Raw genomic sequence first — 42,359 nt, 5'->3', positions numbered from 1 at the left:
ACGCCAAGATTTCGGACGCCAAGATTTCGGACGCCAAGATTTCGGACGCCAAGATTTCGGACGTCATGAGTCCGGACCTGTCCCGCCTGTTCGCGGCCGCCCTGGCCGCGCAGGGGCGCGCCTACGCCCCCTACTCGCGCTTTCCCGTCGGGGCGGCGCTCCTCGACGAGTCGGGCGCCCTCCATGCCGGCTGCAACGTCGAGAACGCCGCCTATCCGGTGGGGACCTGCGCCGAGGCAGGGGCCATCGCCGCCATGGTGGCCGCGGGCGGCCGGCGCATCGCCGCCCTGCTGGTCCTCGGCCCGGGGCCCGGCCTCGTCACCCCCTGCGGCGCCTGCCGGCAGCGCATCCGCGAATTCGCCGGTCCCGCGGTCCGGGTCCACGTCGCCGACCCGGCGGGCCTGCGCGCCGCCTTCACCGTCGGGGCCCTGCTGCCCGACTCCTTCGGCCCGGACAACCTGGGCGCCGCCCCCGGGGGGACCCATGGGGGATGAATCCTTGCGTGAACCGGAGCCGGGGGTCCAGGCCGCCGCCGGCCTGCTGCGCGCGCAGGGGTTCGGCGGACCCTTCGCCTGCGCGATCGTCACCGGCACCGGACTCGGCGGAATCGTGCGTGACCTCGACACGACCCTCTCGGTATCCTACGGGCAGATTCCGGGGTTTCCGGCCCCGGGCGTGAGCGGCCATGGCGGCCGCCTCCATGCCGGGACCCTCGCCGGACGCCGGGTCCTCGTCTTCGAGGGCCGCGCCCACGCCTACGAGACCGGCGACGCCGCCGTGATGCGGGTGCCGCTCGGCGTCGCGCAAGTCCTCGGAGCACAAGCGCTTCTCCTCACCAATGCCGCCGGCTCCCTGCGGCCGGAGGTCGGCCCCGGCAGCCTCGTGGCGCTCACCGACCACCTCAACCTCTCGGGCCTCAACCCGCTGATCGGCGAGGCCAGCGACGCCCGCTTCGTGCCCCTGGTGGGCGCCTACGACGCCGCCCTGCGCGCCCATCTCCTTGATGCGGCACGAGAATCCGGCGTCGCCCTGCACCAGGGCGTCTATGCCTGGTTCGCGGGACCGAGCTTCGAGACCCCGGCGGAAGTCCGCATGGCCGGCCTCCTCGGCGCCGACCTCGTCGGCATGTCGACGGTGCCGGAGGTCATCCTCGCCCGTTTCTACGGCCTGCCCGTCGCCGCCCTGTCCGTCGTAACCAACCTCGGCGCCGGGATCGACGGCGGCGATCCTCACCACGCGGAGACCAAGGCCGTCGCCGCCCGGGCCGGCGACGCCCTCGCCCGCCTGGTCGCCGCCTTCGTCGCCCGCCTGCCCGCGAGTGCCCCCTGATGACCGACGACGCCTCCATCGCCCGGCGGGCCCTGCCCCTCCTCGACCTCACCGATCTGAGCGAATCCTGCTCGGAGACCGCCATCGACGCGCTCTGCCGCGACGCCCGGGCGAGCGCCGTCGCCGCCGTCTGCGTCTGGCCGCACTATGTGAGCCGCGCCGCCCGGCTGCTGGCCGGCACGCCGGTGCGCGTCGCCACCGTCATCAACTTTCCCGCTGGCGGCGACGACATCGAGCGGGCGGTGGAGGATACGACCGAAGCGCTGGCCGATGGCGCCCACGAGATCGATCTCGTCCTGCCCTATCGCAGCGTCCTCGCCGGCGAGACCGGCACGGCGCGCGCCATGCTCGCCGCGATCCGCGACGTCTGCGACGGCGCTCGTCTGCTGAAGGTCATCCTGGAGACCGGCGTCCTGGCGACCCCGGACGCCATCACGGCCGCGAGCCGCCTCGCCATCGAGGCCAGGGCGGATTTCCTCAAGACCTCCACGGGCAAGAGCGCGGTCTCGGCGACCCCGGAGGCCGCCGAGACCATGCTCCGCGCCATCCGGGACCACGCGGGGCGGCATCCCGTCGGTCTCAAGGTCTCGGGAGGCCTGAAAACCGTCGCGGATGCGGGCACTTACCTCGCCCTCGCCGATCGCGTCATGGGGCCGGCCTGGGTTTCTCCCCGCACATTTCGCCTCGGCGCCAGCAGCCTGCGCACGGCCTTGGTCGCGGCCTCCGCCGAGACCGGCCGGTGAGGCTGCCCCAGGAACTCATCCGCACCAAGCGGGACGGCGGCGCGATCCCGGCCAAGGACATCGCGGACTTCGTCGCGGGCCTGACGGACGGGCGGGTGACCGAGGGGCAGGCCGCTGCCTTCGCCATGGCGGTGTTTTTCCGCGGCCTGTCGCGGTCGGAGCGCGTGGCGCTGACCCGGGCGATGACCCAGTCCGGCACCGTCCTGCGGTGGGACCTACCTGGACCCGTCCTGGACAAGCATTCGTCCGGCGGAGTGGGGGACGCGGTCAGCCTCGCGCTCGCACCGATGGTCGCGGCCTGCGGCGGCTACGTCCCGATGATCTCGGGACGCGGCCTCGGGCATACCGGCGGCACCCTCGATAAACTCGCGAGCATCCCGGGCTACGACGCGATGCCGGGCCTCGACCGCTTCCGGAGTGTGACCGCCGACGTGGGCTGCGCCATCATCGGACAGACCGCAGACCTCGCGCCCGCGGATCGGCGCCTCTACGCGATTCGGGACGTGACGGGCACTGTCGAGTCCCTCGACCTGATCACCGCCTCCATCCTGTCCAAGAAACTCGCTGCCGGCCTCGACGGCCTGGTGATGGACGTCAAGGTGGGCTCGGGCGCCTTCATGGCCGAGCGCCCGGAAGCCGAGGGTCTTGCGCGGAGTATCGTCGATGTGGCGGGTGGTGCGGGCCTGCGTACGGTGGCGGTGATCACCGACATGGACTCGCCCCTCGCCTCGGCGGCCGGAAACGCCCTGGAGGTTGCCTATACCCTCGACTATCTCACCGGGCGCTGGTGCGAGCCGGCCTTCCACGCCGTGACGCTGGCGCTTGCCGCCGAGATGCTGGTGGTCGGCGGCCTCAGTTCTGACGTCGCGGACGCCTCTGCCCGCCTGGAGAACGCGAGAGCGTCAGGCCGCGCGCTCGAAGTCTTCGCCCGGATGGTCACTGCGCTCGGAGGGCCCGTCGACCTCGTCGAGCGGACCGGGCACTACCTGCCGGCGGCGCCGATCACGCGCGCGATCGCTGCGAAGACGGACGGCTACGTCGCCTCGATCGCGACGCGAGATCTGGGCATTGCGGTGATCGGTCTCGGTGGTGGTCGAACCCGCCCGCAGGACGACATCGATCCACGTGTCGGCTTCACCGGGCTGCCCCGTATCGGAGCTCGGATCGAGCAAGGCCAGCCGCTTGCGATGGTTCATGCAGCCGATGCAGCCTCCGCCGAGCGAGCCGAAGCCGCTTTGCTGGCGGCCTACCGCATCGACCCGACACCCGTGGAGCGAACGCCTGCGGTCCTGGAGCGGATCGCGGGATAGGCAGGCGCCGGCTCTTCGGTGAAGCACCGGAAGCCGGAGCGGTCAGTAGTCGTAACGTCCGCGACCGTGGTGATGGTGACGACGCCCTTCCCAACCGCGGTGGTGACCCCAGCCGTGATCGCGATGCCCCCAGCCAAAATGCCGGCGCTGGTGACCATAGCCGCGGTCCTCGTGATGGCGGCGATGATGGCCCCAATCACCATGCCCGCCCCAGTACTGCACCGGGGTGATTGCGGTTTGCGGATCCCCGTGGACCGGCGCCACGAGGGGCAAAGCCTGCGCATTCGTCGCGAGTGCGAGGCCGCCGGCGAAGCTCATCACGGCGAACAGAGTTCTCATTCCCCGCAAAGAAACTGCGCGCAAGGTGATCATCGTGAAGCTCCTGTCTCGATTGCCAAGGCGGGTCTCGCCCTCGGCATCCGGGATAGTGCTCTGCCACTGAACGCGAACTGAGACCGCTCTTCAGCCTGCGTTCGGAAATCCAACGATCGCCCTCAGGGTCGGCGATAGACCCAGACACGCGCCGGCGGAAGATTGAGCCAGACTCGGTTCGAACGACTGGCCGTGTAGGTGCCGGCATCGCACCGGGCCGGGATCGGCGGGACCACCGCGTACGTGAACTGCACGAACGGCGCACTCGGATGCATCATTTCGTGGGCGGCGTTCAAGAGATCGAGACGTTGCTCCAAGGGCTTCGTGAAGAGCGGAAGGCTTGAAACCATCGCCGCCGCCTTCTCCGCCAGCATCGTGCCGAATGTTTCGCGAATGTTGTAGGCGTCGCCGCGCAAGATCGTCGCGCGGGGAAAGCGCTTCTGCAGCAGCTTGCAGAAATCCGGATTATACTCGACCAGGATCAGGCGCTCCTGCTCGACGCCACGCCGGATCAAGGCCTCGGTGACGGGTCCCGTCCCAGGTCCGAGTTCAATTACAGGGCCGGTGATGCGCGGATCGACGTAGGAGGCCATCGTGCGGGCGAGCATCTTGCCCGACGGCGTCACAGCGCCAGTGACGAGGGGACGCTCGAACCAGGAACGCAGGAATCGCGCCTCGTCCTCCAGCGGATCCCGCCGTGTACGGTTGGCACCGGAAGCGAGGTCGGCTTTTGCGCTGGAGCGGCGTAGCGGCGGCAAGACCCTATGTCCTCAGATCACGGGTTGGGAGGGAAAGGCTAGACGACGAAGCTCTCCGGCAGTCAAGCTTGCAAACATCGAACCCGCCGGGGCGCACGCAAGGATCCTGCAGGCGGTGCTCGACCGCCACATGCGATAACCGTGGCCGAACGGTTTTGATCCGAAGGATATTGCAAGTCTATGTCCTGGCTACCCCACCGAGCCCGTCGAAGAAATCCTTGACCTTGGAGAAGAAGCCCGCGCTCTCCGGATGGTTCTCGTCGGAGGCCGACTGATCGAACTCTTGGAGCAATTCGCGCTGGCGCTTCGAGAGGTTCTGCGGCGTCTCGACGAAAACCTGGATGTAGAGGTCGCCGACGTCGCGCGATCGCAGCACCGGCATGCCCTTGCCCTTGATACGGAATTGCTTCGCCGTCTGGGTGCCGGCTGGGATACGGACCTGGGTTTGCGAGCCATCGATAACCGGCACGGTGATTTCGCCCGAGAGCGCCGCGGTCACCATGGAGATCGGCACGCGGCAGAACAGGTCGGCGCCGTCACGTTGGAAGAACTCGTGCGGCTTGATCGAGAGGAAGACGTAGAGGTCACCCGCCGGTCCGCCGCGCAGGCCCGTCTCGCCTTCGCCGGCCAAACGGATCCGCAGGCCGTCGTCAACGCCGGCCGGTACGTTGATGGCGAGGGTCCGTTCGCGCGTCACGCGGCCTGCACCGCTGCAGGCGCTACAGGGATCGTCGATCACCTCGCCGCGGCCGTGGCAGTTCGGGCAGGTGCGCTCGATGGCGAAGAAGCCCTGCGCCGCACGCACGCGGCCATAGCCACCGCAGGTCTGACAGGGACGCGGCTTCGAACCGGCCTTGGCACCGGAGCCGGAGCAGACCTCGCAGGTGACCGAGGTCGCCATTTTGATGGTCTCGGCCTTTCCGCTGAACGCCTCTTCGAGGGAGATCTCGAGATTGTAGCGGAGATCGGCGCCGCGTTCGCGTGCCGGGCCGCCGCGCGCGCCGCCACGCCCGCCGCCAGCGCCGGCCCGGCCATCACCGAAGAAGTTGTCGAAGATATCCGACATGAAGTCGCCGAACTCGTTCCCGAATCCGGGACCGCCTTGCTGGAATGCCGCGTGGCCGAAGCGGTCGTACGCGGCACGCTTTTGACCGTCAGACAGGCACTGATAAGCCTCGTTGATTTCCTTGAACTTGAGCTCGGCCTCTGCATTTCCCGGATTGCGATCCGGGTGATAGCTCATGGCGAGCTTACGGAAGGCGACCTTCATCTCGCCGTCAGTCGCGGTCTTGGAGACGCCCAGAATCTCGTAATAGTCCCGCTTCGACATTCCCGTCCTCAAAGTCCCCGGCGCTTCGATCCGACTGGACCGCACCGTCCCCATTAAACGCCGGTGCGCCTGAAACGCGGCTGGTTCCGCTCATCGGGACAAGCCGAACATGGCTCGGGGCCGGATCGCTCCGGCCCCGTCTTCAGATGTAGGCGTTATGCCCGCTTCTTCTGGTCCTTGTCATCGACTTCCTGGAAGTCGGCGTCGATGACGTCGTCCTTCTTCGCCTCACCGGTGCCGGCTTCGGCCCCCGCCTCACCGGCTTGGTTGGCGGCGTACATCGCCTCGCCGAGCTTCATCGAAGCCTGCATCACGTCGGTGGTGCGGGCCTTGATGACCTCCACATCGTCCCCCTCGAGGGCGGTGCGGAGCGCGGTGATGGCCGTCTCGATGGCGCCCTTGTCGTCCGTAGTGACCTTGTCGCCGTACTCCTTCACCGACTTCTCGGTGGCATGGATCAGACTCTCGCCCTGGTTCTTCACCTCGACGAGTTCGCGGCGCTTCTTGTCCGCCTCGGCATTCGCCTCGGCGTCCTTGACCATCCGCTCGATATCGGCGTCCGACAGGCCACCCGACGCCTGGATGCGGATCTGGTGTTCCTTGTTCGTCGCCTTGTCCTTGGCCGTGACGTTCACGATGCCATTCGCGTCGATGTCGAAGGTCACCTCGATCTGCGGCATGCCGCGCGGGGCCGGAGGAATGCCCATCAGATCGAACTGGCCGAGCAGCTTGTTGTCGGCCGCCATCTCGCGCTCGCCCTGGAAGACCCGGATGGTCACCGCGTTCTGGTTGTCCTCGGCCGTCGAGAAGGTCTGGGACTTCTTCGTCGGGATCGTGGTGTTGCGGTCGATCAGGCGAGTGAACACGCCGCCCAGGGTCTCGATGCCCAGCGACAGCGGGGTCACGTCGAGGAGCAGCACGTCCTTGACGTCGCCTTGGAGCACACCGGCCTGAACCGCCGCGCCGATGGCCACGACTTCATCCGGGTTGACGCCCTTGTGGGGCTCCTTGCCGAAGAAGGACTTCACGACTTCCTGGATCTTCGGCATGCGGATCATGCCGCCGACCAGCACCACCTCGTCGATTTCGGAGGCCGAAACACCGGCATCCTTGAGCGCCTTGCGGCAGGGTTCGATGGTGCGCTGGACGAGATCGTCCACGAGGGATTCGAATTTCGCTCGGCTGAGCTTGAGCGCGAGGTGCTTTGGACCCGTAGCATCGGCCGTGATGTAGGGCAGGTTGATCTCGGTCTGTGTCGCTGACGACAGCTCGATCTTGGCCTTCTCAGCGGCTTCCTTCAGGCGCTGGAGGGCGAGCTTGTCCTTCGTGAGGTCGATGCCCTGCTCGCGCTTGAACTCGCTCGTCAGATACTCGACCACACGGTTGTCGAAGTCCTCGCCACCCAGGAAGGTGTCGCCGTTGGTGGACTTCACCTCGAATACGCCATCACCAATCTCAAGGATCGACACGTCGAAGGTACCACCGCCGAGGTCGTAAACTGCGATGGTGCCGGCCTTCTTCTTGTCGAGGCCGTAGGCGAGGGCCGCCGCGGTCGGCTCGTTGATGATTCGCAAGACCTCGAGACCGGCGATCTTGCCAGCATCCTTGGTGGCCTGACGCTGGGCATCGTTGAAGTAGGCGGGTACCGTGATGACGGCCTGCGTCACCGGTTGACCGAGATGCGCCTCGGCCGTCTCCTTCATCTTCTGCAGGGTGAATGCGGAAATCTGCGAGGGCGAGTACTTCTTGCCGTCCGCCTCGACCCAGGCATCGCCATTGTCGCCGCGAACGATCTTGTAGGGGACAAGGCCCTTGTCCTTCTGCGTCATCGGATCGTCGTAGGTCCGACCCACGAGACGCTTGATGGCGAAGAAGGTGCGCTCTGGGTTCGTGACCGCCTGACGCTTGGCGGGCTGGCCCACGAGCCGCTCGCCCTCGTCGGTGAATGCGACGATCGACGGCGTGGTGCGCGCACCTTCCGAATTCTCGACGACCTTGGGTTGCGTGCCTTCCATGACGGCCACGCAGGAATTCGTGGTGCCGAGATCGATACCGATTACCTTACCCATGGTGGGATCCCTCTGTTGTCGTTTGGTCAAGCAGACCGCCGAGCCCCGAAGCAGCTCGGCCCATGGCTTTGCAAAACTGACTGTGTGAGAACGGGCTTGGACACCGGTTCGCGCCCCGGAACGGTGCAGAGCCGGGTCTTAATCCCGCGTCTCGGCCGATATAAGAAGGGTGTCGCGAGGCCGCAAGGCAGAGCCCGGCGAGGAGGTGCATCCGATTGCGCGGAACCGCGTTACCCCCTTCACCGACTTGAAATACCGACAGCTTCACGAACCGCCAGCCGCGGTCTTCGCAACGACGGCGCCAGCGCGGTCCCCGATGTCTCGTCGGCAAGGAGCGGCATCGCTGCTGTGGCAAGAAAATCGTTGCATGGTAAGTGGGGCTTGAACGTGCTTGCCTGCGCATCACGCCGTTTCCACGGATATAGGCCTGAAAGTTTCGATGCGTCTGACCCGCGTGCTTCTTCTTCTCCCGGTGCTGGCATCGGTTCCTCACCCGGCCTGTGCGCAGTCGTTCTTCGAGGAGTTGTTCGGGATTGGGCGGGCGGCCAAGCCGCCAGTACCTCCACGGGGGGTGCCCTCGGCTCCGCAGGCTCCGATGCCGGGTGCCCCCGGCGAGGGAATTCCGCCATCCGCCACCGAGGCGCCGAAGGCGCCCCCGGTTCCCCGTCAGCCCATCGTCCTGAAAGCGCCCTCCGAGGACAACTTGATGGGCCAGGAGTTGATGCTGAACGGGCTCACGGGCAGCCTGAAGCTGGAACGGGCCGGAGCGGGCACCACGGCCCGCATCGTCCTGCCGGGCAATAAGATTTCGCAGCCGGTCGAAGCCTGCAAGGTGCCGTTGAACGGGGGGGCGCCGTTGGCGGTCTCGTCGGAGGGCCGCCCGGAAGGCGTCGGCCGCTTCGAGGTCACCGGCGGCGAGTGTCCCCTTCGGTTCGATGTCCTCGATGGCGCCATCCTGGTGCAATCGATGTCCGGTCCTGTCTGCACCTTCGCAGCGGCCGATTGCGCCACGACCCCAACGGGTCTGTGGGGACCGGCTGCCGCGACGCTCGTTGCACGAGCGAGCGAGTTCGAGGCAGCACGCGGCGGTGCCGACCGGGCCGTGCGTGAGAATTACAAGCTGATCAGCCAGCGCTTGCGCGGCCCCGAGCTTCGCCCCGTGGTCACCGAACAGGCGGCCTTCTCATCGGATCGTGAGCAGATGTGCCGAACCTATGCTCGCGAAGGGGCGCATGGCTTCTGCAACCTGCGTTTCACCGAAGCGCGGGCCTTGGCACTCGCTACCCGCCTCGGGGTCAACACCAACACCGCGTCACCAAGCGCCTCGGTATCCCCGCCACGCCCGCGCCGCAAGCCGCCGGTGGAGGGCATGAATCCGGATACGGGTGGCGCTCCGTTCGCCGATCAGTAGCGCGAAGCCTCAGCTATGGCCGGCGCTCACCGACAGCATCGCGAGATCGATGCCGTTGTTGCGCAACGTGCGCTCGTACTTGGCTTCGAGAGCCGTGTGGAAGATCATGTCTGGGTCGGCCGGGCAGACCAGCCAGCCATTGGCCAGGATCTCGTTCTCGAGTTGTCCCGCCTGCCATCCCGCATAGCCAAGGGCCAAGACGGCACTGGCCGGACCGTCTCCGGCCACGATCGCCCGTAGGATGTCCACTGTCGCCGTGAGGCAGATTCCATCATCGATGATCAGCGTGGACTGATCGATATGGAAATCGTCAGTGTGGAGAACGAAGCCACGCTTGGCATCGACCGGGCCGCCCATCAGCACGGGCATGTGCCCGACGCGCTCGCGGAGCCGGATCGCATCGGTCTCGCTCGCGATATCGAGCTGGATCAGCAGATCGGGCATACTGAGGTCAGTGACGGCCTTGTTGAGAATGATCCCCATGGCTCCGTCCGCCGAATGGGCGCAGAGATAAATGACCGACCGGGCGAAGCGTGAATCCGTCAGACCCGGCATGGCGACGAGAAACTGACCATCAAGATAGGCGGGATCGCCCGTGCGGGCCTGTGAACGCTGCATTGGCGCATGCTACGCGGGCAGGCGCCTTTGTCCAGGGCACGGCACGTTCCGCCGATGGATATCCGCCACATCGGCGGCAGTGGAAACTCGACAGGCTAACCCCTGCAAGCTAGACGATTTTTCACGGGCGGGCCCAGTGTGTCGACCGGGTACGACGCTGCGACAGTGATCAGGGATCCGAAGGTTCGGATGCCCCAGCGATCTTCAGGAGACGACGGATGACCATTCAGGTTGGCGACCACCTCCCCCAGGTCACGTTCCGCGTGAGTGGGGCGGACGGCCCGGAAGCCAAGACCACCGACGACCTCTTCAAGGGCCGCCGCGTTGTCCTCGTCGGGGTCCCCGGTGCCTTCACGCCGAGCTGTCACCGCAACCACCTGCCCGGCTTCGTGGAGAAGCAGGCCGAGATCAAGGCTCGGGGCATCGACACCATCGCGATCACCTCGGTCAACGACGTGTTCGTGCTCGATGCCTGGCAGAAGGCGAGTGGGGCCGAGGGCCTCGAGTTTCTCGCTGACGGCAATGCCGAGTTCGCGAAGGCGATGGGGCTCGATATGGACGGTGCCGGGTTCGGCCTCGGTACCCGTTCGAAGCGCTACGCCATGCTCGTCGAGGACGGTGTCGTACGTGTTCTCAACGTCGAGGACTCCCCGGCCAAGACCGAGTTGTCGGGTGCCGAGGCTCTTCTCAAAGTGATCTGACCCATGCGCCGGCGGATGCCATGGATCCGCCGGCAAGATGAGACGTCCGGGGAGGCCCTTAGGCTGACGGTCCCGGGCCGGCCCAACCGTAATCCCGCGCATCCGTCGCAGTGCGATGGAAGGTCAGCCGGAGGTCGTATTCCAGGGGATCCTTCGGCTGGACCAGAGCGCCGGTCGGCACATTGAGCCAGTCGACGAGTCGGGTCAGCATGAAGCGTAGGGCCGCGCCCCGGCACAGGATCGGCAAGGCCGTGACCTCGGCCGAAACCAAGGGGCGCACCGCCTCGTAGCCCGCGATCAGAGCCGCGCCCATGTCGCGGTGGAAGCTGCCGTCCGCCTCGAAGCACCAGGCGTTGAGGCAGATGGCCAGATCGTAAGCGAAGGCGTCGGTACAGGCGAAATAAAAGTCGATCAGCCCCGATAGTTCATCGCCGATGAAGAACACGTTGTCGGTGAAGAGGTCGGCGTGGATCACGCCGGACGGAAGACCCAAGGGCCACGACGCCTGGAGCACGGCGAGGTCGCCGAGAACCCGTTCGGTCAGGCCGTGTGAAACGGTGTCCGCTTGAGGCTCCGAAAGACGGAAGAGCGGTTCCCATGCATCGACCGAGAGATTGTTGACGCGCCGCATCCCGAAATCGGCACCTGCCGCGTGCAACCCGGCGAGCGCCCGACCGAGGGCATGGCAGTGATCGACGCCGGGACGCTTCACCGAGACACCGTCGAGGAAGGTCACGATCACTGCGGGTCGGCCGCAGAGCTCACCCAGTGCAACTCCGGTGCGATCGCGGATCGGCTGTGGGCACGCGAGGCCGCGAGCGGCGAGGTGCTCCATCAGGTTGAGGAAGAACGGCAGGTCGTCCGCTCGGACGCGCTTCTCGTAGAGAGTCAGGATGAACGAGCCGCCAGTGGTGTGGAGATAGAAATTCGTATTCTCCACGCCCTCGGCGATGCCCTTGTAGGAAAGCAGCGTACCGATGTCGTAGGCCGCGAGAAAGGCGGTAAGCGCCGCGTCGGAGACCTCAGTGTAGACTGCCACGGCACGTTCGCTTGATAATTTCGGGGACGAAATGGACAGGGGCGCCGAACGGCGCCCCTGCTGAAGCTAGGTCTATCAGGAGCGCTGTCTGCCTATTCGGCAGCTTCGCTGCGCAGTTCGCGCGGCAACGGGAAGGACATGTCCTCGACCACCGTTGAAACCGTATCCACCGTCACAGTGTAGCGCGCTGCGAAGGCGTCGATGATCTCCTCCACCAGCACCTCCGGTGCCGAGGCACCAGCTGTGAGTCCGAGCTTGCGGATGCCCTCAAAGGCCGGCCAATCGATTTCCTCGGCCCGCAGCACCAAGCGGGTGATCGGGCAGCCGACGCGTTCGGCGACCTCGCGCAGGCGCTGCGAGTTCGAAGAGTTTGAGGAACCGACCACGATGACCGCATCGACGAGCGGCGCTACCTGCTTCACCGCCTCCTGGCGGTTGGTGGTGGCGTAGCAGATATCGTCCTTGTGCGGGCCGGTGATCGTCGGAAACTTCTTCTTCAGCGCCTCGACGATGTGGTGCGTGTCGTCCACCGACAGGGTCGTCTGCGTCACCCAAGCGAGGTTATCGCGGTTTTCCGGCTCCAGGGCGGCGATCTGATCGAGGTCCTCAACCAGCGTGATCGAGCCTTTCGGCAACTGCCCCATGGTGCCGACCACCTCAGGGTGACCGGAATGGCCGACGAGTAGCACGTGGCGGCCGCGCTTGTGGTGAATCTCCGCCTCGCGATGGACCTTGGTTACCAGCGGGCAAGTGGCATCGATGGTAGTGAGGCCGCGGGAATCAGCGTTGTGTGGCACCGTCTTGGCGACGCCGTGAGCCGAGAAGATTACCGGAGCAGAGCCGTCGGGAACCTCGTCGAGCTCGCGGACGAACACCGCGCCCTTCCGCTTCAGGCTCTCGACCACGTACTTGTTGTGGACGATTTCATGACGGACGTAGACCGGAGGTCCGTAGATGGCGAGTGCCCGTTCCACCACGTCGATCGCCCGCACAACACCGGCGCAGAAACCGCGCGGCGCACAGAGCAGGATCTCCAGAGGTGGCTTGCCCGTGTCACCGGAGGCGGAGGAGGTCGTCAGATTCGCGTCGCTCATGATAGCCGGGATGTGGCGAGGCGGGGACGCCCCTGTCAACCTGTCATAACGGAAAACTCCCCTGCGGGCACCTCCGGTCCGGCGAAAGCGGGTACGCGTGGCGCACAGGACCCGGAAAAAATTTTCCGCCAGCCTTCCGTCAACCCACCGGCTCGGATCGCGCCGCCACGCACTCGTTCAGGGCGGCCTCGAGCATGGGGATCAGACGTGGGTCGGTGCACTGGGCGACGTTGAAGCGCAGGAAACTGTTGCCGAGCGACGAGGGGCTGAAGGCGCCTCCCGGTGCGAGCACGAGTCCGCGTGCCAGGGCACGCCGGGCAACGTCTGCCGAATCGATTCCGTCCGGCAGACGCATCCACAGAAAGAACCCCCCGGACGGCTCCAGCCACGCCGTCAGTCCGCATCCTTCGAGGCGCCGAAGAGCTGGCGCCATCGCCCGTCCCAATTTCTCGCGGACCTCGGCGAGGTGCCGGCGGTACGTGCCGTCCGTCAGGAGCGCGTGCATCAGGCTCGCCGACAGGTGGCTGTTCCCCAGACTCATGGCCAGCTTGAGGTCGATCAGAGGCTCCACCCAGTCCTCGCGCAGCGCGATGAAACCGCAACGGATGGCAGCCGACAGCGTTTTCGAGAAGCTGCCGATCTGAATGACGCGCTCCAACCCGTCGAAACCGGCGAGGCGTGGAGACGGCTTTCCCTCGAAATCCCCGAAGATATCATCCTCAATGATGAGCGTATCGTGCGCCTCGGCGAGCTTCAGGATGCGATGGGTGATGGCTGGCGCCAGGGTGGAGCCGGTCGGGTTCTGAAGCGCAGAATTGATGACGTAGAAGCGCGGCCGATGCTCGGCGAGGTGCGCGGCGAGGGCAGCGAGATCAGGACCGCTCGGGGTCATCGAAACGCCGACGACCCGGGCACGCTGCGCCCGCAGGAGGCCGTGATAATTGAAGTAGCAAGGATCGTCGACCAGCACGGTATCGCCGGGTTCGAGCAGGAATCGGCAGAGCAGGTCGAGAGCCTGCGTCGCCGAGTCGACCAGCACCACCTGATCGGCGCCGGCCTCGACCCCCTTCTCCGCCAGCCGCCGGGCGATCTGGGCGCGTAAGGGTGGAAAGCCGAGGGGCTGATCGTGTGAGACCAGGTTGGTTGCTGGACCGCGTGCGAGCTGACGAAGGCCGCGCCGAATCGCCTCATCGGGCATCCAGGACGACGGCAGCCAGCCGGAGCCCGGCATCACGAGGTCCGGGCCGGCCTGCATGGATTGCCGGGTGATCCAGAGTGGATCCACGGCTCGGTCGAGCTGCAGTCCCACCGCCTTGAGGCAGAGCGGGCGGGTCTTGCCCGCCACGTAGAACCCCGAACCGCGCCGCGCCACGATCGCGCCCTCGGCCCCGAGCCGGTCGTAGGCCTCGACGACAGTGGACTTCGAGACTCCCATGGCTTCAGCGAAGGCGCGGACCGAGGGGAGGCGTGCGCCGGGCATGAGCTGGCGGCTGTCGATCCGATCCGTGATCGCCCCCGCCACCGTCTCGACCAAAGAGCGCTTCGACGAGGGGAACGTCTTCATCTGTCCTGATCCTTGTCCCGGACAATTCATCCCAACCGTACTGGACTGTCCCTGTCGTGCCCATCCTCTTCCACGCAGAGTCGCGGCATCGCCACGCGCTTCGAACAAAGGACGCGCATCATGGACGGCTTCCGTACGACCATCGCTGGGCCTGTCACCGCTGGTAGGACCCGGACCGTCATGGCGGTGGCTACGGCGCGGTTGGGCGCCATATTCGCCGCTGCGGCTTCCGGAATTTCCCGCTCTGCGATCAATCGGCGGGTCGTCCGACAGCTATCGGTGATGTCGGATCGCGAACTCCGGGACATCGGGCTCAGCCGCCAGGACGTACTGGATTCCGAGATCCTGCCGCTTGAAGGCGATGCGTCGTGTTTCCTGATCGGCCGCCGAAACGAGCGCCGGGCGGGCCGGCGCGTTCCGCGCGGACAATGGCCGCCGCGATGCGACTGACGCCGGATCCAGGAAGGTGCCGATTCGCACTGTGGGAGACCCTTCGGGTTGTTTGCGGGGAGCTTCCTCCTTCCCCTAACGTGACGGCTGGGCTCCCGCTGGTTAAGACGGACCCGCCTGGCACGCTTGGATCGTTCCGAGCGGGGTCGGCCATCGCCGTCTTGGATTCGCATCCAACCTCGGATTTTCATGGCAAGCGCCACGACCCACGTCAGCTTCCTGCCTCCCGTGCTGACGTTCCTGTCGGCGGCGGTGATCGGCGTGCCGATCTTCCGCCTCATCGGTCAGAGCGCCGTGCTCGGCTACCTCGTCGCCGGTGTGGTCATCGGGCCCTTCGGTTTCTCGCTGATCGCGGAGCCCGAGACGGCGGCGAGCGTCGCCGAACTCGGCGTTGTGCTGCTGCTCTTCATCGTCGGGCTCGAACTCCAGATCTCGCGACTCGTCTCGATGCGACGGGACATCTTCGGCCTCGGCACTGCCCAGCTCGTCGTCTGCTCGGCAGCTCTGGCAGGCGTCGGAATCCTGATGGGGGCCAAGCCCTCGGCGAGCCTCGTGATCGGCATCGCGCTCGCCCTCTCGGCCACAGCCGTCGCGCTCCAATTGCTGGAAGAGCGCGGCGATATGGGGACGCCCTATGGCGGGCGGGCCTTCGCGGTGCTGCTGTTTCAGGACATCTCCGTGGTCGCGATCCTGGCGCTGATGCCGCTGGTCGCCTCATCCGGCACGGGCGGCGGCGATGGATGGCTCCTTTCAGCCCTGCAATCCACCGGTACGGTGGGCGCGGCGATCCTTGCCGTGGTGTTGGTCGGGCGCTACGGCCTCAATCCGTTCTTCGGCCTCTTGGCGGCCAGTGGCGCCCGCGAGGTCATGACGGCCGCGGCCCTTCTCGTGGTGCTCGGCACCGCAATGCTGATGGAGCATGTCGGCCTGTCGATGGCGATGGGCGCATTTCTGGCAGGCGTGCTTCTGGCCGAGTCCAACTTCCGCCATCAGCTTGAGGCCGACATCGAGCCGTTCCGCGGCATGCTGCTCGGCCTGTTCTTCATGAGCGTGGGCATGTCGATCGATGGCGGCTTGCTCAAGGCCGAATGGCCGACCCTGCTGGGGGCAACAGCCGGTGCGATCCTGCTCAAGGTCGCTGTGGTGGCGGGCCTGTTCCGCCTGTTCGGCTCGCCCTGGCTCGATGCGGTGCGCGGTGGAGCCATCCTGGCGCCGGCGGGAGAATTCGCCTTCGTGCTGTTGCCGGCGGGCGGCGAACTCGGCCTCGTGGATTCTGCGAGCACACGCTTTGCGGTGGCGCTCGCGGCACTGACCATGCTGGTCGGTCCAGTGGCGGCGAAGGCTCTGGACGCCCTGCTTGCCCGACGTCCCGAAGGGCCCGAGGCGCTGCCGGAGGCCATCGAGAGCACCGAGGCCCGCGTCCTCGTCATCGGCTTCGGCCGCTTCGGACAGATTCTCACACAGGTGCTGCTCGCCGAGGGCATCAGCGTCACGGTGATCGACAAGGATGTGGAGCAGATCCGCAGTGCCGCCCGTTTCGGATTCCGCATCTATTACGGAGACGGGACCCGCCTCGATGTGCTGCGCGCCGCCGGCATCGGCCGGGCCGAACTCGTCTGCATCTGCGTCGACGACAGCGAGGCCGCCCTGAAGATCGTCGATATCGTCCACGAGGAATTCGCGAGCGTGCGCACCTATGTGCGGGCCTTCGATCGCATGCATGCCGTCGAGCTGATGAACCGGGACGTCGACTTCCAGCTCCGCGAAACGGTCGACTCCGCCCTCGCCTTCGGTCGGGCGACCCTGGAAGGTCTCGGTCTCAGCACGGAGGCGGCCGCCGCCACCGCCGAGGACGTGCGCAAGCGCGACGTCGCACGCCTCGTACTTCAGCAGGCGGGCGCGCTGCCGGACACCATGAGCTGGGCCCGCGGCCTCAACGAGATCAAGCCGGAGCCGCTGACGGAGCCGAAGCGGCCTTCCCGTGCACTCAATGCGGAGACGCGCGACATCATTGGATCCCAGAGGCGAGAGGCGGCGACCCGCACCCTCGAGACCGATGAAGCCTTCCAAAGCCGGCAGCAGGAATCCCGGACGGATGCCTGAGGTGACATCCGGATCGGCGCGGTTCGTCGAGGGATCCATTCTGCGCCACGTGGTGACCATGAGCGCCACTGGTTCAATCGGACTGATGGCGATCTTCGTCGTCGACTTCCTGTCCTTGCTCTACGTCTCCAAGCTCGGAGAGCCGACGCTGACGGCGGCGGTTGGCTTTGCCACCATCGTCCAGTTCTTCGCCATCGCCATCAATATCGGCCTGATGATCGCGGCTGGTGCTCTCGTTTCGCGAGCCATTGGGGCCGGTGATGAGGAGGGCGCGCGGCGCCTCGCCACCTCCGGGACCCTCCAGGGAATCGTCGTCTCCGGCGTCCTCGTCGTGGCGATGCTGCCATGCCTGCCTACCTTCCTGGGCTGGATCGGTGCCGACGCCGAGACTCTTCCGGTGGCGACACGCTTTCTCTGGATCACGCTGCCCTCCAACCTGCTGATGGGGCCTGGCATGATGTTCTCCGGCCTGCTGCGAGCGGTCGGGGCTGCGCGTCAGGCCATGTACGTGACCCTTGGCGGCGCCATCGTCACCGCCGGACTCGACCCACTGCTGATCTTCGGTGCTGGCCTCGGCGTCGACGGGGCGGCCATCACGACCTGCTTTGCCCGCGCCACCTTTGCGATCATCGGCCTGTGGGGTGTGCGTCAGTACCGGATGCTCGCGCGACCGAAGCTCGCCGACGTCATCGCGGACGCGCCCGTCGTGATGCGGATCGCCCTGCCGGCGGTATTGACGAATCTCGCGCCCTCGGTGGCGAGCGCCTTCATCGCCCACGCGCTCGCGCAATTCGGCGCAGTCGCGGTGGCTGGCAACGTGGTGGTCGACCGCCTGACTCCGGTGGCGTTCGGCGGCCTCTTCGCCATGTCTGGCTCGATTGGACCGATCCTGGGTCAGAACTGGGGTGCGGCCCGGTTCGATCGCATGCGCGGCGTTCTGCGCGATGGCACGCTGGTCACCGCCGTCTACGTTCTGGTGGTCTGGACAGCCCTGATCCTGGGAGCCGACTCTCTGACACGCCTCTTTGCGCTTGAGGGCGTTGCGGCCGACCTGTTCGGGTTCTTCTGTCTCGTTAGTGGTGGCGTCTGGTTCTTCACCGGGCTGCTGTTCCTGGCCAACGCCTCCTTCAACAATCTTGGGTTTCCATTCTATTCCACCGCCCTGAACTGGGGACGCGCCACCCTGGGCACCGTACCGCCAGCCCTCATCGGCGCGCATTTCTACGGTCCCAAAGGCGTCATCGCCGGGGTCGGCCTCGGCTCCGTCCTGTTCGGTCTCGCCGGGATCGCCCTTGCCTTCCGCACCGTCGCCACCTTGGAGCGACGGGCCGGTGTCGTGCTCTCCCCGGCCAAAGCTGCGGAAGCCCCGAATGCTGGCACGGAGGCCACCCGCGCCGCTGCACCGGCGCAGTCCGGCGCCCTGATCTGAATCCTGCCGCCGGGGAGACCTATCCGCGAGCCGGGTTTCAGGATCGTGCTGGATCCGTCCCCTCGATCGAACGCTTCGGGGTGTACGAAGCCTCTCCGATGGAGAAACGCAGGGCCGCTACCGAGGTTGACCTTCGCGAGATTTCGGATGAGGCGGTGGCAGCCGCGTCCGTACGATGTCGCGGAGGGAGTCCAGCGCCGATGTCGTCACCCCCCTGGGTCCTCTGTGACACCAGCATCATTCCCGGTAGTTCCGCTCCGCTGAATCTCCTGCGCCAGGGAGACGCCTACTCGATCCAGGTCGGGAAAGCGGAACTCATGACGAACCTCGATCGCGGCTCGGAGCAGGCTCTCGCGACCATCCCCTGTGAACGACTCGCTGGTCGCGCGGCGCCACGCATCCTGATCGGCGGACTCGGCATGGGCTTCACCCTGCGCGCTGCCCTGAGTGCCCTCGGACCTGACGCGAAGATCGTGGTCGCCGAACTGATTCCGGCTGTCGTCGCCTGGGCACGAGGTCCCCTCGCCCATCTCTTCGGTGACAGTCTCGACGACTCACGAGTCGAGATCGTCGAGACCGACGTCAATCGCCTGATCCAATCGGGACCCGAGCGCTTCGATGCAATTCTGCTGGATGTCGATAACGGTCCGTCCGGCATGACACGACGGGAGAACGACCGCCTGTACGATGCCTGGGGTTTGAAGCGGGCACACTACGCCCTTCGGAGCGACGGCATCCTCGCGGTCTGGTCCGGTAAACCCGACCGACGTTTCAAGGCGCGCCTACGCCTGCATGGCTTTGCCGTCGATGAATTCCGCATCCGCGCGAACGGCGGGGCTGACGGACCGCGCCACGTTCTCTGGATGGCGACGCGCCCCGTTGCCCCGCTGCGGTTCGCGTCGCTGGTTAGCAGGCCTTAAGCTCGATGGCCCCGGCCTCGTGTCAGTAGCTGTAGTTGCGGCGCGCCGGTCCCTGGGACGGCCCATAACCCGCGCCGCGGGGCTCCACGCGTGAACCGTAATCGATGTCGCGTTGCCGCTTCGCCTGACGGTTCGCCAGATATCGGCCGCCGAGGCAGCCCGCTACCGCCCCGACGACCCCACGTTCGGCGAGGTAGTGGCCGGCGATTCCGCCGATGATCGCGCCCTTGATGCAGCCCTTGGCTTCGGCCGCTCCGACGCTGCCGAAGGTGAGGAGGGCGAGGGCCGACGCTGTCGCAATGATCCGCATGTTCAATCTCCCGGCTGATGCGTCGAGGAAACCGTCCCACACCGCGCCCGTTCCGATCGGAAGACGCGGATCCAGTAAATTCCCGATGCGATCTCCTCCGGGCGTCCTGCGCGTAAGAAACTGCGTTCTTAATCCATCAGTATCGTCATTTCTTGGATCTGTGTCTCATTCGCAGCAGGCAGGATCAACGCGGGCGTGTCTAAGGTCATAACGAGGGTCCGCCAGTCATCATGTCGGGGGACGAAGCAGGATCTTGCCTGATGACTGGGAGTTGCGTGCGTCCAATCATACCCATCATGGGTATGGTCCTGGCTCTATCGTCGACAGTCGTTGGCGCCGCTGAAATGGATGAGCCCGCAACCGCTAAACCATCGGTCTGGGCATCGAAGGATGGCCGGTCAGCGCCCTCCCGAAAGGGGGCCCCACCGCAGAAAAAGCAAGCGGGCCACCAGGATGCCAAGGCGGACAAGGAGACACGGGACGGTAAGGGCGGCGGTGACGACGGTAAGTCTCAGGATGTCGACACCGAGCATCTCTTCGGCTTCACGGAAGGCTCCGATGCCGGTGAGAAGGGCGAGCAGGAGGTCGTCGTGGATACGATTTCCCGCCTGGGCAAGCGGCTATCGGGCCCCGGCGGAGGCCACTACCGCGTCCTCGACACCAAGCTCGGCTACCAGTTCGATCCGATCGACCGCCTGAGCATCGAGTTCGGCGCGTTCGGCACCTTTCGTCAGGTCCGCAACATCGTCGATCTCGACGACAAGTCCTACGGAACGTTCGACGGCGTCTCCGTCGAGGTGAAGTACCAGTTCCTGAAGGGCGACAAGGATCAGCCCCTCGGGCTCGCGCTTGAGCTTCGTCCGCGTTTCGCCCGCGTCCTGCCCATCGAGGGAAATGGTGCCGACATCTTCGACATGGAGACCGTGCTTCAGCTCGATCTGCAACTCGTGCCGAACAAGCTCTGGTACGGCAGCAACATCAGCTTCGAGCCGGCGGCCGGTCGCCAGCGCGGCCCGGACGCCCCGGGCTACCGCTCATCGACCTTCCTCTGGTCGAACGCCCTGGTCGCCCGCGTTGGGGAGAGCACCTATCTCGGGCCCGAGATCCGCTACTTGCGGGGCTACAACGGCACGTTTCTCAATGACTTGGAGAGTGAGGCCCTGTTAGTAGGCCCTGCCCTGCACCACCGCTTCACCGAAAAGATCTGGCTCACGGTGGCGTATGCCGGACAGGTCTGGGGCCGCGATGCCGACCCGAGCCTGGCCGGTCGCGCGCTCGGCCTGAACCAGTTTGAGCGGCACACCGTCCGGGTGAAGTTCGGCATGGAGTTCTGAGCGCCGGGTGCGGAAAGTCTGCCGCCTCAGTTCGTCAGCTGCATCTGCTTGCGCAGGCTCTTGTCGAAGAGGTGGGCGGGGGCGAATCGGCGAAGCAGACTGATCTGGCGCGCGACCTTGCCGGCGGTGTAGCGGCGCCGCGGCACGGATGCCTCGGCCGCGGCGAGCACGGCGTCGGCCACGATCTCCGGCGCGTCGGCGGTCACCATGGCCGCCCGCATCGTCCGGTCGGCACCGGCCCGGGCCTCGATGTACAGGTCGAGCTGGGCATCGGGAACGAGAAGGTTCTGGTCGAAGGCCGTGCGGGTATAGGCCGGCTCGACCAAGACGACGCGGATACCCTGACTGCGGACCTCGTGGTCGAGCGATTCCGAATAGCCTTCCACCGCGTGCTTGCTGGCAGCGTAGAGCGCCATGTAGGGGGCCGGAATCAGACCGAGCACGGAACTGATGTTGATGATGCGGCCGTTCTTCTGCGCGCGCATCGTCGGAATGACCGCGCGGATCGCCCGGATCACGCCGAACAGGTTCACGTCGAACAGGTCCTGTGCCTGGGCGATCGAGGATTCCTCGGCCCCGCCGCTGATGCCGAAGCCGGCATTGTTGACGAGGAGGTCGATCCGGCCGGTCTCGTCCAGCACCACCTTCACCATCGCGGCGACCGACGCCTCGTCGGTCAGATCGCAGGTCAGGAGGGTGCCGGCATCGCCCAGGACGGCGCTGCTGCGTCGGCTCGTCCCGAACACGCGATAGCCGGCCTTGTGGAGGGCACGGACGCTGGCGAGACCGATGCCGGAGGAGGCTCCGGTGACGATGGCCGTCTTTCGAACGGCTTGCTCGCGAATGGCTTGGCTCATGACCCTCTCCCAGCGGGTCCGATCCACCGGCCCGTCCCCTTTTAAATGACGATCGAAATTTAAAATGGCAAGCGGATGGGCGTGCCGTGGCACACGCGCATCGTTGGTATTACAGCGGCAAAAACGGCTTTCCGTTTCGCAACGCGGGCGAAGGACGTGTCGAGGTCACAAGGGCGTCGTCGAGAACGCGCGCGACGTGACGTGCGGTGAGGCCGAGGCCGTCGTGGATCTGATGGCGGCAGCTCGTGCCGTCGGCGACCACGAGATCGTCCGGGCCGGCTTGGCGCAGGGCCGGGAACAGTGACAGCTCGGCCATGGCCAGGGACACGTCGATGGTCTCGGCGCCGTAGCCGAAGGCGCCGGCCATGCCGCAGCAGCTCGACTCGATCGGGCGGACGTCGAGACCGGGCACCGCCCGCAGGACCGTCTCCACCGCACCCATGGCCGCGAAGGCCTTCTGGTGGCAATGGCCGTGGAGATGGGCGACCCGGCCGCCCTGGTCGGCGAGCGGCAGGTCGATCCGACCGGCCTTGAGGTCGGCGGCGAGCAGTTCCTCGAACAGGACGCTCGCGCGCCCGAGTTCGGCGGCGTCGGGGCCGGGCAGGAGCGAGGCGAACTCGTCGCGGAAGGTCAGCAGGCAGGACGGCTCGAGGCCGACGATCCGGGCGCCGGCCCGGACATAGGGCAGCAGCGCGCTCAGCGTCCGCCGGGCCTCGGCCCGGGCCCGGTCGGTCTGGCCCGAGGCGAGGTAGGTCCGTCCGCAGCAGAGGGGGCGGCGACCGCGATGGGGGAAGACCCGGTGCAGGCGGTAGCCGGCGGCGACCAGCACCCGCTCGGCCGCCTCCAGGTTCTCGCGCTCGAAGGCCCGGTTGAAGGTGTCGCCGAACAGGACGACGTCGCGGAAATCGCCGGTGACGTCGGCGGGATGGGCGGGCTCGCCCGCTTCGCGCCAGGGCCGGCGCCATTGCGGCAGGGTCCGGCGGGCCGAAAGGCCGACCCAGCGCTCGGACAGGCGGGCCAGGGCCGGCAGGCGGTCGCGCAGGTTGAGAAGCGGCGCCAGCCGCGCCGCCGTGCCGGCGTAGAGCGGGAGGGCCGCCACCAGGCGCTCCTTCAGCGGCAGGCCGTGCCGGGCGTGGTAATGGTGCAGGAACTCGATCTTCATCTTGGCCATGTCGACGCCGGTGGGGCATTCGCGCCGGCAGGCCTTGCAGGAGACGCAGAGGTCCAGGGTCCGCTTCATCTCCGGGCTGGTGAAGGCGTCCGGCCCGAGCTGGCCCGAGATGGCGAGCCGCAGGGAGTTGGCCCGGCCCCGGGTCAGGTGCTGTTCCTCCTTGGTGACGCGGTAGGACGGGCACATGGCGCCGCCGGCGAGCTTCCGGCAGGTGCCGTTGTTGTTGCACATCTCGACGGCGGGGCCGAAGCCGCCCCAATCGGACCAGTCGAGGGCGGGTACGGTGGGCTCGGTCACGGCGTAGCCCGGCTGGAAGCGCAGCAGCGCGCGGTCGTCCATGCGCAGCGGCCGGACGATCTTGCCGGGGTTGAGGCGGTTGTCCGGATCGAAGCCGTCCTTCACTGCCTCGAAGGCGCGGGTCAGGCGCGCCCCGAACATCGGCGCGATGTATTCCGAGCGCGAGATGCCGTCGCCGTGCTCGCCCGAGTAGGAGCCCTTGAAGCGGCGTACGGCCTCGCTCGCCTCCTCGGCGATGGCCCGCATCTTGGCGACGTCGCCGCCCTGCTTCATGTCGAGGATCGGGCGGACATGCAGGCAGCCCACCGAGGCGTGGGCGTACCAGGTGCCGCGGGTGCCGTGGCGGGTGAAGACCTCGGTGACGGCGTCGGTATAGTCGGCCAGGTGCTCCAGCGGCACCGCGCAGTCCTCGATGAAGGAGACCGGCTTGGCGTCGCCCTTCATCGACATCATGATGTTGAGGCAGGCCTCGCGCACCTCCCAGACCGACTTCTGCCGGACGGGCTCGGGCACCTTCACCACGGCGTTCTGGAATCCGTGGTCGCTCATGCAGGCGTCGAGGCGCACGAGGTCGGCCAGCAGCGCGTCGCGGTCGTCACCGGCGAATTCCACCAGCAGCAGGCAGTTCGGCGTGCCGCGGGTGATGTCGGCCAGAGTGGTGCGGAACAGCGGGATGTCGGCCCCGAGGACCAGCACGTTGTTGTCGACGAGTTCCACCGCCACGGGATCGAGGTCGACCAGCGCCTTCGTGGTTTCCATGGCGGCGCGGAAGGACGGGAAGTGGCAGACGCCCATGACCCGGTGGGCGGGCAGCCGGGAGAGCTTCAGGGTGACGCCGGTGGTGGCCGCCAGGGTGCCCTCGGAGCCGACGAGGAGGTGGGCGAGGTTCGGCCGCGCCTCGATCAGGGCGTCGAGGTTGTAGCCGCCGACCCGCCGCTGCACCCGCGGATACCGGGCCAGGATCTCGTCGCGCTCCGCCTCGGCGAGCGCGCGCATCGCGGCGGCGAGGTGCGTGGCCCGGTCCGGGCCCGTGACCCCGGTGCTGTCGTGGCCCGTGAGACCGAAGCCGAAGGCGGTGCCGTCGGGGAACAGCGCCTCCATGGCCAGGACGTTGTCGCTCATCTTGCCGAAGCGGAGCGAGCGCGCGCCGCAGGAATTGTTGCCGGCCATGCCGCCGATGGTGCAGCGGGTGGCGGTGGAGGGCTCGACGGGGAAGAACCAGCCGTCCGGCTTCACCCGGGTGTTCAGGCGTTCCAGCACCATGCCGGGCTCGACGGTGATGGTGCCCGCTTGCGGATCGTAGGCGGTGATGCCGTTGAAGTGGCGCGAGCAATCGACCACGAGGCCGTGCCCGATCGGCTGGCCGTTCTGCGAGGTACCGCCGCCGCGCAGGATGACGGGCACGTCGTGCTCGGCGGCGATCTTCAGGGTCGCGGCGATGTCGGCGGCCGAGCGCGGCAGCACCACGCCGGCCGGCACGATCTGGTAGATCGAGGCGTCGGTGGCGTAGCGTCCCCGGGTGAAGGGATCGAAGCGGGCCTCGCCCTGCAGGGCCTCGGCCAGCCGCCGGGCGAGCCCGGCATTCAGTCGAGTGGCCGCGCGGGGCGTGAGGTTCGCCGCCCGCGGCGTGGTCGATGGTTCAGCCGTGGCGGTCATGCGTCATCGTCCTCGCGTTGCGGATGGGCATCCGGATCGGAATGCCGGGCTGCGGCCGCCGGATGGGGTGGCGGTCTCGGTCGCCGGAGCTAAGATACCGGTGATATTTTGAATGCAAACGGGCTTGCAAGATGATCGACCTGTTCAGCGACACCCAGACGCGGCCCACGACGGGGATGCGGGACGCCATGGTGCGGGCCGAGGTGGGGGATGAGCAGTCGGATTCCGACCCCACGACCCTGGCGCTCTGCGAACGGGTGGCGGACCTGCTCGGCCAGGAGGCGGGCGTCTTCATGCCGTCCGGCACGATGTGCAATCTGGTGGCGATCCTGGTGCAGACCCGGCCCGGCGACGAGATCATCGTGGACGACCAGTCCCACATCTACAACACCGAGGCCGCCGGCTCGGCGGCCATCGGCGGCGTCTCCGTGATGGCCCTGAAGACCCCGGCGGGTGTCTACACGCCCGAGGCCTTCGCGGCGGCCATCCGCCCGTCCGCCCGCACGGCGCCGCGCTCCGCCCTGGTCTCGATCGAGCAGACGACGAGCTTCTCCGGCGGTTCGGTCTGGGCGCTCCCGGACATGCGGCGCATCCGCGACATCGCCCATGAGCGGGGCCTGCGGGCGCATATCGACGGGGCCCGTCTCCTCAATGCGGTGGCGGCCACCGGCATCGCCGCGAAGGACTACGCCCAGGGCTTCGACAGCGCCTGGATCGATCTCAGCAAGGGCCTCGGCTGCCCGGTCGGGGCCGTCCTGTGCGGGACGCGGGCGTTCATTGCCGAGGCCTGGCGCTGGAAGTACCGCCTGGGCGGAGCCATGCGCCAGTCCGGGATCCTGGCGGCCGCCGGCCTCTACGCCCTCGATCACCACGTCGACCAGCTCGTCCGCGACAACGCCCACGCGGCCCTGCTGCGCGACCGGATCGCGGGGGCGCCCGGCCTCGCCATCGACGAAGGTGCGGCCCAGTCCAACATCCTGTGCTTCTCGGTGGAGCCCCTCGGCGTCACGGCCGCCGCCTTCGCCCAGGCCTGCCTCGCAGAAGGTGTCCGGGTGCGGGCGATCGGAGCCCATCAGATCCGCGCCACGACCCATCTCGAGGTGGACGAGCCCAGCATCCTGCGAGCGGCCGAGGTGATCCGCGCCGAGGCCGAGCGCCTGTCGGCGCACGCCGGCTGATCGGCTTCGCCGAGATCCGGCGAAGAACTCGGCGTGGACCCCATCATGGCCATCAGGCACCGGCCGTCGCGGTCTCCCGTACGGCAGCCGCGCGGCGCTTGTTGCGCAGGTGACGGAACAGGATGTCGCTGAGCTCCGGTCCCGCCCGGCGCCGCAGCGCGTCGAGGATCTCCTCGTGCTCGCGCATGGCCTCGCCCCAGCGGTCGCGGTCCTTGTCGAGATTGGCCGCGTAGCGCACCCGGCGCAGGCGCCCGGCGAAATTCGCGTAGGTCGTCCGCAGGGGCTCGTTGTCGGCGGCCTCCACGATCCGGTCGTGGATCGCCTGGTTGCCGGCGAAGTAACCGTGCAGGTCGCGGCGGAGATAGGCCGCGTACATTTCGTGGTGCAGGCGTTCGATCTCGGCAAAGCCCGCCTCGGTGATCTTCTCGCAGGCGAGGCGGCCGGCCAGGGCCTCGAGACCGCCCATGACGTCGAACAGTGCCACCATCTCGTCGGGGCCGAGCTGGCGGACCCGCGCGCCCCGGTTCGGCAGCAGGTCGATCAGCCCCTCGGAGGCCAGCACCTTCAGGGCTTCCCGCAGGGGGGTGCGAGAGATGCCGAAGCGTTCGCAGAGGAGGCGTTCTGGCACGCGCGCCCCGGGGGCGAGGTTGCCCTCGACCACGTAGTCGCGAAGCTGCGCCAGCAAGGTCCCGTGCAGCGAGGCGACCCCCGCGCCCGCGATCCGGGGCGGGGATGCGGCCTCCGGGTCGACCGTGGAATCCGGGACGGAATCGAGCATCATCGTTCCAGAAATATCAGCCGGTCGCGCCGCGGTCGAGGGCGATCGAGCGCAAAATAATGCTTGTGTCGCGCAAAAATGAATGCAAATTTTTGGTCGATTCAACCGGACGCGGATCGTATCGACGACAATCCAGCGCTGCTCGCCCTTCGACGCGACCGTGCTGCCCCCGTCCCGCGACCTGCCAGCTTCGTCTGGCGCACCTCAAAGCCTGCGAGGCCCCCATGACGACACGGACCGGACGCCATTTCCTGCACATCCCGGGCCCGAGCCCGGTGCCCGAGCGCGTCCTGCGCGCCATGGACATGCCGGTGATCGACCATCGCGGTCCCGATTTCGCCAAGCTCGGGCGGGCGGTGCTGGAGGGCGCGCAGGCCGTGTTCCAGACCCGCGCGCCGGTGATCCTGTATCCCGGCTCGGGCACCGGGGCCTGGGAGGCCGCCATCGTCAACACCCTCTCGGCCGGCGACCGGGTGCTGATGTTCGAGACCGGCCACTTCGCCACCCTGTGGCGCCAGATGGCGGCGCGCTGGGGCATCGAGGTCGAGTTCGTGCCGGGCGACTGGCGCCGGGGCGTCGACCCGGCCCGGGTCGAGGCGATCCTGGCCGAGGACCGGGCGAAGTCGATCAAGGCCGTGATGGTGGTCCACAACGAGACCTCCACCGGCGTCACCAGCCGCATCGCCGAGATCCGCAAGGCCATCGACCGGGCCCATCATCCGGCCCTCTTCCTCGTCGACACCATCTCGGGCCTCGGCTCGGCCGAGTACGCCCACGATTCCTGGGGCGTCGACGTCTCGGTGAGCTGCTCGCAGAAGGGCTTGATGCTGCCCCCCGGCCTCGGCCTCGTCGCGCTCTCGGACAAGGCGCTCGCCGCCACCAAGACCGCCACCCTGCCACGCTCCTACTGGGACTGGCAGGAGATGCTGAAGCCGAACGCGGCGGGCTACTTCCCCTACACGCCGGCGACCAACCTGCTCTACGGCCTGCGCGAGGCCATCGCCATCCTGAGGGAGGAGGGCCTGCCCCAGGTCTTCGCCCGTCACCAGCGCCTCGCCGCCGCGACCCGCGCCGCCGTGGAGGCCTGGGGCCTGGAGGTCCTGTGCCAGGAGCCGTCGGAGTACTCGCCGGTGCTCACCGCCGTGGTGATGCCGGAGGGCCACGACGCCGACGCCCTGCGTACCCTGATCCTGGAGAAGTACGACCTGTCCCTCGGCACCGGCCTTGCGAAGGTCGCCGGCAAGGTCTTCCGCATCGGCCATCTCGGCGAGACCAACGATCTCATGCTGATGGCCGCCCTGTCCGGCGTCGAGATGGGCCTGAAGGCCGGCGCCGTGCCCCACACCCGTGGCGGCGTGCTGGCCGCCATGGACGCCCTGCGTTCCGGGCTGGACGATTGAGGAGCCACCTCCGGCGGACCCGACGGATCGGGGCCTGACAGCCCGTCATTCCGGGGCGCCGAAGGCGAGCCCGGAATCCAGATCCGCCGACGGTGCCGGACGCGATGAACCCTGCGGTTCTGGATTCCGGGCTCCGCTGCGCGGCCCCGGGATGACCGAGTGCCAAAGGCGAAACCCTCGGAGAAACGAAGACCCGACGCCCTCATCACACCACCCCGACGCACCCCCACAAACAGCCCGGCGATCAGACCGGGCGGGAGGACGCGTTCAACCGGAGGAAACCCCGATGACGCCAGATCAAGGACGCATGACCGCGTCAGGACCAGCGAAGAGACGCGTCTCCGCGTCGAACATGGTCCTGTTTCTGCTCTGCCTGATGTACTTCGTCACCTATCTCGACCGGGTGAACATTGCGACGGCGGGCGGCGAGATCATGAAGGATCTCGGGCTTTCGAACACCCAGTTCGGCCTGATCCTGTCCGCCTTCGCCTACCCCTACGCCATCTTCCAGGTCATCGGCGGCTCGGTGGGCGACAAGTTCGGCGCCCGGCGCACGCTCCTGGTCTGCGGCCTGATCTGGGCTTCGGCCACGATCCTCACCGGCCTCGTCGGCGGTCTGATCAGCCTGTTCCTCGCCCGCGTGCTGCTGGGCTTCGGCGAGGGCGCGACCTTCCCCACCGCCACCCGCGCCATGCAGAACTGGACGGCGCCGGGCAAGCGCGGCTTCGCGCAGGGCATCACCCACGCCTTCGCCCGGCTCGGCAACGCGGTGGCACCGCCCATCGTGGCCGTGCTGATCTACCATGTGGGCTGGCGCCTCGGCTTCGTCGTCCTGGGGGTGGCGAGCTTCGCCTGGGTCGTGGTCTGGTACCTGTATTTCCGCGACGATCCGAAGGACCATCCGGCGATCACCCCGGAGGAACTGGCCGTCCTGCCGCCGCCGAGCAAGGTCGGCGCCAAGCAGAACATTCCCTGGAGCCGCCTGACCCTGCGCATGCTGCCGGTGACGCTGACCTACTTCTGCTACGGCTGGACCCTGTGGCTGTTCCTCGGCTGGCTGCCGAGCTTCTTCAAGCTCAATTACGGCCTCGACCTGAAGAACTCGGCCCTGTTCGCCTCGGGCGTGTTCTTCGCCGGCGTCGTCGGCGACACCCTCGGCGGCGTCTTCAGCGACCGCATCCTGAAGAAGACCGGCAACCTCAAGCTCGCCCGCCTGAGCGTCATCGTGGTCGGGTTCCTCGGCGCGGCGGCGAGCCTCGCCGGCGTGTTCTTCACCCGCGACCTGACCCTGGTGGCGCTGCTGCTGAGTTCGGGCTTCTTCTTCGCCGAGCTGGTCATCGGCCCGATCTGGTCGGTGCCGATGGACATCGCGCCGAAATATTCGGGCACGGCGGCCGGCCTGATGAACACCGGCTCGGCGGTGGCGGCGATCATCTCGCCGATCGTCTTCGGGATGATCGTCGACATGACGGGAAGCTGGACCCTGCCCTTCGCCGGGTCCGTCGGCCTCTGCCTGCTCGGCGCCGGCCTCGCCTTCACCATGCACCCCGAGCGTCCGTTCGTGGAGGAGCCCGCGGTGCCGCTGGGACGGGCCGTCCCGGCGGAATAGCGCTGGATCCCACCCTCCCCCGCAGAGGGGGAGGGTTACGCGAGCAACACAGGAGCCGAGCACGATGGACGAACCCGTGCACGACACATCCCGCCCCAGTTCCCGTCCCCTGCCCCTGGCGGGCCTGCGCGTCCTCGACGTGACGCAGGTAATGGCGGGGCCGGTCTGCAGCATGCTGCTCGCCGATCTCGGGGCGGACGTGATCAAGATCGAGCCGCCCGGCACCGGCGACCAGACCCGGGGCGCCATGGGATTCAAGATGAAGGGGCCCGACAGCATGGGCTTCCTCAACATGAATCGGAACAAGCGCAGCCTCGCCCTCAACCTGAAGAGCCCGGCGGGCCGCGACCTCCTCCTCGACATGGCCGAGACCGCCGACATCGTGGTCGAGAACTACCGCCCCGGCGTGATGGCCCGCCTCGGTCTCGGCTACGACGCGATGCGGGCGCGCAACCGCGGCCTGATCTACGCCAGCATCTCGGGCTTCGGGCAGACCGGCCCCTGGGCCAAGCGCCCTGGCTACGACCTCATGGCCCAGGCGATGTCCGGCGTCATGAGCGTCACCGGCCATCCCGGCGGGCCGCCCGTGAAGGCCGGCGTGCCGGTGGCCGATATCGGCTGCGCGCTGTTCGCGGTCTACGGCATCCTCAGCGCCTACATCGGAAGGCAGGCCAGCGGCGAGGGCCAGTACATCGACGCGTCGCTGTTCGATTCGGCGCTGGCCTTCTCGATCTGGGATACGAGCGAGTACTGGGGCACCGGCCGGATCCCGGAGCCCCTGGGCACGGCCAACCGCATGAGCGCGCCCTACCAGGCGGTGCGGGCGGCGGACGGCTACTTCGTCATGGGGGCGACGAACCAGAAGCTCTGGCGCCTGCTCTGCGACGTGCTCGGCCGGGAGGATCTGCTGGCCGACGACCGCTTCGGCGACATCGCCGGGCGCCTCGCCCACCGCGAGGTCCTGATCGCCGAGCTGGAGACGAGTTTCGCCGCCAAGACCGCCGAGGAGTGGGTGGCCGATCTGCTGGCCGCCGGCATCCCGGCCGGGCGCATGAACACCTATCCGGAGGCCTTCGAGAGCGAGCACGGCCGCCACCGCCAGATGCGCATCGAGGTGCCCCATCCGATCGAGGGCAGCGTGCCGAACATCGGCTTCCCGGTGAAGCTCTCGGGCACGCCGGCCCAGGTCCGCCGCCACGCGCCGCTCCTGGGCGAGCACGCCGACGAGATCCTGTCGGAGCTCGGCCTGTCCGAGGCGGCGGTCGAGCGCCTGCGCGCAGAGGGGGCCTTCGCCGCATGAACGCGACCACCGACGCGGGGGCCGTCCGCTACCGGGTCGAGGGCGGCGTCGCCCACCTCACCTTCGACCGGCCGGCCGCCCGCAACGCCCTCACCTTCGCGATGTACGACGCCCTGGCGGAAAGCCTCGCGCGCATCGAGGCGGACCCGTCCGTGCGCGTCGCCGTGCTGCGGGGCGCCGGCGGCCAGGCCTTCGTGGCCGGCACGGACATCGAGCAGTTCGTCGGCTTCACAGGCGCGGACGGCGTCGCCTACGAGGCCCGCATCGAGGGCTACGTCGCTGGGCTGGAGCGCTGCCGCGTGCCGACCGTGGCGGTGATCGAGGGCTGGGCGGTGGGCGGCGGCCTCGCCATCGCCAATGCCTGCGACCTCCGGGTGGCGCAGGCCGGGGCCCGCTTCGGGGTCCCCATCGCCCGGACCCTGGGCAACTGCCTCTCGCCGGCCAACCTGCGCCGGCTCACGGCGACCCTCGGCCAGGGCCTCGTCACCCGCATGATGCTGCTGGCCGAGATGCCCACCGCCGAGTCCCTGGCGCCGCTGGGCTACCTCGCCGCCGTGGCGGAACCCGATCGTCTCGACGCCGAGGTGGCGGCGCTCTGCGAGCGCCTGCTCGGACATGCCCCCGTGACCATGCGGGTCACCCGCGCGATGCTGCGCCGCCTGGAGCGGGACCCGCAGGCCGAGGCGACGGACCTCATCGCGGAATGCTACGGCAGCCGCGACTTCGCGGCCGGGGTCGAGGCCTTCCTGGCCAAGCGGCCCGCGGCCTGGACCGGCACCTGAGCGAGGACGCCGCATGACCCTCTACGCCCTCGGCCCGCATCGGCCGCAACTCGCCGACGCGGACAGCACCTGGATCGCCCCGGGGGCCCACGTGATCGGGCGCGTCCATCTCGGCCGCGAGGTCTCGATCTGGTTCGGCGCCGTCCTGCGCGGCGACAACGACGAGATCCGGATCGGCGACCGCACCAACATCCAGGACGGGGCGGTGCTGCATGCCGATCCCGGCTTTCCCCTGCACCTCGGAGACGATGTCACCGTCGGGCATCGGGCCATCGTGCATGGCTGCACCATCGGGGCCGGCAGCCTCGTCGGCATGGGGGCCACAATCCTGAACGGCGCCCGCATCGGTCGCAACTGCCTGATCGGTGCCAATGCGCTGGTGACCGAGGGCAAGGCGTTTCCCGACAACAGCCTCATCGTCGGCGCTCCCGCCAGGGCCGTGCGTACGCTCGACGCGGAGAGCGCGGAGCGCCTGACGCAGACCGCCGGAAACTACGTCGCCAACGGCCGCCGCTTCCGCCAGGACCTGCGCGAGCTTCCCTGAGGCACCTGACCGAGGCCGTCGCCGAACCGGTGCGGCCATCGCCGGCCTGACCGGTGGATCACAGGTCGAACGATCGCGGGGAACGGTCGACGAATCCGCTCTGCCCGATCCGCTCGTCGCCCGAATCGGCCGCTTCGGCGCAATCTCGGCACCGGCCCGGGACCCGCCGATACCCGAACGTCGTGTGCGCCCGCGTGCAGGCGCCCCGTCGGTCGAGAAGACGTCTGCACATCGTGCCGTTCTGAAGAGGTTCGATCACGCGCGTGAATATGATTTCGCGAGAACGATAAATATCGACGCAAACATAGGCGTATTGACCATGCGCGAAGATTGCCTACCGTTATCCAGAGCAGGTGCTGCGCCGGACCGGGTAGGGAGAGGCAGGTCGCGACCATGCTTGTCGGGATGCCATTCCTGCGGGTCTTCGACCGAATGGGCTACGGCGGGCTCGTGCTTTCGACGAATGGACACGTGCTGGCCATCAATGACAGCGCACACCACATCTTCCAGAGTCTGTTCTGCTTGAGTCGGTCCGAGGTCGAGGTCGAGGTTCTGAACGGGCTCGGGCGCGGGATCGTCAAGCGGTTGCTCGGGCAGGGTCGGGCACGCTTCCAACTGGACAGTGAGAACTGGATCCTGGTGGAGCGCCCCGACCAGCGCCCGCTGATCATGAGTTCGGTGCCGCTTCCGGTCGACGGCGCTGACGGGCCGCACTCGGTCCTGCTCCTGATCGACCTCGACGCGACGCCACTCCTCAACCGCGCCGCCCTGGAGCAGGTCTTCGGATTGACGCGCACGGAAGCGAAACTCGCCACCCTGATGGCCCAGGGCGCGACCCTTGCGGAAGCGGCGGGGCTCCAGGGTGTCCGCGTCGCCACCGTGCGGACTCAGCTCCGCTCGATCTTCACCAAGACCCATACCCATCGGCAGGCCGAACTGGTGATGCTGGTGTCCCGGCTCTCCAGCCTGCCCTGATCGGCGACCCCTTCCATCCGCTCGCCACCCTTCCGCATGCCGTCCACGGTGATCGCAGCCCGACCGCGCATGTTCACAAATATATATTGTCACGCAATCGTTGGGATAGGGTCAATCGAGGATCATGATCGTAGATATAGAATGTATCAGGGCGAAGGTTTGTACGAATACTGGAGTTGTTTAGTCAGTTTGGGGGATGACAGTTCCTGGGATCGGGCGATCTTCGTGCCGTCGTAAAACACGACGGGAGGAAACGATGAAACATTCCATTCCTATCCTCGGATTGGTCGGCCTGTCCCTGGCGGCCCTGAGTTCCGCACCGGCCTCGGCGGCCACGAGACAGCAGCGTCTCCCCGCAAAGTACACGGCCCTGGACGCGGCGAAGACGAAACCCGCCATACCGGCCGAGCCCACCACCGCGCGTCAGGATTTCAACGCGGACGGAACCGACATCGCCATTCGCCTCCAGGACGGCCATCACGGCGACGGGAGCCTCTGAGTGGCGCGATGCAGCGCGACGAGGGTCGGGCGCGGTACGAGGCCTGTCCCCGGGCCATCGGGGGCGGGTCTTCGTGTTGAACCGATCCTCCGCCGGTGCTTGAGCGACCGGACCGCCTCATGCGATCCCGCTCGGCGCGCCATCGATGCGCGCCGGTCCGCGACGGGACCGCGCGTTCGGCGGTAGGGACCATCCTCGCGATCGTCGCGCCGTGAAATCGTCTCGTCGCGGAATCTTCCGGCGGCCGCGTGCGGCGCAGAGATCCGTCGCCCTCAGCGATGCCCGACGGCGATGAGGCCGTCGTCCATGACGGAGAACCGGATTCCGAACCGTCGCAGCGTCTCCACGGCCTTGTGCCGGGATTGCTGGGCCGTGCCGTCCGGATGCTCCTCCATGCGTTTCACGGTCGACAGGGAGAGGCCTGCGGCCCTGGCGAAATCGGACATGGACCAGTCCAGCAGGGCGCGGGCGGCACGCAGGTGACGTCCGGCGATCGCCTGCTCGAGCCCCTTCAGCTGCATCCCGACGGGTGGACTTCCCCGTGTGCCGAGGGGCCGCGCGAGATTGCTCCAGTCCACCACCTGGCCGCGCCCATCGACGATCGGAACCGTGAAGATCTCGAAGCGCTCCCGCTTCCCGCCGGCGATGTAGAGGACCGGCTTCATCGTGTAGACCTGCCCGGCCTGGTGCGCCGCGAGGCTTACGGCGCGCCAGTGTTCCCGCTCCTCGGTCACGATCGCCAGAAACGCGTCGTCCGCCGTCTCCTCAGGTGAGAGGCCGGTCAATTCGTAGGCCTCTTCCGTGAAGGTGTAGGCGTAGTCCGGATCGTTGGAGAAGGTCAGGGTCCGGGTGCGGTCGAACAGCGCTCGCCGGCGTCGCCGCTCCGCCGCGAGGGCCCGTCTCAGATTTTCCCGCTCCGTCACGTCGAGGACGCTTCCGGCAATCCCCTGGGGACGTCCGTCGGGGGCCAGGTGGATCTCGCTGCGAAGCGACAGGACGTGATTCGAGCCGCCCGGACGGATCACGCGGATCGTCTGCTTTTCCTGCGACATGGCCCCGATGAGGCCGGAGCCGCTCGCCATCCTCCCACGATCCTCCGGATGCACAAGGCCGATCAACAGCTCGTAGCTTGGGCGGGTCGTCTGAGGATCGAGCCCGAGGATACGGAACAGGCCGGAGGACCAGACATGCTGGTCGCTGGCGAAGTGCCATTCCCACGTGCCGCTGATGCCCTGGCTGTCGAGGAGACGCAGGAATTGCTTCGACGAGAATGGCAGGCTGTCGACGTCCATCGTCGCAGTAGGCCTCGCAGCGAAGAAAACATCCAATGACGGTTTTATTTTTACGGCATTCGATGCGAAAGGCGAAATTTCCCGGATCATTCAACGACAGGTAATCGAATACCAAATCTGAAGTTGCGTCTGCGGCGGCGAAAGCTTGGTCGCGTGCGATTCCCCAGACCGACAGGAGTCGCCGTACCGTTGCCGACGCGCTTGGCGGCACCGATCGGGCGCGTGACGATCAGACCGTCGGCGTCCCGGGATTCGTGTCCGGCATCGCAGCGCGCTTCCGAGCGGGGAGTGGCCCGGCGAGACGGACGGCCGTCCGGCGTTTACCCTGGCGTTGCCCTGCGCTAGGATTTTCGCCTCAGCCGATGGTCGCCGGACGTTCCGGCGGCCCGACATCGTCACCGCTTGCCTCACCCGTCGGGATCACCGTCAGGACGGCGCATCCCGGCGTGATCCTCTGCCTTCGAACCAGGGAGGCGGCCGTGCGCGGCCGTGGGATTCATGCGCCGCAACCGCCACGCCAAGATTGTCGCGACCGTCGGACCCGCCTCGTCGACACCCGACATGCTGCACCGGCTCTTCGTCGCCGGGGTCGACACCTTCCGCCTCAACTTCAGTCACGGCACGCAGGACGACCATGCCCGGGTCTACGCGGCGATCCGCACCCTGGAACGGGAGACCGGCCGGCCCATCGGAATCCTCCAGGACCTGCAGGGGCCCAAGATCCGCCTCGGCACCCTGGCGGGCGGGCGCCTCGACGTCGCGCCCGGCGAGACGGTGCGCTTCGTGCTGGCGGGCGCCGAAGGCGACCGGCACGCCATCCCCCTGCCCCACCGGGAGATCTTCCTGGCGGTGGCCCCGGGCCAGGATCTGCTCATCGACGACGGACGGGTGCGCGTGCGGGTCACGGGCCTGACCGGTGACAGCCTCACCGCCGAGGTGATCACCGGCGGAACGCTCTCGAACCGCAAGGGCGTGAACCTGCCCGGCACCCTCCTCGACCTCTCCCCGCTCACCGCCAAGGACCGAGCCGACCTCGCCTTCGGGCTGGAGCTCGGGGTGGACTGGGTCGCGCTCTCCTTCGTCCAGAAGCCCGCCGACCTCATTGAGGCCCGGGCCCTGATCGGTGACCGGGCCGGGCTGATGACCAAGGTCGAGAAGCCCCAGGCCCTGGAGCGCATCGACGACATCATCCGCCTGTCCGATGCCGTCATGGTGGCGCGGGGCGATCTCGGGGTCGAGATCCCGCACGAGGACGTGCCCGGACGCCAGAAGGAGCTGATCCGGGCCTGCCGGCTGGCGGTCAAACCGGTGATCGTCGCCACCCAGATGCTCGACTCCATGGTCTCGGCCCCGACGCCGACCCGGGCCGAGGCCTCGGACGTGGCCACCGCCATCTATGACGGGGCGGACGCGGTGATGCTCTCGGCCGAATCCGCCACCGGCCAGTACCCGGTCGAGACCGTGACCATGATGGCCCGCATCATCCACCGGACCGAGACGCACAAGCTCTACCGCTCGCTGATCACCGCCACCGATCCGGGCGAGGAGGAGACGCCGCCCCACGCCGTCGCCAGCGCCACCGCGACCCTCGCCGACGCGGTGGGGGCGGCCGCCATCGTGGCCTACACGCTCAGCGGCACCACCGCGGCCCGGATCGCGCGACGCCGGCCGCAGGTGCCCATCCTGGCCCTGACGCCGGATCTCGCGACCTCGCGCCGGCTGTGCCTGCTCTGGGGGGCGCACAGCCTGCGCGCCGATGAGGTGGATTCCTACGAGGCGATGGTGGCCAATGCGCTCGCTCACGCGGTGGAGGAAGGTTTCGCCCTGCCCCACGCCCGTGTCGTGATCACCGCCGGCATCCCCTTCGCGGTGGCCGGCACCACCAACAACATTCGTGTCGCGCAAGTCCCCTCCGCCTAAACCCCCCTCCGCGTGAGCCGGCTCCGGTCGGGCGGCGCGGTGGGCGTGGATCGAAACCGGCCGAGCACCCGGGCACAACTCTTCGACAATACCGGCAACTGTGCCGTGTTTCGCCCGTCCTCCAGCGTCTAGGCACGTTTTCGCAAGACGAAGGTCGGACGCGCTTCAACGGGGGCAGGCTATTCAGCGATACTTAACGGCGCGGGCGTAGACCCCGGGGACGTGTACCGGTGCCTTGCCATCGTTCAACCCGAGCGGACCTTCGCTATCCCGTCCACGTGCCTGCTCTCCCGCCCCTGTCTCGTGGACGATGACCGTGACCCTGAAATCCTTCGGCACCTTCGCTGCCCTGTTCCTCGTCGGCGTCGCGCCGGCCATCGCCGCACCCCAGCAGGTCGGCGTGGTCGCCAAGGTCGACCGCCAAGCCGTCGCCTCCCAGTCCGGCCAGGCCCGCGACATGGCTCCCCAGGGGCCGGTGTTCTTCAAGGACATGATCCGCACCGGCGCCGAGTCGCGCCTTGAGGCCAAGCTCGCCGACGACACCGTGCTGACCCTCGGCGAGAACGGCAGGCTCACCGTGGACGACTTCGTCTACAAGCCCGGCGCGCAGGGCGGGAAGCTCGCCCTCTCGGTGGCGCGCGGCGCCTTCCTCTTCGTCGGCGGCAAGATCGAAGGGCCGACCGGCGGCAACGTCGCGATCAAGACCGCCGTCGGCACCCTCGGGGTGCGCGGGACGACGGTCTGGGGCGGCGCCATCGACGGCGGCTACGGCGTGCTCGTGCTGGACGGCGAGGTGATGCTCAAGACCAAGCGCGGCAGCGTGCTCATGCGCAAGGGTCAGGGGACGATGGTCTACAAGGGCCGGGCACCCGAGGCGGCCGCCCCCTGGCCGGACGACCGGACCAAGCGCGCCGTGGCGACGGTCACGATCAGCGAACAGGCGCAGTTCGTCCCCACTCTGAACCGCTGACGAATCCTGCGGCAGGCGCCGGGGCGGTGGGATTCTACCCACCGTTCCGGTAGCCTGCGGCGATGCCCGGGCGGTATCGCGGTCCCGCGCCGCCCGACCCTCTGGAGACCGCCCTGGTGCAGGCCCTCGACATGCCCGTCCCCCTGTCGACCCTGGCGGCCCTCCTGGTTGCGATGGCGGCCAAGCATTACCTGATCGACTTCGTCGTCCAGACGGACTGGATGGCCCGCGGCAAGGAGCGCGTCGCGGGCTGGGCGGCGCCGCTCGCCGTCCATGCCGGGACGCATGCCCTCGGCACCCTGGCGATCGCCCTGCTCTACAGGCCCGGCCTGTGGTGGCTCGCGCTCCTCGACTTCGTGGTCCACGGACTGATCGACCGGGCCAAGACCCTGGTCGCCCACCGCACCCGCTGGCCCATGACCGACCCGCGCTTCTGGTGGCTGATGGGCTTCGATCAGTTCCTGCACCAGCTCACGAACATCGCCCTGGTGGTGCTCCTCGTCCTCCCCTGAGACTTTCGTCTCAGGCCGCCATGCTGACGGAGCGCTCGCCCGCCCGGATGCGGCGGGCATGGAGCGCCAGGATCGGGTCGTCGGGGTTGGCCGCGTGCAGGCCCAGCAGCGCCTCGGCCGCGCCGGCGTCCCCCGCGACCAACCGCCCGAAGGCCACGCGATAGGCGTCCAGGGCGTCGCTGGCCTGTCCCGTCGGCTCGAAGACCTCGACGCCCACGGATTTGCCCTTCAGCATCAGCGTCCCGATGGGCCGGAAGCTGACGCCGGACACCTGGTCGCAGGTGGTGCGGGCGATGCAGATGCGGGTGCCGAGCGCCTTGTTGGCGGATTCGAGCCGCGCCGCAACGTTGATCGCATCGCCGTGCGCCGTGTAGTCGAAGCGGCGCGTCCCGCCGAAATTGCCGACCACGGCACGTCCGGTATTGATGCCGATGCGGGTCGCGCCGAAGGGGACGCCCTGGGCCCGTTGCCGCTGGCGAAACGCCTCCGCGAAGGCGTCGAGGGCCAGCGCGCAGGCCACCGCCCGCGCGGCATGGTCGGGCTGGTCGAGGGGCGCGTTGAACATGACGTGCACCGCGTCGCCGACGATCTTGTCGACGGTGCCGCCATGGGCCATCGCGATGGAGCACAGGCCGTCGAGATAGGCGTTCAGCAGGTTGACGAGGGCCTCGGCGCCGGAGGCCTCGGTCATCGCGGTGAAGCCTTCGAGGTCGGTGAAGAGGAACGTCATCTCGCGGGTCTCGCCGCCGAGCTTCAGCCGGCCGGGGTCGCTGGCCAGCACCGCCACCAGGTCCGGCGACAGGTAGTGCGTGAAGGCGGCGCGCAGGCGCTGGGCGGAACGCTCCGAGCCCGCATAGCGGGCGAGGCTCCCGCCCGCATGGGCGACGAGGAGGCCGAGGGACGGCAGCGTCGGGTCGAGGAGCAGGCCGCCCCGGGCGAACAGGGCCAGGGCGGTGAAGGTCGGCACGGGCGCCAGGAAGGCCATGCCGAGCCCGGCGCTGCTGAGCCGCCCGAAACCGCAGGCCAGGGCGGCGGCGAGGCCGAGCACCAGCGCCGCCACGATCTCCGCACCCAGCGCCCAGGCCGGGCGACTGAGCGCTTGCCCGCCGATGACCTGATCGAGGGCCATCGCGTGCAGGTTCACGCCGGGCTCGAACGGGGTCATCGGCGTGGGGCGCAGGTCGGACAAGCCGACCGCGCTGGTGCCGACGAAGACCGCGCGGCCCTGGATCTCCGGGCGCAGGCCCGGACGCTGATTGGGATCGAGCAGGCGCCAGGCGGCGATCGTCGGCGTCGAGCGGGCCTTCGGGAAGTGGAGGGCCAGGGCGCCGGAGCGGTCGACGGAGAGATCGACCGCCCCGACGCGGATCGTGTAGCCGGTCAGGGTCGCGCCATCGCGCTCCGCCCGCACCTTGAAGCTCTCCTCGTCCTGCAGCACCCGCAGGGCGTCGAGGGCGAGGGAGGGCACCAGGCGGTTTCCCACCGTCGCGAGCAGCGGCAGGCGCCGGATGATCTCGTCGCTGCCGGCCGCGATGGTGAAGCTGCCGTGGCCGGCGGCGGCCGCATCGAGCACGGGCAGGTTCTGGACCGAGCCTCGGAAGTTGGGGACCGTCTCGCCGGGATCGCCGGAGATCGTCGCGAAGCCGGCGCTGCGCGTGACGGGTTCGCCCTGCGCGTCCGGCGTCAGCGCGAAGCCGGCGACGACGCGGCCCCGGGCGAACACCGCCGCCAGGGCGGCATCGTGGTCCGGCAGGGCCGTCTCGGGCTCCGCCGCGCGAAAGCCGAAGCGCCGCGCCCAGTCGGGCACCAGGAGCGCGGGCGAGGTGCGGTCGGGCTCGGCGAAGACCATGTCGAGGGCGACGACGCCGGCGTCGAGGTTCTGCAGGGCCGCGACGAGGTCCGCCACCACGTGGCGCGGCCAGGGCCACTGGCCGTGCCGCTTCAGGCTCTCCTCGTCGATGTCGACGACCCGAACCGCGGCGCCGTCGGTCGCGCGGGGGCTGATCCGTTGGGCGCTGTCGAAGGCCGCCTGCCGCAGGCGCTCGAACGGCTCCGGAACGACGGTCCGCACGGCCAGGAGGGCCAGCACCAGGGCAAGGCCCACGCCCACCGGGGCCAGGCGTCGTGACAGGAACATCGGGTGCAGGCTCCGCGCGGGGCGTCTTCGCGATCAGTCTCGCGCCGCCGTGCTGAGATCTCGTTAAGGATAGGAGACGGCGCGTGAAACAAAGCGGTTGCCGTTCGCCAGCTCTTAACCGGCCCCCGGCACGGTTCGCCCCGGGCCATCACTGTGCCCAGCCTGGAACCTTCCGTGCCGCGTTCCCAAGCGAAGTCCCTGGACCATCATCACCTCCCGGCCGGTGCGCGCCTGTTCTCGGCCGGCGACCTGGGCGATGCGGCCTACCTCATCGTGAGCGGCCGATTGGAGATCGTCCTCGAGCGTCCGGAGGGGGACCTCATCCTGGCGCATCGCGGCCCCGGCGAGATCGTCGGGGAGATGGCGATCCTCGATCACCAGCCGCGCTCCGCCGCCGTGCGAGCCCTGGAGGACAGCGAACTCGTCGTCATCACGGAGGAGCAGCTCGCCCACCGCATCGCGCAGACCGATCCGATCCTGCGGATGTGCCTGGGCGTGGTGCTGTCGCGCTACCGGCAGACGGTGGCCATCCTCGAGCAGATGAAGGGAACGGCGCCGCCGCCGGTCCTCGGCGCCGATGCCCCCCCGTCCGAGACCTTCGCGGCCGCCCTCGGCGCCCTGTCGCTGGAGCGCGAGATCCGCGCCGGCCTGCGCAACGGCGAGTTCGAGCTGTACTTCCAGCCCATCGTGCGGCTGTCGTCCCGGCGGCTGGCCGGGTTCGAGGCCCTGATGCGCTGGCGCCACCCGACCCGGGGCCTGGTGCCGCCCATCGAGTTCATCCCGGCGGCCGAGGCGTCCGGTCTCATCGTCGACCTGACCGCGTATGCCTTCGAGGAAGTCGGGCGGGTCTTCCCCGAGCTCCTGCTCGCCGCCCAGACCAATCCCGGCGCGCTCGACGGTCCGCTCTTCATGACCGTCAACGTCTCGGGGCGCGACCTCGCCGGCGCCTCGTTCCCCGAGATGATCGCCGACTTCCTGGCGCGGACCCGGATCGCCCCCTCCAGCCTCAAGATCGAGGTCACGGAGAGCATGCTGATGGACGATCCTGAGCGTGCCGCTGCCGCGCTCACGCAGTGCCGGAACGCCGGCCTCGGGATCGCGATCGACGATTTCGGAACGGGCTATTCCTCGCTGAGCTATCTGAGCACCCTGCCGGTGACGACTCTGAAGATCGACCGCGCCTTCGTGCGCACCCTCCTGGCCGACCAGACCAGCCGGGGCATCGTGCAGACGATTCTCCGGCTGGCCGACGATCTGGCGGTGTCCGTGGTGGCCGAGGGAATCGAGCAGGCCGGCGAGGCCGACCTTCTCGCCGGCATGGGCTGCGCCTTCGGCCAGGGTTTCTATTTCGGTCGGCCGGCCCCCCTGGCAGGCGCCCTGAGCGCCATCGCGACCTGGCCCGCCCCGACCGACCATCAGGCCGCCCTCCGCTTGATCGCCTGACCGAAGCGACGGGCGCGGCGCGGCTCCGAGGAACGGTTTTCGAGAACCGCTATCGGCGTTCGATCCGCCCCGGGCCCGTCAGTGGGACGGATGGCGCGGCGGCGTTGGTGCTCTCCTTGTAGATCGGCACGATGACCCGGAGCCAGCCTCGGGTG

At 68.2% G+C, this 42,359-nt stretch carries 37 protein-coding genes; 24 read left to right on the top strand and 13 right to left on the bottom strand.

The features are described from left to right. Nucleotides 1–65: 65 nt before the first annotated feature. The 5 genes from ASF18_RS10975 to ASF18_RS23685 all read left to right on the top strand — a co-directional run bounded on the left by ASF18_RS10975 (nucleotide 66) and on the right by ASF18_RS23685 (nucleotide 3,835). On the top strand, nucleotides 66–494 hold the full coding sequence (locus tag ASF18_RS10975) for a cytidine deaminase (protein WP_056351633.1): 429 nt from the start codon (nucleotides 66–68) through the stop codon (nucleotides 492–494). Nucleotides 495–498: 4 nt separating this feature from the next. Further along, the gene (locus ASF18_RS10970) at nucleotides 499–1,329 is read left to right on the top strand and encodes a purine-nucleoside phosphorylase (protein WP_244472663.1); all 831 of its coding nucleotides are present in this window, start codon (nucleotides 499–501) and stop codon (nucleotides 1,327–1,329) included. After that, complete coding sequence (deoC, locus tag ASF18_RS10965; RefSeq protein ID WP_056351522.1) at nucleotides 1,329–2,072, top strand: deoxyribose-phosphate aldolase; 744 nt, start codon at nucleotides 1,329–1,331, stop codon at nucleotides 2,070–2,072. Before ASF18_RS10970 ends, deoC begins: the two co-directional genes overlap by 1 nt. Next, nucleotides 2,069–3,382 (top strand): thymidine phosphorylase, encoded by a 1,314-nt coding sequence (gene deoA / locus ASF18_RS10960; RefSeq protein ID WP_056351520.1) that lies wholly within the window; start codon nucleotides 2,069–2,071, stop codon nucleotides 3,380–3,382. Before deoC ends, deoA begins: the two co-directional genes overlap by 4 nt. Before the next feature lie 72 nt (nucleotides 3,383–3,454). After that, a complete protein-coding gene (locus ASF18_RS23685) occupies nucleotides 3,455–3,835 on the top strand; it encodes a hypothetical protein (protein ID WP_156649779.1) in 381 nt (126 codons plus the stop codon). 41 nt (nucleotides 3,836–3,876) lie between these two features. Here ASF18_RS23685 and ASF18_RS10950 read toward each other — a convergent pair whose 3' ends face one another. The 3 genes from ASF18_RS10950 to dnaK form a co-directional block, all read right to left on the bottom strand. Continuing rightward, complete coding sequence (locus tag ASF18_RS10950) at nucleotides 3,877–4,512, bottom strand: rRNA adenine N-6-methyltransferase family protein (RefSeq protein ID WP_056213738.1); 636 nt, start codon at nucleotides 4,510–4,512, stop codon at nucleotides 3,877–3,879. A 178-nt stretch (nucleotides 4,513–4,690) separates the two neighbouring features. After that, nucleotides 4,691–5,842 (bottom strand): molecular chaperone DnaJ, encoded by a 1,152-nt coding sequence (gene dnaJ / locus ASF18_RS10945; protein ID WP_056351513.1) that lies wholly within the window; start codon nucleotides 5,840–5,842, stop codon nucleotides 4,691–4,693. A gap of 155 nt (nucleotides 5,843–5,997) precedes the next feature. Further along, the gene (gene dnaK / locus ASF18_RS10940; protein ID WP_056351511.1) at nucleotides 5,998–7,911 is read right to left on the bottom strand and encodes a molecular chaperone DnaK; all 1,914 of its coding nucleotides are present in this window, start codon (nucleotides 7,909–7,911) and stop codon (nucleotides 5,998–6,000) included. A 703-nt stretch (nucleotides 7,912–8,614) separates the two neighbouring features. Here dnaK and ASF18_RS10935 point away from each other — a divergent pair. Then, nucleotides 8,615–9,322 (top strand): hypothetical protein, encoded by a 708-nt coding sequence (locus ASF18_RS10935; protein ID WP_348271395.1) that lies wholly within the window; start codon nucleotides 8,615–8,617, stop codon nucleotides 9,320–9,322. Nucleotides 9,323–9,331: 9 nt separating this feature from the next. Here the strand turns inward: ASF18_RS10935 and ASF18_RS10930 are convergent, their stop codons facing one another. Next, nucleotides 9,332–9,940 (bottom strand): YqgE/AlgH family protein, encoded by a 609-nt coding sequence (locus ASF18_RS10930; RefSeq protein WP_056213748.1) that lies wholly within the window; start codon nucleotides 9,938–9,940, stop codon nucleotides 9,332–9,334. 218 nt (nucleotides 9,941–10,158) lie between these two features. On the opposite strand from ASF18_RS10930, the gene ASF18_RS10925 reads away from it, so the two are divergent. After that, a complete protein-coding gene (locus ASF18_RS10925) occupies nucleotides 10,159–10,641 on the top strand; it encodes a peroxiredoxin (protein ID WP_056351505.1) in 483 nt (160 codons plus the stop codon). 58 nt (nucleotides 10,642–10,699) lie between these two features. On the opposite strand, the gene ASF18_RS10920 is transcribed toward ASF18_RS10925, so the two are convergent. From ASF18_RS10920 to ASF18_RS10910, 3 genes are all read right to left on the bottom strand, one after another. Continuing rightward, nucleotides 10,700–11,680, bottom strand: a complete 981-nt coding sequence (locus ASF18_RS10920; RefSeq protein WP_056351502.1) for a homoserine kinase — start codon at nucleotides 11,678–11,680, stop codon at nucleotides 10,700–10,702. 92 nt (nucleotides 11,681–11,772) lie between these two features. Then, the gene (gene ispH, locus ASF18_RS10915) at nucleotides 11,773–12,774 is read right to left on the bottom strand and encodes a 4-hydroxy-3-methylbut-2-enyl diphosphate reductase (RefSeq protein ID WP_056213754.1); all 1,002 of its coding nucleotides are present in this window, start codon (nucleotides 12,772–12,774) and stop codon (nucleotides 11,773–11,775) included. Nucleotides 12,775–12,913: 139 nt separating this feature from the next. Further along, nucleotides 12,914–14,338 carry a PLP-dependent aminotransferase family protein gene (locus tag ASF18_RS10910; protein ID WP_056351499.1) on the bottom strand — a complete coding sequence of 475 codons (1,425 nt, stop codon included), beginning with the start codon at nucleotides 14,336–14,338 and terminating at the stop codon, nucleotides 12,914–12,916. Nucleotides 14,339–14,518: 180 nt separating this feature from the next. Here ASF18_RS10910 and ASF18_RS23010 point away from each other — a divergent pair, with 180 nt between their 5' ends. From ASF18_RS23010 to ASF18_RS10895, 4 genes are all read left to right on the top strand, one after another. Next, complete coding sequence (locus tag ASF18_RS23010; protein ID WP_082487418.1) at nucleotides 14,519–14,788, top strand: DUF1127 domain-containing protein; 270 nt, start codon at nucleotides 14,519–14,521, stop codon at nucleotides 14,786–14,788. 189 nt (nucleotides 14,789–14,977) lie between these two features. Beyond that, nucleotides 14,978–16,891, top strand: coding sequence for a monovalent cation:proton antiporter-2 (CPA2) family protein (locus tag ASF18_RS10905; RefSeq protein WP_056274601.1), 1,914 nt, complete (start codon nucleotides 14,978–14,980; stop codon nucleotides 16,889–16,891). Next, the gene (locus tag ASF18_RS10900; RefSeq protein WP_244472662.1) at nucleotides 16,884–18,320 is read left to right on the top strand and encodes an MATE family efflux transporter; all 1,437 of its coding nucleotides are present in this window, start codon (nucleotides 16,884–16,886) and stop codon (nucleotides 18,318–18,320) included. Before ASF18_RS10905 ends, ASF18_RS10900 begins: the two co-directional genes overlap by 8 nt. A 200-nt stretch (nucleotides 18,321–18,520) precedes the next feature. Continuing rightward, on the top strand, nucleotides 18,521–19,240 hold the full coding sequence (locus tag ASF18_RS10895) for a hypothetical protein (RefSeq protein WP_056351495.1): 720 nt from the start codon (nucleotides 18,521–18,523) through the stop codon (nucleotides 19,238–19,240). 22 nt (nucleotides 19,241–19,262) lie between these two features. On the opposite strand, the gene ASF18_RS10890 is transcribed toward ASF18_RS10895, so the two are convergent. After that, entirely contained in the window at nucleotides 19,263–19,550 is a 288-nt protein-coding gene (locus tag ASF18_RS10890; RefSeq protein ID WP_056213765.1) for a hypothetical protein, read from the bottom strand. 296 nt (nucleotides 19,551–19,846) lie between these two features. Here ASF18_RS10890 and ASF18_RS10885 point away from each other — a divergent pair, with 296 nt between their 5' ends. Continuing rightward, on the top strand, nucleotides 19,847–20,884 hold the full coding sequence (locus ASF18_RS10885) for a hypothetical protein (RefSeq protein ID WP_244472661.1): 1,038 nt from the start codon (nucleotides 19,847–19,849) through the stop codon (nucleotides 20,882–20,884). Between the two features lie 26 nt (nucleotides 20,885–20,910). Here ASF18_RS10885 and ASF18_RS10880 read toward each other — a convergent pair whose 3' ends face one another. Continuing rightward, the gene (locus ASF18_RS10880; RefSeq protein WP_056351491.1) at nucleotides 20,911–21,741 is read right to left on the bottom strand and encodes an oxidoreductase; all 831 of its coding nucleotides are present in this window, start codon (nucleotides 21,739–21,741) and stop codon (nucleotides 20,911–20,913) included. Between the two features lie 109 nt (nucleotides 21,742–21,850). Next, on the bottom strand, nucleotides 21,851–24,865 hold the full coding sequence (locus ASF18_RS10875; RefSeq protein ID WP_056351483.1) for an FAD-binding and (Fe-S)-binding domain-containing protein: 3,015 nt from the start codon (nucleotides 24,863–24,865) through the stop codon (nucleotides 21,851–21,853). Between the two features lie 131 nt (nucleotides 24,866–24,996). Here ASF18_RS10875 and ASF18_RS10870 point away from each other — a divergent pair, with 131 nt between their 5' ends. After that, nucleotides 24,997–26,043 carry a threonine aldolase family protein gene (locus ASF18_RS10870; RefSeq protein WP_056351480.1) on the top strand — a complete coding sequence of 349 codons (1,047 nt, stop codon included), beginning with the start codon at nucleotides 24,997–24,999 and terminating at the stop codon, nucleotides 26,041–26,043. Nucleotides 26,044–26,095: 52 nt separating this feature from the next. Here the strand turns inward: ASF18_RS10870 and ASF18_RS10865 are convergent, their stop codons facing one another. Next, nucleotides 26,096–26,824: a GntR family transcriptional regulator gene (locus tag ASF18_RS10865; RefSeq protein WP_056351477.1), complete on the bottom strand. Its 729-nt coding sequence runs from the start codon at nucleotides 26,822–26,824 to the stop codon at nucleotides 26,096–26,098. Between the two features lie 221 nt (nucleotides 26,825–27,045). On the opposite strand from ASF18_RS10865, the gene ASF18_RS10860 reads away from it, so the two are divergent. From ASF18_RS10860 to ASF18_RS10830, 7 genes are all read left to right on the top strand, one after another. After that, entirely contained in the window at nucleotides 27,046–28,221 is a 1,176-nt protein-coding gene (locus ASF18_RS10860; RefSeq protein ID WP_056213781.1) for an aminotransferase class V-fold PLP-dependent enzyme, read from the top strand. Nucleotides 28,222–28,528: 307 nt separating this feature from the next. Next, on the top strand, nucleotides 28,529–29,830 hold the full coding sequence (locus ASF18_RS10855; protein WP_056213782.1) for an MFS transporter: 1,302 nt from the start codon (nucleotides 28,529–28,531) through the stop codon (nucleotides 29,828–29,830). A gap of 64 nt (nucleotides 29,831–29,894) precedes the next feature. Beyond that, nucleotides 29,895–31,130, top strand: a complete 1,236-nt coding sequence (locus ASF18_RS10850; RefSeq protein ID WP_056351474.1) for a CoA transferase — start codon at nucleotides 29,895–29,897, stop codon at nucleotides 31,128–31,130. Then, nucleotides 31,127–31,912, top strand: coding sequence for an enoyl-CoA hydratase (locus tag ASF18_RS10845; protein WP_056351471.1), 786 nt, complete (start codon nucleotides 31,127–31,129; stop codon nucleotides 31,910–31,912). Before ASF18_RS10850 ends, ASF18_RS10845 begins: the two co-directional genes overlap by 4 nt. A 13-nt stretch (nucleotides 31,913–31,925) precedes the next feature. Further along, entirely contained in the window at nucleotides 31,926–32,456 is a 531-nt protein-coding gene (locus ASF18_RS10840) for a gamma carbonic anhydrase family protein (RefSeq protein ID WP_056351468.1), read from the top strand. A gap of 393 nt (nucleotides 32,457–32,849) precedes the next feature. Further along, nucleotides 32,850–33,431, top strand: a complete 582-nt coding sequence (locus ASF18_RS10835) for a helix-turn-helix transcriptional regulator (RefSeq protein ID WP_056351465.1) — start codon at nucleotides 32,850–32,852, stop codon at nucleotides 33,429–33,431. Between the two features lie 256 nt (nucleotides 33,432–33,687). Beyond that, entirely contained in the window at nucleotides 33,688–33,930 is a 243-nt protein-coding gene (locus ASF18_RS10830; protein WP_156649777.1) for a hypothetical protein, read from the top strand. 272 nt (nucleotides 33,931–34,202) lie between these two features. Here the strand turns inward: ASF18_RS10830 and ASF18_RS10825 are convergent, their stop codons facing one another. Next, a complete protein-coding gene (locus ASF18_RS10825) occupies nucleotides 34,203–35,222 on the bottom strand; it encodes a PAS domain-containing protein (RefSeq protein WP_056351460.1) in 1,020 nt (339 codons plus the stop codon). Between the two features lie 498 nt (nucleotides 35,223–35,720). Between ASF18_RS10825 and pyk the strand changes: the two genes are divergently transcribed. The 3 genes from pyk to ASF18_RS10810 all read left to right on the top strand — a co-directional run bounded on the left by pyk (nucleotide 35,721) and on the right by ASF18_RS10810 (nucleotide 38,624). Further along, nucleotides 35,721–37,142, top strand: a complete 1,422-nt coding sequence (gene pyk, locus ASF18_RS10820; protein WP_056351459.1) for a pyruvate kinase — start codon at nucleotides 35,721–35,723, stop codon at nucleotides 37,140–37,142. A gap of 316 nt (nucleotides 37,143–37,458) precedes the next feature. Further along, nucleotides 37,459–38,112 (top strand): FecR family protein, encoded by a 654-nt coding sequence (locus tag ASF18_RS10815; RefSeq protein WP_162239171.1) that lies wholly within the window; start codon nucleotides 37,459–37,461, stop codon nucleotides 38,110–38,112. Between the two features lie 62 nt (nucleotides 38,113–38,174). Further along, nucleotides 38,175–38,624 carry a DUF3307 domain-containing protein gene (locus ASF18_RS10810; protein WP_244472660.1) on the top strand — a complete coding sequence of 150 codons (450 nt, stop codon included), beginning with the start codon at nucleotides 38,175–38,177 and terminating at the stop codon, nucleotides 38,622–38,624. A gap of 10 nt (nucleotides 38,625–38,634) precedes the next feature. Here ASF18_RS10810 and ASF18_RS10805 read toward each other — a convergent pair whose 3' ends face one another. Then, nucleotides 38,635–40,761 (bottom strand): adenylate/guanylate cyclase domain-containing protein, encoded by a 2,127-nt coding sequence (locus ASF18_RS10805; RefSeq protein ID WP_056351457.1) that lies wholly within the window; start codon nucleotides 40,759–40,761, stop codon nucleotides 38,635–38,637. A gap of 174 nt (nucleotides 40,762–40,935) precedes the next feature. Between ASF18_RS10805 and ASF18_RS10800 the strand changes: the two genes are divergently transcribed. Continuing rightward, nucleotides 40,936–42,204 carry an EAL domain-containing protein gene (locus ASF18_RS10800; RefSeq protein ID WP_056274574.1) on the top strand — a complete coding sequence of 423 codons (1,269 nt, stop codon included), beginning with the start codon at nucleotides 40,936–40,938 and terminating at the stop codon, nucleotides 42,202–42,204. The last annotated feature ends 155 nt before the right edge of the window (nucleotides 42,205–42,359 follow it).

Source organism: Methylobacterium sp. Leaf89, from assembly GCF_001422215.1.
Classification (GTDB): domain Bacteria; phylum Pseudomonadota; class Alphaproteobacteria; order Rhizobiales; family Beijerinckiaceae; genus Methylobacterium.
The sequence above is the reverse complement of the archived record's forward strand: the minus strand, read 5'-3'. Positions and strand labels throughout refer to the sequence as shown.

What these genes read in the sequence shown, in the direction of transcription:
- ASF18_RS10975 (WP_056351633.1), top strand. Translation starts at nt 66, where the DNA reads ATGAGTCCGGACCTGTCCCGCCTGTTCGCGGCCGCCCTGGCCGCGCAG.
- deoC (WP_056351522.1), top strand. Translation starts at nt 1,329, where the DNA reads ATGACCGACGACGCCTCCATCGCCCGGCGGGCCCTGCCCCTCCTCGAC.
- ASF18_RS23685 (WP_156649779.1), top strand. Translation starts at nt 3,455, where the DNA reads ATGGTGACGACGCCCTTCCCAACCGCGGTGGTGACCCCAGCCGTGATC.
- dnaJ (WP_056351513.1), bottom strand. Translation starts at nt 5,842, where the DNA reads ATGTCGAAGCGGGACTATTACGAGATTCTGGGCGTCTCCAAGACCGCG.
- dnaK (WP_056351511.1), bottom strand. Translation starts at nt 7,911, where the DNA reads ATGGGTAAGGTAATCGGTATCGATCTCGGCACCACGAATTCCTGCGTG.
- ASF18_RS10930 (WP_056213748.1), bottom strand. Translation starts at nt 9,940, where the DNA reads ATGCAGCGTTCACAGGCCCGCACGGGCGATCCCGCCTATCTTGATGGT.
- ASF18_RS10925 (WP_056351505.1), top strand. Translation starts at nt 10,159, where the DNA reads ATGACCATTCAGGTTGGCGACCACCTCCCCCAGGTCACGTTCCGCGTG.
- ispH (WP_056213754.1), bottom strand. Translation starts at nt 12,774, where the DNA reads ATGAGCGACGCGAATCTGACGACCTCCTCCGCCTCCGGTGACACGGGC.
- ASF18_RS10910 (WP_056351499.1), bottom strand. Translation starts at nt 14,338, where the DNA reads ATGAAGACGTTCCCCTCGTCGAAGCGCTCTTTGGTCGAGACGGTGGCG.
- ASF18_RS23010 (WP_082487418.1), top strand. Translation starts at nt 14,519, where the DNA reads ATGGCGGTGGCTACGGCGCGGTTGGGCGCCATATTCGCCGCTGCGGCT.
- ASF18_RS10905 (WP_056274601.1), top strand. Translation starts at nt 14,978, where the DNA reads ATGGCAAGCGCCACGACCCACGTCAGCTTCCTGCCTCCCGTGCTGACG.
- ASF18_RS10900 (WP_244472662.1), top strand. Translation starts at nt 16,884, where the DNA reads ATGCCTGAGGTGACATCCGGATCGGCGCGGTTCGTCGAGGGATCCATT.
- ASF18_RS10895 (WP_056351495.1), top strand. Translation starts at nt 18,521, where the DNA reads ATGTCGTCACCCCCCTGGGTCCTCTGTGACACCAGCATCATTCCCGGT.
- ASF18_RS10890 (WP_056213765.1), bottom strand. Translation starts at nt 19,550, where the DNA reads ATGCGGATCATTGCGACAGCGTCGGCCCTCGCCCTCCTCACCTTCGGC.
- ASF18_RS10885 (WP_244472661.1), top strand. Translation starts at nt 19,847, where the DNA reads ATGGGTATGGTCCTGGCTCTATCGTCGACAGTCGTTGGCGCCGCTGAA.
- ASF18_RS10880 (WP_056351491.1), bottom strand. Translation starts at nt 21,741, where the DNA reads ATGAGCCAAGCCATTCGCGAGCAAGCCGTTCGAAAGACGGCCATCGTC.
- ASF18_RS10875 (WP_056351483.1), bottom strand. Translation starts at nt 24,865, where the DNA reads ATGACCGCCACGGCTGAACCATCGACCACGCCGCGGGCGGCGAACCTC.
- ASF18_RS10870 (WP_056351480.1), top strand. Translation starts at nt 24,997, where the DNA reads ATGATCGACCTGTTCAGCGACACCCAGACGCGGCCCACGACGGGGATG.
- ASF18_RS10865 (WP_056351477.1), bottom strand. Translation starts at nt 26,824, where the DNA reads ATGATGCTCGATTCCGTCCCGGATTCCACGGTCGACCCGGAGGCCGCA.
- ASF18_RS10860 (WP_056213781.1), top strand. Translation starts at nt 27,046, where the DNA reads ATGACGACACGGACCGGACGCCATTTCCTGCACATCCCGGGCCCGAGC.
- ASF18_RS10855 (WP_056213782.1), top strand. Translation starts at nt 28,529, where the DNA reads ATGACCGCGTCAGGACCAGCGAAGAGACGCGTCTCCGCGTCGAACATG.
- ASF18_RS10850 (WP_056351474.1), top strand. Translation starts at nt 29,895, where the DNA reads ATGGACGAACCCGTGCACGACACATCCCGCCCCAGTTCCCGTCCCCTG.
- ASF18_RS10845 (WP_056351471.1), top strand. Translation starts at nt 31,127, where the DNA reads ATGAACGCGACCACCGACGCGGGGGCCGTCCGCTACCGGGTCGAGGGC.
- ASF18_RS10840 (WP_056351468.1), top strand. Translation starts at nt 31,926, where the DNA reads ATGACCCTCTACGCCCTCGGCCCGCATCGGCCGCAACTCGCCGACGCG.
- ASF18_RS10835 (WP_056351465.1), top strand. Translation starts at nt 32,850, where the DNA reads ATGCTTGTCGGGATGCCATTCCTGCGGGTCTTCGACCGAATGGGCTAC.
- ASF18_RS10830 (WP_156649777.1), top strand. Translation starts at nt 33,688, where the DNA reads ATGAAACATTCCATTCCTATCCTCGGATTGGTCGGCCTGTCCCTGGCG.
- ASF18_RS10825 (WP_056351460.1), bottom strand. Translation starts at nt 35,222, where the DNA reads ATGGACGTCGACAGCCTGCCATTCTCGTCGAAGCAATTCCTGCGTCTC.
- pyk (WP_056351459.1), top strand. Translation starts at nt 35,721, where the DNA reads ATGCGCCGCAACCGCCACGCCAAGATTGTCGCGACCGTCGGACCCGCC.
- ASF18_RS10810 (WP_244472660.1), top strand. Translation starts at nt 38,175, where the DNA reads ATGCCCGGGCGGTATCGCGGTCCCGCGCCGCCCGACCCTCTGGAGACC.
- ASF18_RS10805 (WP_056351457.1), bottom strand. Translation starts at nt 40,761, where the DNA reads ATGTTCCTGTCACGACGCCTGGCCCCGGTGGGCGTGGGCCTTGCCCTG.